The organism is Terrabacter aeriphilus (assembly GCF_039542985.1).
GTDB classification, from domain to species: Bacteria; Actinomycetota; Actinomycetes; order Actinomycetales; family Dermatophilaceae; genus Terrabacter; species Terrabacter aeriphilus.
Map to the genome: position 1 here is coordinate 166,578 of NZ_BAABIW010000006.1, position 57,395 is coordinate 223,972.

Genomic DNA, 57,395 nt, shown 5'->3' on the forward strand with positions numbered 1-57,395 from the left:
GCCGGTGCCCGACATGGGCGAGCTCGGCAGCGCGCCGGCCGAGATCTCGCCGGGCGTCCCGGACCTCTCGGGCCCCGCGGCCGGCAACGCCCCGCAGGCGAGCATCTGGCCGCACGTCGAGGAGCGCATCGTCGACCTCATCGCCGACCACCGCTCGACCCTCGTCTTCGCCAACTCCCGCCGCCTCGCCGAGCGCCTCACCTCCCGGCTCAACGAGATCTGGGAGGAGCGGCTCGCCGAGCAGGAGGGGCTGCCCTCACCGGTCATGGCGGCGCTCTCGACGCAGCCGCCGGCGCAGGTCATGGCCCAGGCCGGCTCGTCGCGCGGGGCCCCCGGGGTGCTCGCGCGGGCCCACCACGGCTCCGTGAGCAAGGAGCACCGCGCGACGATCGAGGAGGACCTCAAGGCCGGGCGCCTCCCGGCCGTCGTCGCGACGAGCAGCCTCGAGCTCGGCATCGACATGGGCGCCGTCGACCTCGTCATCCAGGTCGAGAGCCCCCCGTCGGTCGCGAGCGGGCTTCAGCGCGTCGGCCGCGCCGGCCACCAGGTGGGCGCCGTCAGCCAGGGCGTGCTGTTCCCGAAGTTCCGCGGCGACCTCGTGCAGACCGCCGTCGTCGTCGAGCGGATGCGCGCGGGCGCCATCGAGTCGCTGCGCATCCCCGCGAACCCCGTCGACGTGCTGGCCCAGCAGGTCGTGGCGATGTGCGCCATGGACGACTGGTCGGTCGCCGACGTCGAGGCCCTCGCGCACCGGTCGGCGAGCTTCGCCTCGCTGCCGCGCTCGGTGCTCGAGGCCACCCTCGACATGCTGGCCGGCCGCTACCCGTCCGACGAGTTCGCCGAGCTGCGCCCCCGCATCGTCTGGGACCGCGTCACCGACACGCTCTCCGGCCGCCGCGGCGCCCAGCGCCTCGCCGTGACGAGCGGCGGCACCATCCCCGACCGCGGCCTGTATGCCGTCTTCCTCGCCTCCGGGGAGGGGCCCGGTCGCCGCGTCGGCGAGCTCGACGAGGAGATGGTGTACGAGTCGCGTGTCGGCGACGTCTTCACCCTCGGCACCTCGACGTGGCGCATCGAGGACATCACCCACGACCGGGTCCTCGTGACGCCCGCTCCGGGGCAGGCCGGCAAGCTGCCGTTCTGGAAGGGCGACCAGCAGGGCCGCCCGGCCGAGCTCGGCCGGGCCCTCGGCGGCTTCGTCCGCGAGATCGTCGGGCTCACGCCCGAGCGGGCCCGCGCGCGCGTCACCGCGGCCGGGCTCGACGAGTGGGCCGCCGACAACCTCATCGCCTACCTCACGGAGCAGAAGGAGGCGACGCGGCACGTCCCCGACGACCGCACCATCGTCGTCGAGCGCTTCCGCGACGAGATCGGCGACTGGCGCGTCGCCGTGCTCTCGCCCTTCGGTGGCCAGGTGCACGCGCCGTGGGCGCTCTGCGTGGCCGCCCGCATGCGCGAGCGGTTCGGCATCGACGTCCAGGCCATGCACGGCGACGACGGCATCGTCTTCCGGCTGCCCGACCTCGAGTTCGACGACGGCGCGGCCGTGGGCCAGCAGCTCGTCGAGCTCGTCACCCTCGAGCCCGAGGAGGTGAGCGCGCTCGTCACGCAGGAGATCGGCGGATCGGCCCTGTTCGCAGCGCGGTTCAGGGAGTGCGCGGCTCGTGCCCTGCTCCTGCCCCGGCGCCGGCCCGACCGCCGCCAGCCGCTCTGGCAGCAGCGGCAGCGGGCCGCGCAGCTGCTCGAGGTCGCGAGCCAGTACCCGAGCTTCCCCATCGTGCTCGAGGCCGTGCGCGAGTGCGTCCAGGACGTCTTCGACGTGCCGGGTCTCGTCGCGCTCATGGGCGACATCCGCTCGCGCGCGGTCAAGGTCGTCGACGTCGAGTCGCACCAGCCGAGCCCCTTCGCGAAGTCGCTCGTCTTCGGCTACGTCGCGCAGTACCTCTACGAGGGCGACTCCCCGCTCGCCGAACGGCGGGCGGCCGCCCTCGCGCTCGACCCCTCGCTCCTGTCCGAGCTGCTCGGCCAGGGCGAGGCGCTCGCCCTGCGCGACCTGCTCGACCCGGAGGCCGTGGCTCGCACCGAGGCCGAGCTGCAGCGGCTGACGCCCGAGCGCGGGGCGCGCGACGCGGAGGACGTGGCCGACCTGCTCCGGGTGCTCGGTCCGCTGTCGCTGGGTGACGTGGTCGCCCGCACGGCCGAGGGCTTCGAGCCGGCTGCGGTCGAGGCCGCGCTCGCCGAGCTCGAGGCCGCCCGCCGCGTCATCGCGGTACGGGTCGGGGGCGACGCCCGCTGGGCCGCGATCGAGGACGCCGCCCGGCTGCGCGACGCGCTCGGCACGGCCCTGCCCGTCGGGGTGCCGCAGGCGTTCCTCGAGCCGGTGCCCGACCCCCTCGCCGACCTCGTGGCCCGCTTCGCCCGCACCCACGGGCCCTTCGCCGTGCAGACCGTCGCGGCCTGGTGGGGTCTCGGCCCCGCCGTCGTGCACGACGCGCTGCGCCGCCTCGTCTCGGCCGGTCGGGTCGTCGAGGGCGAGCTGCTGCCCACCGAGAACGGTGGGGGCCACGGCCCGGAGTTCTGCGACGCCGAGGTGCTGCGCCTGCTGCGGCGACGCTCGCTCGCCGCGCTGCGGCACGAGGTCGAGCCGGTCGACCAGGCCGACCTCGCGCGCTTCCTCCCGCAGTGGCAGGGCGTCGGCGGCGGGCTGCGCGGGCGCGAGGGCCTGCTGCGGGCCGTCGAGCAGCTGACGGGCGCCGAGGTGCCGGCCAGCGCGCTCGAGTCGCTGGTGCTGCCGGCCCGGGTCGCCGACTACCGCCCGGCCCTGCTCGACGAGGTGATGAGCTCCGGCGAGGTCGTCTGGCGCGGCCACGGTTCGCTGCCGGGCGACGACGGCTGGGTCAGCCTGCACCTCGCGGACGCCGCGCACCTGACGCTGACGCCCCCCGAGGTCGTCGACCTCACCGACGACGAGCAGGCCGTGCTCGACGCGCTCGAGGGCGGCGGCGCGTACTTCTTCCGGGCGCTCTCGACCCGCGTCGGCCTCGGCGACACCGAGCTGAACGACGCCCTGTGGTCGCTGCTCTGGTCGGGCCGCGTCACGAACGACACCATCGCGCCGCTGCGGGCCCTGCTCGCGGGCGGTCGCACCGCGCACAAGCGCACCACCTCCGGCCCCCGGGCGAGCCGGTATGCCGGCCGGCGCGGGTCGCTCGGCCGCTTCGGTTCGCTGCGGGGCCCGCTCGCCGGTTCGAGCCCGGCGCAGGTGGAGGCGGCCGAGGAGGCGGCGACGGGCAAGGCGCTCGCGGCCGGACGGGCCTCGGGGTCCGGGCCGTCCACGGGCGTGGGGCGCTGGACGGCGCTGCCGCCCGCGGAGACCGACCCGACGGTGCGGGCGGTCACCAACGCCGAGCTGCTGCTCGACCGCTACGGCGTGCTGACGCGCGGATCGGTCGTCACCGAGGACGTGCCCGGCGGGTTCGCCGCCGTCTACCGGGTGCTCGCCGCGGCCGAGGAGGCCGGCAAGGTGCGCCGCGGCTACTTCGTCGAGGGCCTCGGGGCCTCGCAGTTCGCCTCGACGGGCGCCGTCGACCGGCTCCGGTCGATGTCGCGGCTGCCCGGATCGGGTTCCGGGCCCGGCTCGCAGGACGCCGAGCCCGGTCGGGACCGCACCGGCCCGCCCGCGCTCGTGCTCGCCGCGAGCGACCCGGCCAACCCGTACGGCGCCGCCATCGGCTGGCCCGAGCGGGGCCTGACCGACGCCGCCGACGAGGAGGAGCCTGCGGCCGACGGCACCACGCCCAAGGCCGCACGGCGCAAGGGACACCAGCCCGGCCGGAAGGCCGGCGCCCTCGTCGTCGTCGTCGACGGTGAGCTCGTGCTCTACGTCGAGCGCGGCGGCAAGACGATGCTCTGCTGGTCCGACGACCCTGAGCACCTGCAGGCCGCGGCCGACGCGCTGGCGCTGGCGGTCCGCGAGGGGGCGCTCGGGCGCCTCACCGTCGAGAAGGCCGACGGTGCCTCGGTGCTCGGCTCCGACCACCCGCTCGTGCAGGCGCTCTCGCAGGCCGGCTTCCACATGACGCCGCGCGGCCTGCGCCTGCGCCGCTAGCCCGGGCCGGTAGCCCGGGCCGGTAGCCAGGGCCGGTACGGCGCGGGCGGGTATGTCGACGACGACCCCGCGCCCGACGAGAGGACCCGAGATGGACACCGCAGCCAAGGCCCACGAGCTCCAGCGCCTCCACCGCGACCCCGAGCTGCTGCTCGTCGTCAACGTGTGGGACGTCATCACGGCCCGGGTCGTCGCCGACACCCCGGGCACCCGGGCGCTCGCGACGGCGAGCCACTCGATCTCGGCGGCCTACGGCTACCCCGACGGCGAGCAGATCCCGCGCGACCTCATGATCGAGGCCGTCGGGCGCATCGCCGCCGCCGTCGACCTGCCCGTCACGGCCGACCTCGAGGCCGGCTACGGCGACGCCGGCGAGACGGTGGCCCGCGCCATCGACGTCGGGATCGTCGGCGCCAACCTCGAGGACCAGCTCAAGCCCCTGCCGGATGCCGTGCGGGCGGTCGAGGCGGCGGTGGCGGCCGGCGAGCGGGCCGGCATCCCGTTCGTGCTCAACGCGCGCACCGACGCCTTCGTCAAGGCCGGTGACCGCGACCCCGGCGACGTCCTGGACGACGCCGTCGAGCGGGGCCGCGCCTACCTCGACGCCGGGGCCTCGACCTTCTTCGTCCCGGGCCTGCTCGACGAAGGGGCGGTGGCCCGCCTCGTCGAGGAGCTCGGTCCGCAGAAGGTCAACGTCATCGGCGTCCCGGGCTCGCTCGACCTCGCGACGCTGCAGCGCCTCGGGGTCGCGCGCGTGTCCTACGGCCCGTGGAGCCAGAACGTGGCCCTGACCGCCCTGGCCTCGCTCGCGGAGGACGTCTACGCCGGCGGCGGGCTGCCCGAGGGCACCCGCAAGCTCAACTGATCCGGGTCGCCGAAGAGCAGCGGGACGACGGCCCAGAGGAAGACGCCCAGCAGCGCCAGGCTGACCAGGGTGAGCGGGTTGCGCAGCCAGACGACCCAGAACCCGAGCCGGTCGACGTGCGACACGACGCCGCCGACGATCTGGGCCGGCTGCACGGGGCTCGTGTCGGCGACGGCGTTGGCGTCCCCCTTCGTCGTGAAGCTCCCGTCCGCGAGTCGCTCGACGAGGCGGTGCGAGACGACCGACCCGTCCTTGACGAACGAGACGACCTGGCCTACCTCGTAGTGGCCCTTCTCGACGACGACGAGGCTCTGGGGCGGGATCGTCGGCTTCATCGAGCCGGTGCGGATGACGAAGGCCTGGTATCCGAGGTGGCCGCCCACCAGCATTCCCAACCCGGTCGCGAGCGCGACCAGCAGGCCCGCCGCGAGAAAGGCGAACGCTTTCCTCATGCGCATTCCCTGGTGATTTCCGTTGTCCTTTTTCGTCCTTTATGTCTTATTGCCTCACGGGGCCGTCCGTGGGGTGCGGCGACCAGCGGCGCCGGCGCCGCATCCCACGGCTGACCCTCAGGTCACGGCTGCTGGCCGACCTGCGTCTCGACGATCTTGTACGGCAGGCCGCTCGCGGTCGGCGCGCCGAGCGGGTACGCGTTCCACGCGCCGCCACCCTCGGCCGACTGGCCCTGGAGCTTGCCGGCGTAGCCGAAGCCGAACGAGTAGGTCACCGTGCCGGTCGGCGGCACGTTGCTCGCGAGCTTGACCTTCTGCGGCACCGGCCAGCACCCGTCGGGGCTGAAGGGGCCGCAGGTGGAGAGACGGTCGTTGAGGTTCGCGGAGTCGAACTTCGCGGATCCGTTTGCGGCGATGTGGAACTCGCCGTAGGTGCCGAGGTTGTTGAGCGCGTGGAGCGCGTCGGCGTTGTCGAACACGACCCAGACGTCCTGGTTGTTGAGGCCGGTGTTCGTCACCTTGGCGTCGACCGTCTGCACCTCGCCCGGCAGCAGGTTGGTGTAGGCCAGCGTGTTCGTGTTCGTCTGGCCCTTGATCGAGCCGATCGATCCCGTCAGGGACCCCGCCTGGCTGTCGGTGAAGTAGGCGAGCGACCCGCCCACCGAGCCGACGAGCCCCGCGGCGACGAGCACGAGCGATCCCGCTCCGACGGCGAGGCGAGCGCGACGGTTGTTCTTGGGCAGCATGAAATGAATCCCCATCCCCTTGGTCAAACCCCTGTCCGCGCGATTCTTCGACGCGGATGTCGCGCGTTTCCCCCGTGCGACCGGCCGAACCTAGCACGGTGATTTCCGCCGCCGAATGCTTTTGGCGCGACTTTTTGACGCACCGTCGGAAAGTCACGTGACTTTGCCCGCGCACGGCCGTGTCCGCGATTCGGGCCCCGAACTCCTATCTCATCAGTAGGTTTAAGGTCCCGGCACCCGCGAGAGCGCAGGAGGACGCGATGCGACCAGCCCACCCGACCGACCCGACCCGCTCCACCCGACCGACCGTGGCCGTCCTCGGGGCCGGCGCCGCCGGCACCCTGGCGGCGATCCACCTCGTGCGCACGGCCGGGCGTCGCGCCACGGCCGTCGACGTCGTCCTGCTCGACCCGGCGGACCGGTGGGGGCGCGGGGTCGCCTTCGGCACCGCCGACGACGGGCACCTGCTCAACGTCGTCGCCTCCGGGATGAGCGCGATCCCCGAGGACCCGGGCCACTTCGTCGCGTGGCTCGGCCGGCAGGACCCGTCGTGGGAGGGTTCCGGCGCCACCTTCGTCCCGCGCCGCCAGTTCGCCCTCTACCTCGACGACACGCTGACCGACGCCGTCGCCTCCACCTACGGGCTCGTCACGCTCGCGCACCGCCGCCGCCGTGCCGTCTCGGTGCGGCGCACCGCGTCGGGGGCGCTCGTCACGACCGCCGACGGCGGCGAGCTGCGCGCCGACGCGGTCGTCGTCGCGACGGGACTCCCGGCGGTCGGGTCGCGCTGGGCCCCGGAGGCGCTGCGGAGCTCGCCCTTCTACGTGCCGGACCCGTGGCTCCCCGGCGCGATCGACGTCGTGCGCCGGGACCACGCCGGGCCGCCCGACGTGCTCGTCGTGGGCACCGGCCTGACGATGGTCGACGTCGTGCTCTCCCTCACCGCGGGCGATGCCCGCGCCGACCGCCGCGTGCGCGCCGTCTCGCGGCGAGGTCGCCTCCCGGAGGTCCACAGCGACGACCCGAAGCTCGCCGCGATCCCTGACGTGGCCGACTGGGGTAGCGGCCTCGGGGAGCTGCGCGAGCAGGTCGCGGCGCACGTCGCCCGGGTGGCGGAGGCGACGGGCGACTGGCGGCCGGCCGTCGACGGTCTGCGCTTCCAGGTCTCCGCGCTGTGGGACCGGCTCAGCGAGTCGGACCGGCTGGAGTTCCTCGCGACCGACGCGGCCGACTGGAACGTCGTGCGGCACCGCATGGCTCCCTCGAGCGGCCGGGCGCTCGCCCGACTGCGTTCCGCTGGGCGCCTGCACGTCGGGGCCGCCGAGGTCGTCGACGTCACGCCGCTGGCCCGGGGCGGGCTCGAGGTCCTCCTGTCGGACGGTACGAGCGCCAAGGTCGGCTGGGTCGTCAACTGCACGGGCCCGCAGGCCGACGTCCGGGCGCTCGGCGACCCGCTCGTCGACGACCTGCTCCGGACGCGTGGGGGTGCGGCGGCCGCGACGCCCGCCACGGGCGGGATGGGGTTCCGCACGGCTGCAGGCCGGCTCGTCGACTCGGTGGGCACGACGGAGGCGCCGATCTGGACGCTCGGTGCCCTGCGTCGCGGCGAGCTGTGGGAGTCGACGGCCGTGCCGGAGATCCGGGCGCAGGCCCGGGCGGTCGGTGCGGCGGTGCTCGACGCCGTCGCGCCCCAGCCCCGTCGCCTCGCCGACGGGCGCCTCGTGAGCGGGCGCCACCCGGTGGCGCGGCCCCGTGACCCGCTCGGGCTCCCGATCTCGACGACGGCCGAGGCCGCCACCGCCTACAACGCCGGGCTCGAGCGCGTCATGCGGCTGCAGGCCGGTGGCGACGACCTGCTGCGCCAGGCGGCCGAGCTCGACCCCGGCTTCGCGCTCGCGCACGCGGCCCGGGCCCTGCTCGGCCACGAAGCCGGCGGGGACGCCGACGTCGCGTCCAGCCTGCGCGCGGCGCAGGAGGCGGTGCGGGTCCGGGGCGACGCCCGCGAGTCCAGTCTCGTGGACGTCGTCACGCGTCGGGTCCACGACGTGCACGGTGCGGGAACCCAGGCGCTCATGAGCCACATCGCGGCCCACCCCCGTGACGTGCTCGCCGTGTCGGCCGCCGTGCCCACCATCGCGTTCTCCGGCGTCACCGACGTGCAGCAGGAGGCGTGGGAGCTCGTCGAGGGACTGGCGCCCGCGTACGGCGACCACTGGTGGTACATCTCGCTGCTCGCCTTCACGCGGCAGGACCAGGGGCGCTTCGACGAGGCCGGCCTGCTGGCCGAGAGCGCCTTGTCGTGCGAGCCGTCGTCGGGGCACGCCGTGCACGCGCTCTCGCACGTCATGTACGAGACGGGCCAGCACGAGGACGGGCTCGTCTGGCTCGACCACTGGGTGCGCGAGAGCGGCCGGTCGGCGAGCCACCGCGCCCACTTCTCGTGGCACGCCGCGCTGCACGAGCTCGTGCTCGGTGACACCGAGGCGGTGCGGGCGCGCTACTACTCCCAGCTCGCCCCGCCGACGGTGACCGGGGTGCGCGCCCTCGTCGACTCGGCGTCGCTCCTCTGGCGCTGGCGCGTGACGACGGCGGGCTGGGACGCCGCCGTCGCGGACGGCCACGGGGGACCGGCCGCCTTCGACGGCGAGGCCGCCGCGCCGCCCGTCCGTCCGGTTCTCTCCGCCGTCGAGCCGGCGCTGCTCGCCGCCCCGGAGACGCCGTTCGTCGCACTGCACGCCGCGCTCGCCCTCGCCGGCGCCGGCGACGCGGCGGCCCTCCGGACCCTGCGCGCCCACTGCCTCGCGGCCGCCGACGGCACCGTGCGCCGGGTCGTCACCACCGTGTGCGATTCCCTCCTCGCGGCGCTCGACGAGCGGTGGGGCGTGGCCGCGACCCTCCTGACGGACGTGCTCCCCCTCCTCGTCCGCGTCGGTGGCTCGGCCGCGCAGCGGGAGGTCGTCGAGGACTCGCTGCTCTTCTTCCTCGTCCACGACGGCCAGCTCGGCGCGGCCGCGGCGTTGCTCGAGGCCCGCCTCGACCGGCGGCCCTCACCGCTCGACCGGCGGCGGCTCAGAGGCGTTCTGACCGCTCACCCGGTGTGACCACGCCCCGGGTGTCGAGGAACCGGCGCGACCGGGCGGCGAGGTCGTCGACGGCATACGACCGGTGGTGCTGCAGGAGGACGACGAGGTCGGCCGCGTCGACCGCGTGCCCGAGGTCGGTCACCGACGCGGCGGCGTCGCCGAGCTCGACCTCCAGCTCGTGCCACCACCCGACGAGCGGGTCGTGGAAGGTGACGCACGCGCCCTGGTCGAGCAGGCGGCGTGCGACGGGGACGGCGGGCGACTCCCGCTGGTCGGCGATGTCGGCCTTGTAGGTGATGCCGAGCAGGAGCACCCGTGCGCCGCGCAGGGCCGTGGCGTCCTCGTTGAGCGCGTCCTGCGCGCGGCGCACGACGTAGGCCGGCATCGAGGCGTTGATCTCCTGCGCGAGCTCGACGAAGCGGAACGGGTAGCCGAGCCGGGTGCGCACGTTGTGCGACAGGTAGTTCGGGTCGATGGGGATGCAGTGCCCGCCGACCCCGGGCCCGGGGTAGAACGCCTGGAACCCGAAGGGTTTCGTGCGCGCGGCCGCGATGACCTCCCACAGGTCGATGTCGAGGTCGTGGCAGAAGCGCGCCATCTCGTTGACGAGCGCGATGTTGATGTGGCGGTAGGTGTTCTCCAGCAGCTTCGCCGTCTCCGCCTCGCGCGTCCCGCTCGTCGGCACGACGGTGTCGACGAAGCGCGCGTAGAAGGCGCCCGCGGCAGCGGTGCAGCCGGGTGTGTGGCCACCGACCACCTTGGGGGTGTTGGCGATCCCGTGCACGGGGTTGCCGGGGTCGACGCGCTCGGGCGAGAACGCGAGGTGGAAGTCGACGCCCGCGCGCAGGCCACCCGCCTCGAGGAGGGGGCGCACGACCTCGTCGGTCGTGCCGGGGTAGGTCGTCGACTCGAGCACGACGACGGTGCCCGGGCGCAGCCGGTCGGCCACGGCGCCGACCGCGTGCAGGACCGCCGTGAGGTCGGGCGCGCCGTCGTGGCCGAGCGGGGTGGGCACACAGACGACGACGACGTCGGCGTGGGCGAGGCACGCCGGGTCGGTCGTCGCCGAGAAGCCGGCGGTGAGCATCGCCGCCACGTCGTCGTCGGTGAGGTCGTCGACGTGCGATCGCGCAGCCGAGATGGCAGCGACCACGGCCTCGCTCGTGTCCAGACCGACCACGTCGAGCCCCGCCCGCACCGCGGCCTGCGCGATCGGCAGGCCGACGTAGCCGAGGCCCACGACGACGGCATCGTGTCGCGCCCCGGCCGGTGACGCCTCGCTCACGAGCCCTCGTAGGCGAGCCCGCGACGGTCGGCAGCGCCCGAGCCGTGCGCGGCGTGCTCGTGCTCGCGCCGCCGACGGGCGAGCTCGGTGACGTGCTGCACGAAGTCCCGGCCGATGACGTTCCAGTCGTAGTGCCGCCGCGCGTAGGCGTGCCCCGCCCGGCCCAGCGCGGCGCGCCGCTCCGGGTCGCGGGCGAGCTCGACGAGCGCGGCGGCCGTGGCCTCCGCGTCGTCGAAGGGGACGACGATGCCGCAGCCGGCCCGCTCGACGAGGTCGGCGGCCAGGGGCAGGGGCGTCGTGACGACGGGCAGCCCGTGCGCCATGTACTCGAGCACCTTCGTGGGCATCGAGTGGCGGTAGTTGGGCCGGTCCTCGAGGAGCGAGAGGCCGGCGAGCGCGCCGTCGAGCATCGGCAGCGCCCGGGCGCTGGGCACGAAGCCGTGGTGGCGCACGTGGCCGCACTTGACGCCCCAGCTCAGCGTGTCGGCCGTGCGGGCGTCGCGCGCCGAGCCGATGATCTCGACCTTGACCTCACCCCGCGTGGCCACCGTCAGCAGGCGTCCGGCCTGCAGCAGGGTGGAGGCGCCGCGGGCCATCGTCAGCGAGCCGAGGTAGACGGCCCGCGACGAGCCGGGCGGCGGCGGGTCCGACGGCACCCGGACGGTGTTGGGCACGACGACGTGCTGCCGCTCGAACCGCTCGGCGTAGGCGTGCTCGGCGAGGATGACGTCGTGGTGCCGCTCGGCGTGCCGCTCGATGGCGCGCGCGGCGCGCGCCAGGGGGCGGCGGGCCCGGTCCGGCACCCACGGCTTGGCCTCGATCGCGGCGGCGGTGTCCTCGTGCACGTCCCAGACGAGGTTCGTCAGGCGCAGCCCGGCCACGGCGGCGACGAGCTCCGGGTCGTGCACGAGCGCCACGTCGTGCCGGGGCGCCTCGCGCGCGAGCAGCCGCCGGGCGGCCCGGAAGGCGTCGGCGCGTGACCGCCCGGCGGCGTGCGGCAGGTCGACCGGGTGCAGCCCCGCCACGTCGGGAAGGTCGAGCCCGTGCGCGGCGAAGGGAGCGGCATACGTGACCCGCACCCCGGCCTCGAGGAGCGCCCCGATCTGGCGCGCGCGGATGCGGGCGTCCTCGGGGTGGTGCACGACGGTGACGACGAGCACGCGGTACGGGATCATGGGTGGGCCTTCCGGTGGGACTGCTCGTAGGCGCGCACGACCTCGTCGGTGGGGCCGTCCATGACGAGGCGGCCGCGGTCCATCCACAGCACCCGCTCGCACGACTCGCGGATCGCGGCGTTGCTGTGGCTGACGAGGAAGAGGGTGCTCGCGCCGCGGCGGATCTCGGCCATGCGGTCGCGGCTGCGGGCCTGGAACTCCGCGTCGCCGGTGGCGAGCGCCTCGTCGATCATGAGGATGTCGGGGGCGGCGGCGGTCGAGATGGCGAAGCGCAGCCGCGCGCCCATGCCCGAGGAGTAGGCGCTCATCGGCAGGTCGACGAAGTCGCCGATGCCGGAGAAATCGACGATGTCGTCGTAGCGCTCGCGCACCTGACGAGGGGTCAGCCCCAGCGCGAGGCCGCCGATCATGACGTTCTTGGCGCCGGTGAGGCCCGTCAGCAGCACGGCGTTGACACCGAGCAGCGACGGCCGCCCGGCGGCCCACACCCGGCCGTTCGTCGGCGGGATGAGCCCGGCGACGGCCCGCAGCAGCGTGCTCTTGCCCGAGCCGTTGCGCCCGATGATGCCGACGGCCTCGCCGTGGTTGACGACGAACGAGACGTCCTTGACGGCATGCACCTTGCGCACCGTGCTGACCGGGTTGCGTCTCGTGAGCAGGCGCTCGACGAGCGGCAACTCGCCGCCGGTGTCGGTGCCATTCTGCTTCGCGCCGAAGACGGAGTAGACGATGTCGAGTCCCGAGCAGACCACGCTCGGCGTGCCCGGTGCCATGGCGTCAGTTGCTCCCATAGCGACCCTCCCCGCGCCAGAAGAAGACGAGCCCGGCCGTGCAGAGGCCGACGCCCCAGAGGGCGGCCGCCACCCAGCTGCCCCAGGTGAGGGCGTACTGGTCCATGAGCGCCTCGCGGGCGGTCGTCATGCTGACGGCGAGCGGCTGGTAGAGCAGGAGCGCGCTGACGAGCCCGTGCCCGGCGTAGTGCGGGATGCTGAAGAAGACCCCCGAGACGTAGCGGGCGAGCCGGACGCCGACGGGCACGAGGTTGGCGGCGTCGCGGGCCGCGTTGACGACGCGGGCCAGGAAGAAGGCGAGCCCGAGGTTGATGAGCGTCTGCAGGAGCAGCGAGACCGGGAAGAGCAGCCAGTGGAACGAGAACGGCTCGCCGGTCAGGGGGATGAGGACGAGCAGCACGGCGAACGCCGGCATCGTCACGAGCAGCTGCGTCAGCGTCACCGAGATCGGCAGCACGGCGCGGGGGAAGCGCAGGGCCCGCACGAGCCCGATCTGCCCGACGACGGCGCGCGAGCCCGCGATGATGGCGCTCGAGGAGTAGCCGAAGACGAAGATGCCGATGGTGAGGAACGCGATGTAGTTCTCGGTGCCCCCGCGGGTCCTGAGCAGCAGCCCGAAGATCAGGTAGTACGACCCGACGAGCAGCAGCGGGTTGATGACCGCCCACAGCTGGCCGAGGTGGTTGTTCGCGTTCGCCGCCCAGGCCTGTGCCGTCGAGAGGTGCCAGACGAGGTGCCGGTAGCCCCAGATCTCGCGCAGGTGACCGCCGAGTCCCGGTCGCACGCCGAGCTCCTCGAGCCCGGCGCGGCGCGCGAGGGCCTCGGCCTGCGCGGCCGTCAGTGGTGGCGCGGGCGGCGGCGTGCCGTCCACCGGGGCGTCGGCCCGGGTCGTCGTGTCGGTGGTCCGGTTGCTCATGTCGTCGCCGTCCGCACCTGCTCGTAGATCCTCCCGTATGCCGTGGCCGCCCTCGACCACGTGCGCTCCTGCGCGACGTGGTCGCGACCCCGTGCCCCGAGGCGGGCGCGCCGGTCGGGGTCGGCGGCGAGCGCGCGCAGCGCCTCGGCGAGGGCGTCGGCGTCGCCGCACGGCACGACGAGCCCCCGGTCGGCGGTGACCAGCTCGCGCAGCGGTGGCAGGTCGCTCACGACGACGGGTCGCCTCAGGCCCATGGCCTCCACGGGCTTGAGCGGTGGCACGACCGCGGTCACGGCCGTGCGGCGCCGGGGCACGCAGAAGACGTCGATGGCGGCGTGGTGGTCGCGGCTGCGCTCGTGCGGCACGGCCCCCGTCAGCACGAAGCGCGTGCGGTTGCCCGAGCGGCGCAGCTCCGTCGCCCGCCGGGCGAGCCGCCCGCGGGCCGGGCCGTCGCCGACGACGAGGACGACGAGGCGTGGGTCGTCGAGCAGCCCACCCGCCTCGACGAGCACGTCGATGCCTTCGTAGTCGTTGAGCGTCGACACGGTGCCGACGACGACGTCGTCGGGACGCACGTCGAGCGCGGCCCGCACGCCCGCCCGGTCGGTCGGGTCGGTGAGGTGCGCGTCCGGTACCGCGTTGCCGACGACGTGCACGGCGGCGGGGGAGACCCCGCGGTCGACGATCGCGCCCCGCATGCTCTGCGAGAGGGTGACGACCGCGTCGGCGAGGCCCAGGCAGCGCGTCTCGGTCGACCGCGTCCAGCGGTAGAAGTCCGACGCCGGGTCACCCCCGCGGCTGCGCCACGTGTCCTCGAGGAAGCCGCGTGCCTCGTAGACCACCGGCACCCCGAGCCGGCTGCCGGCGAGCAGGGCGGCCTGGGCGTTGAGGTGCTTGGAGTGGGCGTGGACCACGTCGGCGCCGACCGCACGTCCGAGCGTGGCCACGGTGTCGGCATACGCCGCGAGGAGCGCGTCCGGGCGGTCGAGCCGGCGACCTCGGCGCAGGTCGCGGTGGTAGGGCACCCCCGCGAGGCTGGTGAAGCCGGTCGCCCCGAGATGGCCTGCGGCGACGGGGAACCCGGGCGGGGTGCACACGTGTGCATTGGTGCCCGCCGCCCGCTGCGCGGCCACGATGCCCTGGGTGCGCACCGTGTAGCCCGCCTGCACCTCGGGCAGCGCGTTCGTCACGACGTGCACGACGGCGAGGGTGTGGCCGGACGTGGTGGACGTCGGGGTGGGCGCCGGGCGGTCCGGGCGCAGCACGTCGAGCGCTGCCCCGGTCAGCACGGCGTGCTCGCCGGCGAGCCAGCGCCGGTGCGCCCGGGCCACCGGGCTGCGGGCACCGTCGAGCGCGCGCTCCGCGGCACCGACGTCGCCGGCCGCGTGGGCGAGGTAGGCGGCGGCCGACCCGCGCACCGGTACGGATGCCGGCACCGGCGAGCTCGGTGACGCGGCGAGGCGCGTCCACTGGCCGGTCGCGGCCGCGGCGGCGAGCAGGTGCTGCGTGCGCCGGGGGCCCGCGCCGCGCAGCTCGTCGCCGAGCCGTCGGCGCGCGAGGTCACCCTGCCCCGCCGCGGCGGCGGCGACGACGGCGAGGGGCCCGCGCGAGCGGGCGCTCAGCGCGCGCCGCACCCCGATGGGCAGTGCCCGGGTGCCGACCCAGGCGGCCTGCCACGGGTTGCGGGTCACGTGGGCACGGGCCACGCACGCCGCGACGGGGAGGTTCGCGACGAGCAGGGCGGCCGTGGCCGGGACGTCACCAAGTGTTCGGCTTCCCGTTGCACTTCGGGGTCCGAGGGCGCCGAGCGCGAATGCCACACTGGCGCCGAGTCGGGAGGTCACGCACCGAACGTTTCAGGTGCCCCCCGAACGGCGAACCCGCTGAGGCGGAACAGAAGTCGAACAGAGAGAGAAGTTTGTGAACACCCGGCAGCGACTGGTCTCCCACCTCGACCGGGCGCGGCTCGCGGCGACCCGGGCGGCGCGCGACCCCCAGGCGCGCAGTGCCCTGCCCCGCAAGGTGCGCGCCGAGCTGCACCGGCGCCTGCCCCGGGTGCGGTCGGCCCGACTGCGCGTCGACGTGCCGCCGGCCGAGGTCCCCGAGGGGCCGGTCGCCCGGCCGGGGGTGACCGCGGCCGTCGTGCTCGACGACTTCTCGGGCCTCGCACTCGGCTACGAGTGGAGCCAGCTCGCGGTCACGCCCACCGGCTGGCGCGACGAGCTGGCCGCCACTCCGGTCGACCTCCTGTTCGTCGAGTCGGCCTGGAACGGCAACGACGGCGCCTGGCGCCTCGCCATGACCGGTGACGACGGTCCGTCGCAGCAGCTGCGCGCCCTCGTCGGGCGCTGTCGCGCCGACGGGGTGCCGACGGTCTTCTGGAACAAGGAGGATCCGCCGAACTACGCGCTCTTCCTCGAGACCGCGCGCCTCTTCGACCACGTCTTCACCGTCGACGCCGGACGCATCCCCGACTACCGCCGTGACCTCGGCCACGACCGGGTCGCGTTGCTGCCGTTCGGGGCCCAGCCGCGCATCCACACACCCGTGCGGCACGGCGCGGGGCGCACGCGCGAGGTGGCCTTCGCCGGCAGCTACTTCGCCGACAAGCACGACGAGCGTCGCCGGCAGATGGAGTTCGTGCTCGAGCCGGCCGTGCCCCTGGGGCTCGAGGTGTTCTCGCGCCTGGCCGGGCGCGACGCCCGCTACCAGTTCCCGAGGCGGTATGCCGGTGCCCTCGTCGGGAGCCTGCCCTACCGTCGGCTGCTCGGCACCTACACGGCGTACAAGGTCTTCCTCAACGTCAACTCGGTGACGGAGTCGCCGACGATGTGCGCGCGACGGCTCTTCGAGCTGTCGGCCGCCCAGACCCCGGTGCTCTCGGGGCCGGCGGCCGCGATCGAGCCGTTCTTCGGCGACACGGTGCGCGTCACGCGCGACGCGGCGGAGACCGAGCGCGAGCTGCGGGCGCTGCTGCAGCACGAGGACTACCGCGACCGGCTCGGGCTGCGGGCGCACCGGAGGGTGCTCGACGCCCACACCTACGGCCACCGGGTCGACACGGTGCTGACGGCGGTCGGCATCACGACGCAGCCGCGGGACCGGTCGATCTCGGTCGTCGTGCCGACGATGCGCCCCGGCCAGGTCGGGCACGTGCTCGACTTCACGGGTGCGCAGGCGCACCCCGACGTCGAGCTCGTCCTCGTCACCCACGGCTTCGAGCCGGCGGCCGACGAGGTGCGACGCCGGGCCGACGACGCCGGGCTCGACCCCGCACGGGTGGTCGTCGTGCCCCGCCCGTCGAGCGAGACGCTCGGGGCGTGCCTGAACGCCGGTGTCGCGGCCGCGTCGGGCCGCTACGTCGCGAAGATGGACGACGACAACGTCTACGCCCCGAACTACCTGGCCGACCTGGTGCGGGCCTTCGACTACACGGACGCGGCGGTCGTCGGCAAGTGGGCGCACTACGCCCACCTCACCGCCACAGGGGCCACCCTGCTGCGCTTCCCCGACGCGGAGCACCGCTACGTCGACCTCGTGCAGGGCGGCACCCTGCTGCTCGAGCGCGACCTCGCGAGGCGCGTGCGCTTCGCCGACCTGCCGCGCCGGGTCGACACGACCTTCCTCGACGCCGTCCGGGCGGAGGGCGGCCGCGTCTACTCCACCGACCGCTTCAACTTCGTCTCGGTGCGGGCCTCGACGCCGGACGGCCACACCTGGCCCATCTCCGACGTCGAGCTGCTCGCCCGGCGCGGAGTGCTCGCCTTCCACGGCGACCCGACCGAGCACGTCACCGTCTGAAGGGGATCCACCATGTCAGCCCCGGCCCGGCGCCTCGTCGCGTCCTACTGCTTCCCGCCCTACAGCGACACGGCGGCCGTCGTCGCGGCCAAGCGCGTGCACGCGCGCGGCGAGGCGGTCGACGTCATCTGCAACGCCATGGACTCCATCCGGCACCAGGACCCCGACCTCGTCAGGCTCTGTGGCGGTCTCGTGCGCCGGCACGCGGCCGTGCCGTCCCGCACGGCCTTCAGCTCCTGGGCGTCGATCGTCGACTACCAGCAGCTGGGGCTCGAGACGCTCCTCCGGTGGGAGGATCTGCAGGGGGAGTACGAGTCGCTCTACAGCAGAGCGCAGTTCGCCGCCTCGCACTTCCTCGCGGCCGCCGTCAAGACCGTGCGGCCGGGCATCGTCTGGGACGCCGAGTTCTCCGACCCCCTCTCGCACGACGTGCTCGGACGCGTCCGCGAGGCGCCGGCCCACGACGACCGGAGCCTCGCGCGGCTGCGGTCGGCGGTGGAGGCCGCCGGCTTCCGGCCCCCCGCGTCGCTCAACGCGTTCGAGTGGTGCGAGGTCGCGGCGTTCGCGCTGGCCGACTCGGTGATGTTCACCAACGCGCACCAGCGCGACGCGATGCTGGAGGGCTGCCACGACGCGGAGCTGGCGGCTCGTGTCGAGCGGGTCGCCGTCGTCTCCCCGCACCCGACGCCGCCCGCGGAGCTCTACGCGGCCCGCTCGTCGGACGTCCGGCTCGAGCCGGACCGGCGGCACGTCGGCTACTTCGGCAACTTCTACGCCAACCGCGGGGTGACCGGGGTGCTCGACGCCCTCGCCCTGCTGCCCGACGACGTGCGGTGCCGGGTCGTGCTGCACGTCTTCACGTCGAAGCCGGAGGAGCTGCACGACGTCGTCGTCGCCCGCGGCCTCGCCGACGCCGTGCGCGTCGCCCCCTTCGTCGGCTACCTCGAGTTCCTCGGGCTGGCGCGGCGCATGGACTGCCTCCTCGTCAACGACGCGGTGAGCCCGCCGGGCGGGCGCAACCCGTTCCTGCCGTCGAAGTGGAGCGACTACCGCGGCAGCGGCACCCCGGTGTGGGGTGTCGTGGAGGAGGGCAGCCCCCTCGACGCCCAGCCCCTCGACTTCCGGTCACCCATCGAGCACGTCAGCGCCGCGGTGCAGGTGCTCCGTCGGATCAGCTCTCTCCCAGCACGATCCGTCGAAGGCGCTCACCTGAGTCCGTCCCGCTGAAGCGGGCGCGCACCGTGTCGACGGTGCGCCCGCACGCGTCCTCCCACGTGCCGGACGCGTCGATCCGCAGGATGCGCTCGGCGGCGTCACCCGGGGTGGTGGTCACCCAGTCCGGGGGGAAGAGGGTCCCGGCACCGCCGATGCCGGCATACACCGGCCAGTCGCGCACGACCGGGACGGCGCCGCTCGCGGCCATCTCGACGAGTCCGACGTGGAAGCCCTCGCGGCGGCTCGCGCTGAGGGCCCAGCCGACCTCGCGCAGGTGCTCGGGCAGTCGCGTGGTGTAGCCGACGAAGTCGACGCCGTCGGCGACGAGGGGATCGGCCATCCGCTCGCGGAAGGCGGCGGCGGCCTCGCGCTCGACGGGGTTGCGCTCGTCGACGGCGAAGTCGGCGCCGACGAGGCGTAGCCTCCACACCGGGTCGTGCCGGCGCAGGGTGGCGAGCACCTCGAGCGCCCACAGCGGGTCCTTGACCTGCTGGGCCCAGCCCACGAGGCCGAGGGTGGTGCGGGCCGACGCGACCTTCGGCAGCACGTAGCGCTCCACGTCGACCGGGTTGGCCACGACGTGCTGGCGCACGCCGTCGAGGCGGCCACCGAGCGTGGCGACGGCCGCCCGCCGCAGGTGGTCGCTCGGGAAGATCACGTCGTCGACCTTCTCCCACTGCGCGGTGTGCAGCCAGGCACTCAGGGTGTCGACGCCGTGCAGCCGCGCCACGACGCGTGTGCCGGACGGCACGACCTGCGTCACCCACGTGAGCCCCTTGTCGGCCCAGTCGACGAAGACGACGTCGGCACCGAGCGCCTCCGCCGTGGCCAGGTCGACGGAGGGCGGGTGGCCGGCCGCCGTGAGCAGCCGCTCGCGCACGGTCGCCGGGTCGACGCCGGTGTTGCCGAAGCGCTTGTCGCGTGCCGACAGGTCGAGCACCTCGACGTCGGCATGGCCCTCGAGCTCGGCGACCACCGCACCGGAGAACTTCGGGTAGGCGCCGGGGAGGACGCTCACCCTCGGCCGCCGCCGGCCCGCGACCGGAGCGGTGGCAGCCGTGCTCCGCGACGGCGGTGGCGGCGTCGAGTGACCGAGCAGGCGGCCGATCTCGCTCTCGCGCAAGGGATCGAGGAACGCGTCGGGCTCGCTGACGAGGGGCGACCGGGTCTCCGCGGTGTGCAGCCGTCGGGCGAAGAGCAGGTCGAGCGCGACGGTCGTCTCGAAGGCCGCCCGGTCGAGGTCGCCGGCGGCGAAGGCCTCGTCGGCCGCGCGGAGGGTGGAGCGCGCGGCGCCCACGACGTCGACGGCGCCGGCGTCGCTGCCGGTGAGCAGGGCCTGCAGCGCGTCCAGCCCCGGCGAGCGCGGCGTGGTCGCCGGACCGAAGACCGCCTCCCGGTCGGCGAGCAGCTGCGCGGACGCCTCGAGCCGGCCCGCGCGCTGGAGGCGGTAGGTGACCATCGTCCAGAGCTCGGGATCGACGAGGGCCCGGGCGTGGTCGGGGTCGGCGCGGAGCAGGCGGGAGGCCCGCCGCGCGGCGTGGGCGTCGGGGCGCGCACCGCGCAGCGAGCTGGCGGCGACGCGGAGGGTGAGGGCGGCGAGCTCGGTCGCGCCGACGGCCGGGCGGTCGTCGCCCCACGTGCGCAGCAGGGTGCGCCCCGCACGGTCGAGCACGACATGTGTGCCCGGCCCGTCGAGCAACCTCGCCGCGTGCGTGTCGACCCGCCCGTATGCCGGCCCGGCCACCCGGGCGGGCACCACCTCGGGCAGCACGCGACGCCCGACCCGCAACGACTCCTGCACGGCGCGCAGCGCCAGCCGCCGGCTGCGGGCCGCCGTCGGGCCGACGGCCGCCTCGACGCGCGCGACCGACCTCGGCAGCACCTCCACGCGGTGGGTCTCGGGGAGCCGGCGGAGCCCCTTGGTGAGCCGACCGCGGTAGTGCAGCACCCGGATGCCGTAGCCGCTCCGAGCGAGCAGCCCCAGCATCCGGTCCTGCTCGTTGACCGCGGCGGCGTTGCCCGCGACGACGACGAGGGAGCGGGGGCCGGCCGGCGGCGCGAAGAAGAGGGCGTGGCCCTCGGTGCGCGTGCCCGGTGCCGGCGCGTGGCCGCCCGCCGGGCCGGTGGGACCCACGACGCCGAGCACCCCGGCGTCGTGGAGCATCCGGTCGACGTTCGCGCGGTCGACGCCCGGGGTGGCTGCTAGCGCCCTCAGGTCGGCGAGCTCGGCGGCCACGAGGGCGTCGGTCAGGGCGCTCCGGTCGGCCGGGTGGGCCTGCGTGCCCTGCGTCAGCGCCACGAGGGCCGCGACGTGGTCGGCCGGCTCCGGGGAAGCCGTGGGGGCGGCGTCGTAGCGGGCGCCCCGCGCAGCCGGGCTGAGGTCGAGCAGGGTGAAACGGTGCTCGAAGCGGCTCAGCAGGCGCCCGTGGAGCACCGCGTCGGAGGCGTGCTCGGGATCGGTCGAGAGCGGTTCGCCGACGAGCCAGGCCCTCGGGTAGAGCCGGCCGCCGCGGCCCCGGAGCAGCTGGGGCGCCCGCTCGGGCGCGACGAGCCGGCTGTCGGCCGCCAGGGGGGACAGCCGGTCGGTCGACGCGTCCGCGGGGAGGTCAGCGGGGAGGGGCCCGGCGACGGCCACGCGGTCGGGGTGGCGGGCGTCGTGGAGCAGCTCGAGCAGGTCGGGTGAGACGGCGTCGCCGGCGTCGACGAAGGTGACCCAGGGGGCGCGCGCGAGGTGCACGCCCGTCGCGCGGGCGGCGGCCCGCGACATGGCCACGGACGGGGACGTCACGACCTCGAGGTCGACGGGGGACGGCGAGCCGAGGGCGGGGGCGGCATCCCCGGTGCGGTGGCGCACGACGACGACCTCGAAGCGGTCGGTCGGCAGGGTCTGCGCGGAGAGGGCCGCGAGGCACGGGCCCACGTCGTATGCCGGGCCCACGACGACGACCACGGAGAGCTCACGCACCCGGCGAACGTAGAGCCGCGGGGTGAATAGGCTGGACGCACCCGCGACCGCGGAGGTGAACGACCGGTGATCAGGAGGTGGCGTGCCCGAGGGAGACACGGTCTGGCGCACGGCGTCACGACTGCACCAGGCGCTCGCCGGCCGCGAGATCGTCGAGTCCGACCTGCGCTGGCCCGAGATCGCGACGGCCGACCTCACCGGCCGCACGACCCTCGAGGTGGTGAGCCGCGGCAAGCACGTGCTCCACCGCGTCGAGGGCGGTCTCACGCTGCACTCGCACCTGCGCATGGAGGGCCAGTGGCGGATCGAGGCGACGCCGGGACTGCCGGCGCGCTGGCGGCGCAACCCGCAGCTGCGCGCGCTCGTCGCCGGGCCCGACTGGACCGCGCTCGGGCTGCGCCTCGGCATGCTCGACCTCGTGCCCACCGCCCGGGAGGGCGACCTCGTCGGGCACCTGGGGCCCGACGTGCTCGGCCCCGACTGGGACGCCGCGCGGGCGGTCGACAACGTCGCGCGCAGCCACGCCCCGATCGGCGAGGCGCTGCTCGACCAGCGCAACCTCGCCGGCGTGGGCACGATGTGGTGCGCCGAGACCCTCTTCCTCGAGCGCGTGCCCCCGTGGACGCCCGCCGACGAGGCGGGACGTGAGACGGTCGAGCGGGTCGTGGCCCGCGCGCACCGGCTCATCGACAACGGCCGCCGCAACGCGGTGCAGACGAGCACGGGAAGCACCCGGCTCGACGAGGCGCACTACGTGCACGCCCGGAGCGGCCGCCCGTGCCGGCGCTGCGGCGAGACGGTGCGCGTCGCGATGATCGGGCGGGCGCCGCAGGAGCGCACGATGTTCTACTGCCCCCGCTGCCAGGGTGGCCTCGGGCCGACCGACGACGGTCGCCCCCAGGCACCGCTCGGCTCCACCCGCGGGGCCGCCCGCACGCGACGCTCCTACTGAGCGGCACCGCCGAATCGGGGAACGATGTCGGCGCGCGGTCCTACCGTGTGAGGACCAGTCCGACGAGAGGAGCACCGCCATGGCATCCCGACTCAACCCCTACATCGGGTTCCAGGACAACGCGCGTGAGGCGATGGAGTTCTACCGGTCCGTCTTCGGCGGAGAGCTCACCGTGTCGACCTTCGGCGAGTTCGGCGACACCGGCCCCCGGGCCGAGGGGGTCATGCACGCCCAGCTCGAGACCCCGAGCGGCTACACGATCATGGCCTCGGACACCCCCGACGAGATGCCCTATCAGCCCGGTACCAACGTCTCGGTCAGCCTGAGCGGCGACGACGGTGCGGAGCTGCACGGCTACTGGGACAGGCTCGCCGAGGACGGCAGAGTCATGATGCCGCTCGAGAAGCAGATGTGGGGCGACGAGTTCGGCATGCTGACCGATCGGTTCGGCATCGGCTGGCTCGTCAACATCGCGGGCTCCCCGAGCTGACGCACCGCTGGTCCCGAGCCGTCAGCCGAGCCGTCAGCCGAGTTGGCGCGCGAGCTCGTCGCGGTCGATGAGGCTCGTGTGCGTGCCGGCGGTGCCGCAGGCCCAGGCGCCCGCGACGCTACCGGCGCGCGCGGCCTCCCGGGCGTCGGCCCCGGCGAGCCACGCCTGCAGGAACGCCGACACGTAGGCGTCGCCCGCGCCGTTCGAGTCCACGACGGGTCGGTCGTCGAGCTCGACGGCGCGCACGGCGAAGGCGCCGCCGTCGCGCACCGTGACGCGGCTGCCCCGGGCGCCGTCCATGACGACGACGAGCCGGGCCCGCCCCCGGTCGAGCACGTCGGCGACGACCGCGTCCTCCATGCCCTGCAGCCGCGAGCCGGAGACGAAGACGATGTCGGCGGCACGCGCGAAGGGCACGTGGTGCGGGTTGTGGCCGTCCCAGTCGTGCAGGTCGGTCGAGGTCGTGGCACCCGCCGCCGCCGCGTCCTCCAGGGCGCGCACGGTCCACGGCATGATCGACGCGTGGACGTGCCGGGTGCCCCCGGCGAGGATGCCGCGCCACAGGGCGGGGTCGGGTGCGAGGTCGTCGGGGTGGCGCGGGTCGTAGAACGACATCCGCGTGCCCGCCTCGTCGACGAGGTTCACCGCGCGGCGCGTGCCGCTCGCGTGCACGACGTGGTCGAAGGGGAGGCCCTCGGCCGTGAACCGGTCGAGGAGGAGCCGGCCCTCGTGGTCGTCGCCGATGACGTCGACGAAGCGCACCGCGAGCCCGAGGCGGTGGCACCCGAGCGCGACCCCGCTGCCGGTGTGACCCACCATGAGCTCGATGGGCGGCACGACGTGCGAGTCGGCGAGGGGCACGGGCAGCGCGGCGACGCGCACGATGGTGTCGACGCCGGCTCCGCCGACGACGAGGACGTCAGTTCCCACGGCGTCAGTGTGCCCCACCGACGCGACCCGTCCGGCGTCAGGGCCGCGTCACGCTGAGGAGTCCGAGGCACATCTCGTCGGTCGTGCCCTCGCCCCAGACGACGTAGCGCTCGGGAAGGCCCTGCAGGTCGGGCAGCCGGTCGCGCCAGGACTGGTCGTGCGTGCACGTCACCCGGATCGTGTCGCCGGGCCGGATGCGGGTGGCGGGGACGGGGACGGCGCCCTGGTCGTCGAAGTTCCAGACGGGGATCTCGAGCAGCGTGCGGGCGCGGGCGGTGCCCGGGTCGAGCTCGATCCGCAGCGACGAGCCGAGCAGGTGCATGTGCCCGGCCGCGGCCCGGATCGTCGCGGCCTGCTCGACCCTGCGCGTGCACGACTGGGTGGGTCCGGGGGCCGGGAGGAGGGTGCCGTCGCAGACGAGCAGCAGGCCGTTGACGATGCGCGACGACATCGGGCCGAAGCGCTGCGACACGTCCGCGACCGCCGCCCCGCGGTCGCAGAGCGGACCGGTGCGGTCCGGGCGGCAGGGCAGCTCGACGGGCGCGGGGTAGAGCATCGTCTCGAGCGGCGCCAGCCCGGCCGAGGTCGAGAGCCGCAGCCGTACGGAGGTGCGGTCGGGCGCGACGCCGTGCCGCAGGTTGTAGTGCACCTGCATGACGAGCAGCGAGCCCTTCTCCACCGGGATGCCGACGTCGGCGGGCAGCACGTTCTCGCGGCCGCCCGGTGCCCACGCCCCGACCCACGGCGCGTCGTCGAGGCCCCCGCCCGCGCCGAGGCCGGCTCCGCCGAAGCAGGTCCAGCCCGTGCCGCCGCTCTCCGCGTCCCTGGCGCGCGCACGGGCCGCGTCGGCGGCCGGCACCCGGAAGAGGATCACGTGGTGCACCTCGGCGGGCTGACCGGGCGCGATGTCGAAGCCGGTGACGAAGGCGTCGCGCGTGACGGCCGGGTCGAGCACGAAGCAGTGGTAGTCGTCGGTGCCGGTCGTCGGCGCCTTCGGGGTGTAGGCGGCGCGGGTCGTCACGGTGCGCACCGACTCGCCGCGGCGCAGTGCGGTGGGCGCGGTGGGCGTGGCAGGTGCGGCGGAGTGGGCCGGCGGGGTGGGCTCCTGCGTGCCGGCGTGGCCCGTGCCGTGCGCCTCGAGCCGCGCCTGGGCGGTCGGGTTCGGGGTGCCGCAGGCCGTGAGCACCGCGAGCGCCGCGACGGTGAGGGCGACGACGAGTGCGCGCACACCGGACTGCGCGGGGAGTGCTGGGCGTGCGGGGCGCCGCCTCGTCATCTGGCCAGTGTAGGAACGGATCGGCCGCTGCGGGGCTCCTGTCGAACCTCGGCCCGCGCCGCACGCGGGCCGAGGGTTCAGGACAGCTCGGTCGCGCGGCTCACGGGGATGCGCCGCGCGTCGGGGGCGCTCAGCCGCTCGGCGTTCGCCTCGGAGTCGGCGAGCTCCTTCTGCGACTCGAGCTCGGCCTCGACGCGGGCGACGTAGCCGGCCACCTCGGCCTCGACGCGCGCCTCGTCCCAGCCGAGGGCCGGCGCGACGATCTCGGCGGCGGCCCGGGCGCTCTCGACGCCGCGGCTCGGGGTCTCGATGGAGATGCGGGTGCGGCGCGCGAGCACGTCGTCGAGGTGCAGCGCTCCCTCGTGCGTGGCGGCGTACAGCGCCTCGACCTTGAGGTACTCCTCGGCGCCGGGGAGCGGCTCGTAGAGCGAGCGGTCGTCCTCGGCGAGGGCGAAGAGCTCGTGCACGAGCGAACCGTAGCGCTCGAGCAGGTGCGTGATCCGCCAGACCGGCAGGTCCTGGTGCCGCGCGAGGCGGTCGATCTGGTTGACGAGCGCGACGTAGCCCTCGGCGCCCGAGAGCGGGATGAACTCGGTGACGCTGTCGGATACGTCGCCGCCGACGTCCTCCCGGGCCGCGTCGACGGCGTCGGCCGCCATGACGCGGTACGTCGTGTACTTGCCGCCCGCGATCGAGATGAGCCCGGGCTGGGGGCGCGCGACCGCGTGCTCACGGGAGAGCTGGCTCGTGTCCTCGCTCTCTCCGGAGAGCAGGGGGCGCAGGCCGGCGTACACGCCCTGGATGTCGTCGTGCGTCAGCGGCACCTTGAGCACGGTGTTGATGTGCTCGAGGATGTAGTCGATGTCGGCGCGGGTCGCGGCGGGGTGGGCGCGGTCGAGCTCCCAGTCGGTGTCGGTCGTGCCGATGATCCAGTGGGTGCCCCACGGGATGACGAAGAGGACCGACTTCTCGGTGCGCAGGATGAGGCCGGTCTCGGAGTTGATCCGGTCGCGGGCCACGACGATGTGCACGCCCTTGCTCGCGCGCACGTGGAAGCGGCCCCGGCCACCCGCCATCGTCTGGATGTCGTCGGTCCACACACCGGTGCAGTTGATGACGACGGAGGCCCGCACCTCGGTGCGCTCACCCGTCTCGACGTCCTCGACGAGGGCGCCGACGACGCGCTCGCCGGCCCGGAGCAGCTCGACGACGCGGGCGGACGCGACGACGGTCGCGCCGTAGGCGGCGGCCGTGCGCACCGTCGTCAGGGTGTGCCGGGCGTCGTCGGCCTGGGCGTCGTAGTAGAGCAGCCCGCCGGTCAGGGCGTCGCGCCGCAGGGCCGGAGCGAGCTTGAGCGCGCCGGTGCGGGTCAGCTGCTTGTGCCGGGGCACCGAGCGTGCGCCGCCCATCGAGTCGTAGAGGGTGAGGCCGGCCGTGACGTAGGGGCGCTCCCAGCCGCGGTTGGTGAGCGGGTAGAGGAACGACACCGGCTTGACGAGGTGCGGGGCGATGCGGCTCAGCATGAGCTCGCGCTCCTTGAGCGCCTCGCGCACGAGGTCGAAGTTCATCTGCTCGAGGTAGCGCAGGCCGCCGTGGAAGAGCTTCGACGAGCGCGACGACGTGCCCGAGCCGAAGTCGCGCTGCTCCACGAGGGCCGTCGAGAGCCCACGGGTGGCCGCGTCGAGGGCCACCCCGCCGCCCGTCACGCCGCCGCCGACGACGAGCACGTCGAAGTGCTTGGTGGACAGGCGCTTCCACGCCCGCTTCCGGTAGTCCTCGTCGAGGCGCACTGGGCTGGTCATCGCTTCCCCTTCACGTCGCTGCCGAGAGTGCCCACTCTAGCCAGCCGAGTCGGACGACCCGACGGCGTGGTAGCGCGGTCGGCGTCGTCGCCCACCCGGGCGACCGCGCGGTGGCACAGGTCCTGCAGCCGGTCGTGCTCCATGGTGCGCACCCGCTCGCGCAGCGACCGAGCGTCGGCGGCCACGACCTCGACCGGGGTGTCCCGGGCGCCGACGAGGACGATGGGCAGGGCGGCGTCCACCTCGTCGGCTCGGGGCTCCGGCGTCAGGGTCGCGTCACGGCGCACGGTCGAGCTCTCGCCGGAGTCGCCACGCACGAGACCGGTCGGAGCCTGCACGGTGACCCAGCCCCGGTCGAGGTAGGCCTCGTGGAGCGCGCGTGCGAGGAGCCGCTCGCGGGCCAGCCCGGCGAGCACGACGAGCAGGCCGCCGGCGACGAGGAGCAGCAGCCCGGGCCAGGCCTCCCACTGCCGCCCGACGACGAGGGGGATGCCGCCGAGGGCGAGGACGCCCCCGGTCAGGACGATGCCGGTGGTGCGCAGCCCGTGCGGCGGGCGCACGCGGGCGGCGAAGCCCTCCGGCGTGCGGAGCTGGGCGCGGAGCTCGTCGATCGTCACCGCGCAAGGCTAGGGCAGCCCGCGCCGGTGCCCGGAGGGCGTCAGGGGCCGGCGACGAGCCCGGCGTTGACGGCGTCGTAGAGGCCGAGCACCGTGTCGAGGTAGCGCCGGGAGTGGTTGTAGGACAGGATCGCCGCCTCCATGTCGGCGCGGCGCGACAGGTCGCGCCCGCCCGCGCAGAGGTAGCGGCCGGCCGCGAGCACGGCGTCCTCGACGTTCTGCGGGTCGGCGACGCCGTCGCCGTTGCCGTCGGCGCCCCAGATCCGCCACGTCGACGGGATGAACTGCATCGGCCCGACCGCCCGGTCCCAGACGGGGTCGCCGTCGAGCCGGCCGGCGTCGGTGTCGCGGATCGCGGCGAAGCGGCCGCCCGACAGGGCCGGGCCGATGACGGGTGGCACGACGCGGTGCCGGGCATCGAGGATCCGGCCGCGCAGCGAGCTCGACTCGACCTCGTTGACGGCGGCGAGGAGCATGTACGGCAGGTGGCACCGGGCGCTCAGCCGGGTGACGGCGGCGGCGTACGCGTTGCCGACGACCTCGTACTTCGTCAGCTCCCGACCGCCCGCGGTGCCCGGGGTCGGGGGCAGCGACGGCACCCGGAGGTCCTTGGGTGGCGTCCAGTCCGTGCGACCCTCGGTGGGTCGCCCGCCGGGCTCGAGCCGCGAGGCCACGACCGACCCGGCCGCCGCCTCGAGGCGCGCCAGCATCGGCGTGACGGCCGCGACCGCGACCGCGCCGATGGCGCCGATGGTGCCGTTGCCGATGGCGGTACTGATTGCGGTGCTGACGGCGGCACGGGCTCCGCTCGCCGCCTGCGCGGACGGCGGGCCGGCGCCCACGCACAGCAGGGCCGCCGCCACCCCTGCCGCGAGGGCTCGGCCGCACCCGACGCGTCGGCTCGCCATGCCCTCGACTGTAGGCCGTCACGAGGGCTTGCGAGTACGGTCTCGTCATGCCGACGCAGCAGCGCAGCCATGTCGTGGCGATCGACCAGGGGACGACGAGCACCCGGGCCATGGTCTTCGACCGGAGCGGCCGGGTCGTGGCCGTCGACCAGCAGGAGCACCAGCAGATCTTCCCCCGCGCGGGCTGGGTCGAGCACGACGCGATGGAGATCTGGGAGAACACCCGCCTCGTCGTCGGCGGGGCCCTCGGCAAGGCGAACCTCAACGCCACCCACGTGGCCGCCGTCGGCATCACGAACCAGCGCGAGACCACCGTGGTCTGGGACCGTGCCACGGGCACCCCGGTCCACCACGCGATCGTGTGGCAGGACACCCGCACGCAGGCGATCTGCGACGAGCTGGCCCGCGACGGCGGCACCGACCGGTTCAAGGACGTGACCGGCCTGCCCCTCGCGACGTACTTCGCCGGCCCCAAGGCCCGCTGGATCCTCGACCACGTCGAGGGCGCGCGCGAGCGGGCCGAGGCCGGTGAGCTGCTCTTCGGCACGATGGACACCTGGCTGCTCTGGAACCTCACCGGCGGCGCGGCCGACGGGGGCATGCACGTCACCGACGTCACGAACGCCTCGCGCACCCTGCTCATGGACCTGCGCACCCTCGACTGGGACGCGGACGCCGCCGCGGCCATCGGCATCCCGCTCGCGATGCTCCCGGAGATCCGCTCGTCCTCCGAGGTCTACGGCACGTGCAAGCCCGGCATCCTCATCGACGTGCCCGCCGCGGGCGTCCTCGGCGACCAGCAGGCCGCCACCTTCGGCCAGGCCTGCCTCGACGTCGGCACGGCGAAGAACACCTACGGCACCGGCAACTTCATGCTGCTCAACACCGGTGAGGAGATCGTCGCCTCGGCGAACGGCCTGCTGACGACCGTCTGCTACCAGCTGGGCGACGCCAAGCCGGTCTACGCGCTCGAGGGGTCGATCGCCGTGACCGGCTCGCTCGTGCAGTGGCTGCGCGACAACCTCGGCCTCATCCACGACGCCAAGGAGATCGAGGCGCTCGCCGCGAGCGTCGACGACAACGGCGGCGCCTACTTCGTGCCCGCCTTCTCCGGCCTCTTCGCGCCGCACTGGCGCCCCGACGCGCGCGGGGCCCTCGTCGGGCTGACGCGCTTCGTCAACAAGGGCCACATCGCCCGGGCGGCCCTGGAGGCCACGGCGTTTCAGACCCGTGAGGTGCTCGAGGCGATGAACGCCGACTCCGGCGTGCCGCTGACCGAGCTGCGCGTCGACGGCGGCATGGTCGTCAACGAGACCCTCATGCAGTTCCAGGCCGACATCCTCGGCGTCGACGTCGTGCGCCCGGTCGTGGCCGAGACCACCGCCCTGGGCGCGGCCTACGCCGCGGGCCTCGCCGTCGGCTACTGGGCCGGCACCGACGAGATCCGCGAGAACTGGGGCGAGGACCGTCGGTGGAGCCCGCGGCTGGCGGAGCCGGAGCGTGAGCGCCTCTTCCGCACCTGGAAGAAGGCCGTGCAGCGCACCCTCGACTGGGTCGACGACGACACCCCCTGACGGGGCGAGGGGGCCGGGTCCGGCTCAGCCCAGGGCGGCGACGGCTGCGTCGTAGTCGGGCTCCTGGCCGATGGCCGGCACGAGCTCGGTGTGGATCACGGTGCCGTCGGCGTCGATGACGACGACCGCGCGAGCGAGCAGGCCGGCGAAGCCGCCGTTCTCCATCCGCACGCCGTAGTCGTAGCCGAAGCTCGAGCGGAACGAGGACGCCGTGACGACGTCCTCGATGCCCTCGGCACCGCAGAAGCGGCCCAGCGCGAAGGGCAGGTCGGCCGAGACGCAGACGACGGTCGCGTTCTCGAGGCCGGCCGCGAGCTCGTTGAACCTGCGCACGCTCGCAGCGCAGACGCCGGTGTCGACGCTGGGAAAGATGTTGAGCACGGTGCGCGTGCCGGTGGACAGCGTGACGTCGTCGCGCAGGTCGGCGCCGGTCAGGGTGAACGCCGGTGCGGGCGAGCCCACGGCCGGCAGCTCGCCGACGGTGAGCACGGTGGTGTCTCCGAGAAGGGTCGTGGCCATGGCCCTCATCCAACACGCTCCGGGTGCGACCGCGAAACCGGCGCCCGTCGGACGCGCCCTAGGGTTGGGGCATGAGCGAGTCGCCGCTGACCCCGGAGCAGCAGGAGCAGATCGTCGCGGTGGCCATGGACATGGCGCGTGAGGGCCGCACCGACGACCTCGTGTCGTTCCTCGACCACGGGCTGCCGCTCGACCTGCAGGACCACGCCGGCAACACGCTGCTCATGCTCGCCGCCTACCACGGCCACCTCGACACGGTCGCGTGCCTCGTGGGCCGCGGCGCCGACGTCGACCGGCGCAACGACCGCGACCAGTCGCCCGTGGCCGGGGCGATGTTCAAGGGCGAGGACGAGGTCGTGCGGGCGCTCGTCGCCGCCGGCGCCGACCTCGACGCGGGCTCACCGACGGCGCGCGAGACGGCCGCCCTCTTCGGGCAGGCGCACCTCATCGACGGGGAGGCCTGAGGTGGTGACGCCGCAGCAGCCCGACCCCGGGGCGCGCACCCGCTTCGTCATCAACCTCGTCGGCGCCGTCGGGCTCGTCTTCGGGGTGCTGCCGATCGTGCGCTACGTGCTCGACCTCTCCCTCTTCGAGTTCACCGTCGCCCCGTATGCCTGGCTCCGGCTCGAGGGCGCCGCACGGTTCCTGCCCCCGGGGATGGTGCTCGTCGTGTGCATCGTCGTCGCCTATGTGCTGGAGCAGCGCCTCTCACGGGACTGAGCGCCGTCCAACGCTGGACAGTCGCTGACGGTTCAACCACCTCGCCGTGATGTGATGTGGGCATGTCGGTCCGGGCCCCCCTCCTCGCCGCGCTCGTCGTCGGCACGAGCCTCGCGGTGGCGCCCGCGCCCGCCGCCGTCGCGGCGCCCGCGCACCCGGCCGTCCTGCCTGCCGGGCCGGTCGCCGCGCCTGCCGCCGACGCGGCCACGCCGGAGGTCACCTCGGTGCCGGTCGGCCCCGAGCCCGACGGCACCGCCGTACGGCTCGACGTCTCCGTCTGGCCGCAGGCGAGCGGCACGCACCCCGTCGTCCTGCTCGCGCACGGCTTCGGCGGCACCAAGGACTCGATGGCGACGCAGGCCGCCGAGCTGCACGACCGCGGCTACGTCGTCATCACGTGGAGTGCGCGCGGTCACGGGAGGTCCGGCGGCCGCATCCACCTCAACGACCCGGCCTACGAGATCGCCGACGCCCGAGCGCTGCTCGACCTCGCCGCGAAGCGGTCCGACGTCGAGCTCGACGCGGCCGGCGACCCGCGCGCGGGCGTCATGGGCGCGTCGTACGGCGGCGCGCTCGGGCTCATGCTCGCCGGCGCCGACCGCCGCGTCGACGGCGTCGTCTCCGCCATCACGTGGAACGACCTCGCCGACGCGTTCTTCCCGCAGGCGGCCGTCACGGCGCCGCCCACCACCGCGGCCGGCCGCGCACCCGTCGCGACGCCCGGCCCGTTCAAGCAGGTGTGGGCCACGAACTTCTTCCTCTCCGCGCTGCGCGGGGGGAGCGCGGGCGGTGGCGCCGACGCGGCCCGCTGCGGCCGCTTCGACCCGACGATCTGCCGGCTCTTCGTGCAGGCCTCGGAGACCGGCTCGCCCAGTGCCGAGCTGACCACGCTGCTCCGCGCGCACAGCCCCAAGCCGACGATGAACGCCGTCACGGCCCCGACCTTCCTCGTGCAGGGCGTCGGCGACTCGCTCTTCGGCCTCGACCAGGCCGATGCCAACGCGTCCGCGCTCGCCGCCAACGACGTGCCGTATGCCGTCCGGTGGAGCGACGGGGGCCACGACGCCCCGAGCACCCACGAGGCCGAGGAGCTCGACGCCTCGTACGCGTGGCTCGACCACTTCGTGCGCGACAAGGGCCCGGCCGGGAGCGGGGGGTCCGCGCTGCCGACGGCGGCCTTCACCTACGGCACGCCCGCCACGCGCCCGGGTCAGCCGACGACGCTGCACACGCTGCCGGCATACCCGGGCCTGTCGGGGGCGACCCTGCAGACGCGCTCGCTACCTCTGTCGACGACCTCCGGCTCGCTCGTGCACCCGCCCGGCGGCCAGCCCGCGTCGCTCATCGCGGTGCCCGGGCTCGCCGCCCTCGGCATCAGCCTGTCGACGTACCAGATCGCCGCCCTGCCGGGGCAGTCCGCGGCGCTCGACACCCAGCCGATCGGCGAGGCGGCGACCGTCGTCGGGTCGCCGACGCTGCGCCTCACCGTCACCTCCGACACGCAGGACGCGACGCTCTTCGCGTCCGTCTGGCGCGTCACCGGTGGCTCGGTGACGCTGACCAACCCGCTCGTCGCACCGGTCCGCGTCGCCGTGACGCCCGGACGGCCCACGCCGGTGACGATCTCGTTGCCGGGCGCCGTCTACGACCTGCCGGCCGGCACCCGCTGGCGCGTGCTGCTGACGAGCACCGAGTCGACGTACTCCAACTCACGCGTGCCGAGCGGCATCCGCATCTCCGACGCGTCGGCGCTCACGCTGCCGGTCGCGGTCGGCACGGCCGTGTCGGGCGGCGCCGTGGCCGCGGGGCTCGACGTCGAGACGCTGCTCGCTGCCGGAGCCCTCGTGCTGCTGCTCCTCGCAGCGCTCGTCGGCGCCCTCGTGCGCCGCCGGCGTCGCCGGCACCTGCCGTCGCGGCCCGACCTCGCCGACGTTCCCCTCGTCGTCGAGGGCCTCGTCAAGACGTATGCCGACGGGCACCGGGCCGTCGACGACGTCACCTGGCGGGCCGAGAAGGGCCAGGTCGTCGGGCTGCTCGGCCCCAACGGCGCCGGCAAGACGACGACGATGCGCATGGTCATGGGCCTCATCTCCTCCGACTCGGGCACCGTGCACGTGCTGGGCGAGCCGGTGTCGGCCGGGTCGTCGGTGCTCGCGCGGGTCGGCGCCCTCATCGAGGGACCGGGCTTCCTGCCGCACCTCACCGGCCGCCAGAACCTCGAGGCCTACTGGTCCGCCACGGGCCGCTCGCCCGAGGACGCCCACTTCGACGAGGCGCTCGACGTCGCGGCGCTGGGCGGCGCCGTCGACCGCCCGGTCAAGTCCTACAGCCAGGGCATGCGCCAGCGGCTCGGCATCGCGCAGGCGATGCTCGGGCTGCCCGAGCTGCTCATCCTCGACGAGCCGACGAACGGCCTCGACCCGCCGCAGATCGCGGCCATGCGCCCGATCCTGCGCCGCTACGCCGAGACCGGCCGCACCGTCGTCGTGTCGAGCCACCTGCTCGCCGAGGTCGAGATGACGTGCACCCACGTCGTCGTCATGCACGCCGGACGCGTCATCACCGCAGGCCCCGTCGCCGAGCTCGTCGACAGCGACGACATGACGATCCTCGACCTGCCCGAGCACACCGAGCCCGCCGTCGTCGCGGCCGGCGTGCACGCGCTCGAGGCCGCCGACGGCATCACGGAGGTGCGCGTCGACACCCCGACCCGCGTCGTCGTGACGCACGACCGCGGTCGCGCCGAGGTCGTGGCGGCGGCCGTCGCCGCCGGCCTGCCCGTCGTGGGCGTCAGCAGCCGACGCCACCTCGAGGAGGTCTTCCTCGGGGTCATCTCCTCGGCGTCCGGCGGCGGTGCCCCGGGTGAGCCGGGCGACGACGGCAGCTCGCTCGTCGAACGACTGAGGCAGGTGCGCGCCCGATGAGCCAGACCCCGACGAACCACACTCCCGCCGACGGGCCCGCGCCCGGCGAGGCGCTGCTCGACGTCATCGAGCCCGCGGGCGCGGGCGACACCGTCCTGCACCAGGTGCGCGACCCGCTCTCGTGGCGCTCCGAGGTCCGCCGCCAGTGGGGCCGCCGGCGCACGACGTGGGCCTTCGGCCTGCTGCTCGCGCTGCCGCTCGTCCTCGTCGGCGCCTTCGCCTTCGGCGAGCGGTCGAACAACGGCCGCGGGGGAGCGTCCACCCGGATCTTCGACCTCGCCCAGAGCGGCGCCGCGAACTTCAGCCTCGTGCTCGTCTTCCTCGCGAGCGAGCTGCTCCTCGTGCTGCTCGCCGCGCTCTTCTGCGGCGACGCCGTGCCGGCCGAGGCGTCGTGGTCGTCGCTGCGCTACCTGCTCGTGGCCCCGGTGCGGCGGGCACGGCTGCTGACGAGCAAGCTCGTCGTCGGCATCGCCTCGACGCTGCTCGCGACCGTCCTGCTGCCGGCGTGGGGGCTGCTCGTCGGCGGCATCGCCTACGGCTGGGACCCGCTGACGAACCCGCTCGGCGAGAACCTCACGTGGGCGCAGTTCCTGCCGCGGCTCGCCCTCGCGATGGGCTACATCTTCGTGACGCTCCTGCCCATCGCGGCCATCGCCTTCTGGATCGGCACCCGCTCCGACGCGCCGCTGGCCGCGGTCGGCGGGGCGGTGCTCGTCAGCATCCTGCTCGGCATCCTCGACCAGCTCGACGCGCTCGACCCGTACCGCAACGCCTTCCCCGGGCACTACTCGCGGGCCTGGCAGGACGCGCTCGCGGTGAGCCCCGACTGGACCGACATGCTGCACGGCGCGCTCTGGGCCCTCGTCTGGGCCGTGGCGTTCACGATGCTCGCCTACCGTCGGTTCCGGCGCTCCGACATCCTCAGCTGACCTGTGACGCGGGGGCCTCGCGCCACAGGCCGGTGCGTCAGAGCCTGGCGGCCTCCGGGATGATCCGCTCGCCGACGAGCTCGAGCCAGTCGGTGCTCGACCCGTCGGCGACGCCGGTCTGCAGGTGCGTCACGCCGAGGGCGGCGAGCTCGCGCAGGTGCTCCAGGGTCGCGTCGACGTTCGCGCCGTCGGGGCCCGGGTCGAGGCGCCCCATGACGGTCTTCTCGATCTCGTCGTAGTCGCGGCCGACGGCCTCGCAGTGGCCGCGCAGCACGTCGAGCTTGTGCGCGAGATCGGGGCTGTCGAAGAGGTTGCACGCCTGCGCGTACTGCGCAACCATCCGCAGCGTCTTCTTCTCGCCGCCGCCACCGATGAGGATCGGCGGGTGCGGGCGCTGGACCGACTGCGGCGAGTTCAGGGTGCGGCCGAGCTGGTAGTGCGTGCCGGCATACGGCCCGTCGTCGTCGCTCCACATCTGCAGGCAGATCTGCAGCGTCTCCTCCAGGCGCTCGAAGCGCTCGGCGGTGGACGGGAACGGCAGGCCGAGGCCGACCGACTCCTCCTCGTTCCAGGCCGCCCCGATGCCGAGCATGGCACGGCCCCCGGAGAGCACGTCGAGGGTGGTGACCTCCTTGGCGAGCAGGCCGGGCTCGCGGTAGACGGCCGCCGTGACCCAGGCGAGCAGCTGCACCCGCTCGGTGACGGCCGCGAGGTAGCCGAGCGTCGTGTAGGCCTCGAGCATCTCGTGCTCGGGTGGGCCGATCATGCCGATCTGCCACACGTGGTCCATGACGGAGAGCTTGGTGAAGCCGACGTCCTCGGCGGTCTTCGCGGTGCGCCGGAGGTCGTCGACGAAGGTGGCGGAGCCGCCGCTCCACGTGAAGTTGCTGATGTGCAGTCCGAGGTCCATGTCTCGCACCATACGTCCGTCCGCTGGACGCTGCGGCGCGCGAGCGCCCCGGCCGCGGGCGTCGGTCCTCGGAGTCAGCCCTCGGTGGGAGTGACCTGGGCGCCCGAGACGGGCGGCTGCGCCGACCACGGGAAGACGATCCACCGGTCGGTCTCGCGCCACACGTAGTCGGGGCTGACGATCGAGCGCGGCTTGCCGTAGAGCACGGCGCTGCGGGCCTCGGCGCCGTGCTGCTGGAGCAGGTCGAGCACGAGGGCGAGGGTGCGGCCCGAGTCGGCGACGTCGTCGACGACGAGGATCCGGCGGCCCTTGATGCTCTCGGTGTCGAGGTGCGGGGCTAGCAGCACCGGGTCGGGCAGGGTCTGCTCCACGTCGGTGTAGAACTCGACGTTGATGGCATCCGTGAGCTTGACGCCGAGGGCATAGGAGAGGCCACCGCCGGGGATGAGGCCGCCGCGCGCCACGGCGACGAGGATCTCGGGGCGGAAGCTCGAGTCGGCGACGAGCGTCGCGAGCTCGCGGACCGCGTCGCCGAAGCCGTCCCACGTCAGCACCTCCTTGTCGGTCAGGGTGGAGGCGTCTGCGTGGTGCGCGATCGTCATGTGCAGCAGGGTATCGACGTCGCGTGAACGCCGTGTTTCACGTGTCGAGGTCGGCCAGGGCCTGCCGGAGCGCGGCCTCGAAGGCGGCGACCGAGCCGGCCACGTCGTCGAGGGCGGACGGGCCGAGCGCCGGCACGAGGGTGCCGCCGCGACGCACGAGGACGACGGGCGAGCCGGACGCGGACACCGCCGCGGTCACCTCGTCGTCCATCTCGTCGAGGTGCACGAGCCGGACGGGCCGCTCGAGGCGGCCGACGAGGGCGTCCCACTCCGGCTTGCGCCGCACCGTGGCGTGCGTGATGTCGCAGAGCGCGCAGTGCGCGGTGCCGCGGAGGCGGCCGTAGGCGTACCGCAGCTCCCCGAGGAGGCTGCCCTCCGCGTGGTAGACGCCGACGAGCTCGCCGTCGGCAGGGCCGGTCGGACGGGTCTGTCGCACCGTGGGCTCCTCGGTCGCGGGTCGTGCTCCCGGTCGGGCGACGGGGTCGCGCCACCGTACCTCGCGACGCGAGCGCGGGCCCGGTGCGCGAGACTGGCCGGGTGACCTCCGCCCGCCGCCCGCTCTCCCCGTCGCGACGCTCGCAGGTGCCGCCCTTCCAGGTCATGGACGTGCTCGACCGCGTCGCCGTGCTGCGGAGCGAGGGGCGCGACGTCGTCTCGCTCTGCGCGGGGGAGCCGTCCGGCGGCGCGCCGCAGCTCGTCTCCGAGGCGGCCGCACGGCTGCACGGCTCGGGGCGCGCCCTCACCTACACCTCCGCGCTCGGCATCCGCGAGCTGCGCGCCGAGATCGCGGCCCACTACGGGCGGTGGTACGGCCTCGACGTCGACCCGGCCCGCGTCGCGGTGACGACCGGTTCGTCGGGCGGCTTCGTGCTCGCCTTCCTCGCCGCGTTCGAGGCCGGTGACCGCGTGGCGCTCGCGCGCCCCGGCTACCCCGCCTACCGCAACATCCTCTCGTCGCTCGGCTGCGAGGTCGTCGAGGTCGACTGCGGGCCCGAGACCCGTTACCAGCCGACCCCGGAGCTCCTCGACGCCGCGCTGGAGGGTGGTCCCCTCGCGGGGCTCGTGCTCGCCTCTCCGGCGAACCCGACCGGCACGATGGTCGACCGCGCGGAGCTCGCGGCGATCACGGCCTGGTGCGCCGCCAACGGCGTGCGGCTCGTCAGCGACGAGATCTACCACGGCGTCACCTACCCGGAGCCCGGCGCCGCCGACCCCCGCGGCGTGTGCGCCTGGGAGAGCGACGACAGTGCCGTCGTGCTCTCCTCGTTCAGCAAGTACTGGGGCATGACCGGCTGGCGCCTCGGCTGGATGCTGCTGCCCGCCGACCTCGTGCGCGCCGTCGACGCGCTCGCCGGCAACGTCGCGCTGTGCCCGCCCGCCCCGGCGCAGTATGCCGCCGTGTCGGCCTTCGCGGAGGAGTCCTACCGCGCGTGCGACGAGGCCGTCGCGGAGTTCGCGCGCACGCGGACGCTGCTGCTCGAGCAGCGTGAGCGGCTCGGGTGGGGCGAGTCGGCCCCGCCGGACGGCGCGTTCTACTACTGGGCCGACCTCGGGCCCCGGCTCGAGCGCTGGGGGTCGTCGGCGGCATACGCGAGCGCCCTGCTCGAGGAGGCGGGCGTCGCCATCACGCCGGGCGGCGACTTCGACGACCGGTCGGGAGGCCGGTCGGTGCGGCTCAGCTTCGCGGCGGGCCCGACGGCGGTCGCCGAGGCCATCGACCGGATCGCCGCCTTCCACGCCGGCTGAGGGCACCGAGGGCGAGCCGGCCCCCGGGCACGCCAGCGGGTCGAGGCGACACCACCTCGACCCGCCCGGGTCGACCCGCGGGCGCTCAGGTGATGAGCAGCACCGCAGCGGTCACCGCGCCGGCCAGCGCCAGCGTGGCGAGCAGCAGGCTCGTCACGGCGCCGGCGGTCCAGTAGCCGGACCGGTCACGCACGCTGGCACCGAGCAGACCGAAGCCTGCGGTGAGCAGCACACCGCCGGCGATCCAGCTGCCGAGGTACCAGGCCGCGCTCAGGCCCGCGAGGACCCAGCCGGCCGGCACCAGGTAGGTCCAGGCACCGAAGGCGGCGACCAGGACGCCGACCACCAGGAGCGTGTAGTCCACCGTGCGGCTGCGGAACAGCCTCGGAAGACGCTCGCTCCGCACCGATTGCTTCTCAAGGAGCTGTGACATCGTCTTCACCTCCTTTCGTCCACCTCCAGCCTCGCCGGAGCCGCCGGTGGGCGCCAGAGGCGTTGGTCCCGGCGACCCCTGCGACCTGCGGCTGTGGCGAGGCGGCCTCAGGCGGTGGCGGGCTCGAGCGCCGGCTGGACCGGCTGCACCGGCTGCACCGGCTGCACGGGCTGCTCGCTCCGGCGCTCCTCGGCGGCACGGGCGCGCAGGGCGGCCCGGAGGCGCCAGGCGCCGTAGATCGCGACGAGGCTGATGAGCAGGTGCAGGCCGAGGAAGCCGTTGGCGAGGCCGAGGCCGAGCAGGGCGCCCGCGACGAGCGGCCCGAGCGCCGAGAACGTCGTCTGGATGGCGGTGAAGGTGCCGAGCGTCGTGCCGACGAGTCCGCGCGGCGCGAGGCTGGCGGTCAGCGGGTTGAGCACCGGCGCGTACATCGTCTCGCCGACGGCGAAGATGCCGAAGGTCGTCACGAACAGGGCCGAGGCCACGCCGGGCGTCAGCTGGGCGACCGAGAGGACGATCCACGAGAGCGTCCAGACCGCGCCGACGACCATGAGCAGGCTCGCCGCGTTGCGCTTGGCCGTGACCCGCACGACGACGACCTGGAGCGCCACGATGACGACGCAGTTGACGGCGGCGGCGAGGCCGATGGCCGACTCGTCCACGTCGAGGACGGTCAGGGCGTAGGCGGGCAGCCCGGACTCGAACTGCGCGTAGAAGCCGAGCGCGAGGGCGACGGCCACGACGGCGGTCCAGCGCAGGGCGGGAACGGCGAAGATCCGGCGCAGAGCCTCCACCGTGCTGACCCGCGTCTCGGCCTCGCCGGCGGCGAGGTCGGGGGCGACCTCGGCGGGCGCGCCGATGCCGGCCACGTGGATGAGCAGCGCGGAGATCGCGAAGCCGGCCCCGGCCGTGATGAAGGCGAAGGTCATGCCGTCGACGCGCGAGAGGTCGACGAACTGGCCCGCGACGAAGGCGCCGACGGCCATGCCGATGGCCTCGGCGGTGAACTTGTAGGCGAAGACCTTGCGGCGGTCGTCGCTGCCGGCCCAGCGCAGCACGAGCACGGAGGCCGCCGGGCCCGCGGCGGTGAGGCCGAAGCCGAAGACGAACATGCCGACGAGGAAGGCCGGGGCCGACTGCGCCCACACGAGGCCACCGACGCCGACGGCCGCGAGCAGCTTGGCGACGACGGCCACGACGACCGGGTCGAAGCGGTCGCTGAGGCGCCCGGCGAACGGCGCGGCGACGAGCGCGCCGACCGAGAAGAGGGTGCTGGCGAGGGCGGCCGCGAGGGCGCCCCAGCCGCGGGTGTTGGCCGCATACGCGTACTGGTACGGCAGGACCGTGCCCCATCCGAGCATGCCGATGGACGACGCGAGGATGAGCAGCTTGGTGCGCACGGTGGTTCACACCCTTTCCGAGGGGTTTCAGGACGGACCCGGTCTACAACGGATCTTCGTCATCAAATATTTCGAGTTCAAACTTCGACTTCGAAACGTTAGCAGGTGGCGGCGGGATGGAACAATGCGGTCCCATGGCAGCGAAGCGACGGCAGACCGCCCAGCAGGAGCACGCGGCCGACGTCGCGACCTACGTCGCCGCCGGCGGTGAGGAGTCGGTCCAGCGCGTCATCACGGCCGTGTTCTCCGTGACGAAGAAGCTCGACCAGTGGTACTCGCGGCAGTTCGCCGACCTCGACCTCACCCAGGGGGAGTGGGCCGTGCTCGCCGGGCTCGCCCGCGCCGGTGAGACCTGCCTCACCCCGAGCCAGCTCGCCGACCTCGCGAACGTCGCGCCGTCGTCGATGACCCACCGCCTCGACAAGATGGCCGGCCGGGGCCTGCTCGAGCGCCGCCCCGACGAGTCGAACCGCACCCGCACCCTCGTCTCGCTGACCGACGACGGGTGGGCCCTCTTCCGCGCGGCCGTGCGCGAGTCGAACGTCGTCGAGAGCGACACGCTGCGCGACCTCTCCAGCGAGGAGCGGCACGAGCTGGGTCGCCTCCTCGAGATCGTCATCGCCGGGCTCGACGAGATCGACGCCTGACCCGCGCGGGGCGTAGCGTCGGGGCATGAGCCCGCACGCGCAGCCGGTCGCCATCGTCACCGGAACCTCCTCGGGCATGGGCCTGCACGCCGCCGTCGAGCTCGCCCGCCGCGGGCACCTCGTCGTCGCGACGATGCGCGACCCGTCCCGGGCGACCGCCCTCACCGACGCCGCGGCCGAGGCGGGGGTCGAGCTCGACGTCCGCGCCCTCGACGTCACCGACCACGACGCCGCGCGGGCCTGCGTCGAGGGCGTCCTCGCCGACCACGGCCGCATCGACGTCCTCGTCAACAACGCGGGCCGGGGCGCGGTCGCGACCGCCGAGCAGCTCAGCCTCGACGAGGTGCGCGACCAGCTCGAGGTCAACTACCTCGGCCCCGTCGCCCTGACCAAGCTCGTGCTGCCCGGCATGCGCGAGGCGGGCTCCGGCACGGTGCTCACCGTGACGAGCGTGGGCGGGGCCGTCGGCCAGCCCTTCGCCGACGCCTACTGCGGAGCGAAGTTCGCCGTCGAGGGCTTCATGCAGTCGCTCGCCGTCGTCATGCTCACACACGGGGTGCACGTCTCGGTCATCGAGCCGGCCGCCGTCGCGAGCGACTTCGTCGGCAACGTCGCGCGCCCTGCCGGTGGCACCGACGCCGACCCGTATGCCGCCCAGCTCGACGCCTACCTCGCCCGGTCCGCCGGTGCCTTCGCCGACGCCCAGTCCGCCCGCGACGCGGGCGCCGCCATCGCCGACGCGGCGACCGCCACCGACTACCGCTTCCGGTGGCAGACGTCCGAGGGGGCCACGGCCTTCGTCGGCATGTCGCTCGCCGACACCGACGGCAGTCGGGTGCTCGGCGCGACCCGCGGCTGGATCGCCTGACCGACCCGATGGCCGACCCGATGACCGACCGCCTCACCTACGCACGCCCCGTGCCGACGATCGGCGACGCGTCGACGGCGGCCGAGCGGGCCCTGGCCCCGGACGCGTGGGCGCTGCCCGACGACCTCGCCTCGCTCGAGCGCGTCGTCGGCGCGCGGCGCGACATCCGCCGCTTCCGCCCCGACCCGGTGCCCGACGACGTGCTGACCGCCGTCCTCACCGCCGGGCACCGCGGGCCCTCGGTCGGGCACAGCCAGCCGTGGCGCTTCGTCGTCGTCACCGAACCGGCCACGCGCGACGCCGCCGCACTGATGGCCGACCGCTGCCGCCTCCGCCAGGCCGCCGGCATGACCGAGGAGTCGGCGCGGGGCCTGCTCGACCTCCGGCTCGAGGGCATCCGCGAGGCGCCGCTCGGCATCGTCGTCGCCTGCGACCGGCGCACCCCGGCGGCCGGGGTGCTCGGCCGGGCGACCTTCCCCGACGCCGACCTGTGGTCGTGCGCGGCCGCCATCGAGAACATCTGGCTCACGGCCCGCGCGCACGGCCTCGGCCTCGGCTGGGTCACCCTCTTCGAGCCGGCCGAGCTCGCCGACCTGCTCGGCCTGCCCGACGGCGTCGAGACGCTCGGCTGGCTCTGCCTCGGCTGGCCCGACGAGCGGCCGCCGGAGCCGGGGCTCGAGCGCGCCGGGTGGAGCCGGCGCGTGCCGCTCGAGCAGGTCGTCATGCGCGAGCGCTGGACCGAGCGCGACGCGCCACCGTCCCACCTGCGCGCGCCCGGCCCCGACGCGCTCGTCGGCGCCCGCGACCGGTCCGACGCCCTCCTCACGGTGCCCGGCTCGCTGGGCGTGCTCGACACCGTGCTCGACCGGGTCACCGCCCTGACCGCCGTCGACGGCCCCGGCACCCTCGTCGTCGCGGCCGCCGACCACGCCGTGACGGCATACGGCGTCAGCGCCTTCGATGCGTCGGTCACCGCCGACGTCGCGCGGGCCACCCGAGAGGGCACCTCGATGGGGGCGGTCGCCGCGCGCGCCGCCGGCCTCGGCGTCGAGCTCGTCGACGCCGGGATCCGTTGTCGCAGAGGCGATCTCGTGACCACCGACGCGCTCGACGAGCCGACGTATGCCGCCCTGCTGGCCCGGGGCCGCGAGCTCGGTCGCGCGCTGGCCGATGACGGACTCGTCGCGCTCGGGGAGGTCGGCGTGGGCAACACGACGGTCGCGGCCACGGTCGCGGCCGCCCTCCTCGACGCCACCGCGGACACCGTCGTCGGGCGCGGCTCGTCGGCGGACGCCGCGATGATGCAGCGCAAGCGCGACGTGGTGGAGCTGGCCCTGGCCCGGGTCACCAGCGCGGAGCGGCGCGACCCCCACGCGGTGCTGCGGCGGCTCGGCGGGGGAGAGCTCGCCGTGCTCGCCGGGGTGGTGCTCGGGGTGGCCGAGGGCGGTGGGGTCGTCGTGCTCGACGGGCTCGCGACCTCCGTCGCAGCGCTCGCCGCCGTGCGGCTCGAGCCGGGCTGCGCCGCGCACCTCGTCGCGGGCCAGCGCTCGCGCGAGCGGGCTCACGCAGACGTGCTGCGCGAGCTCGGTCTCGAGGCCCTGCTCGACCTGCGCATCCGGGCCGGCGAGGGCGTCGGCGCGGCGCTCGCGACGGGCCTCCTCAAGGACGCGATGCGGCTGCGACGGGAGGTGGCGCGGACCTCCGCAGTTTGAGTCGGAGGGGGCTGCCGCCTAGTTTGGGGTGGTTGTCCAACCATCGAACTGCCCCCACGAGGGGCTGGGAGAAACGCATGTCAACACAGACCGACGGCAGCACGCCGGCATCCCCGACCGGCGGCGGCGCCGGCGACCGCGCCTTCCTCGGGCACCCGAAGGGCCTGTCCACGCTCTTCTTCGTCGAGCTGTGGGAGCGCTTCTCCTACTACGGGATGCGCGCCATCCTGCTCTACTTCCTCGTCGACACGGCGGCCAACGGCGGCCTCGGCATCGACGAGACGACGGGTGCCGCGGTCGTCGCCATCTACGGCGCCTCCGTCTACCTGCTCTCGATCATCGGCGGGTTCACGGCCGACCGCGTCTTCGGTGCTCGCCGCTCGACCCTCTACGGCGCCGTCGTCATCATGGCCGGCCACGTGTGCCTCGCCGTGCCCGCGACGGCGACCGCCTGGCTCGGCATCGCCCTCGTCGCCCTCGGCACCGGCCTGCTCAAGCCGAACGTCTCGGCCATGGTCGGCACGCTCTACAAGCCGGGCGACGCCCGCCGCGACGGCGGCTTCTCGATCTTCTACATGTCCATCAACATCGGCTCGTTCTTCTCGCCGCTCGTCGTCGGGTGGCTGCGCGAGCACTACGGCTACCACGCCGGCTTCTCGGCGGCCGCGGTCGGCATGGCCGTCGCCATCGCCTGGTTCGTGCTCGGCCGCAAGGCCCTCGGCCCCGCCGTCGACGACGTGCCCAACCCGCTGGCTCCCGAGGAGCGCGGCCGCGTCGGCGCCCTCGCCGTCGGTGCCGTCGTCGCCTTCGCGATCGTCGTCGTGCTCTCCGGCCTGTGGCGCGACACGGTGCTCGACCAGGTCATCGACGCCATCTCCATCGTCGCCGTGCTGACGCCGATCGCCTACTTCACGATGATGTTCCGCAGCCCCAAGGTCGAGCGCGAGGAGAAGTCGCACCTCGCCGCCTACCTGCCGCTCTGGATCGGCGCGATGCTCTTCTGGATGATCTTCGAGCAGGCCGCCGGCAAGATGGCCCTCTTCGCCGCGAACAACACGGTCAAGGAGACCGCCGGCGTCTCGATCAACCCCGAGTGGTTCCAGTCGATCAACCCGCTCGCCATCGTGCTGCTCGCGCCGGTCTTCGGCCTCATCTGGGTCCGCCGCGCGGGTCGCTTCCCCTCGACGCCGATGAAGTTCGTGCTCGGCGTCGCGCTCATCGGGGTCTCGGCCCTCGCCATGTCGTGGGCCTTCGCGACCTTCCAGGGCAACACGGCGCCCGTCTGCATCCTCGGTGGCGTCTTCGTGCTCCAGACCGTCGCCGAGCTGTGCCTCTCGCCCGTCGGCCTGTCGGCGACGACCCGGCTCGCGCCGCGGGCCTTCGCGAGCCAGGCCATGGCGCTGTGGTTCCTCGCCAGCTCGGCCGGCCAGGCCATCGCCGCGCAGCTCATCCAGGCCATGGGTGGCCTGAGCGACGCGACGTACTACCTCGTCAACGGCCTCATCACGCTCGTCGTGGCGGGCGTGCTCCTCGCCCTCGTGCCGTGGATCCGCCGCAAGATGGCGACCGCCGAGGTGCACGTGCGCGAGTCCGTGACGGCGCACTGACGTGATCGTCACCCTCGCCGGCGTCACCCCGGTGGTCCACGAGACCGCCTGGGTGGCGCCGACCGCCGTCCTCGCCGGCGCCGTCGACCTGCGGGCCGGCTCGAGCGTCTGGTACACCGCCGTCCTGCGCGCCGACTTCGACCCGATCGTGCTCGGCGAGGGCAGCAACCTGCAGGACGGCGTCGTCGTGCACACCGACGCCGGCCAGCCGACGACGATCGGCTCGGGCGTCTCGGTCGGCCACCGCGCGGTGCTGCACGGGTGCACCGTCGAGGACGACTGCCTCGTCGGGATGGGCGCGGTCGTCCTGGGCGGCTCGGTCATCGGCGCCGGCATCCTCGTCGCGGCGGGCGCCGTCGTGCCGGAGGGCATGGTCGTGCCGCCCCGGTCGCTCGTCGCCGGGGTGCCCGGTGTGGTCCGCCGATCCATCGACGAGCCCGGGTTCGCCCGCATCCGCGCGAACGCCGAGGTCTACCTCGAGCTCGCCCGCCGGCACCGCGAGGCCACGGCCGGCTGAGGGCGGGCCGCCGGCATCCGCCCTCGGTGGGTGTGTCCGCGCATCAGCGCAGCAGCAGGACCGCGGCGACGACCCCGGCGACGACGACGAGCACGCGGAAGAGCGTGGGTGGCAGCCGCCGGCCGACCCGCGCGCCGACGTAGCCGCCGACGACCGAGCCGGCCGCGAGCAGCGCGATGGCGCGCCAGTCGAGATCGGCGACGGTGATGAAGATGATCCCCGCCACGACGTTGCCGGCGAAGATGGCGAGCGTCTTGAGCCCGTTGACGACGCGCAGGTCGATGTCGAGGCCCAGCCCGAGCACGGCGACCATCATGACCCCCGATCCCGCGCCGAAGTAGCCGCCGTAGACGCCCGTGAGCAGGGCGAACGCGGTCGTGACCGGTCCCATCCGGGTGCGGGCGCCCGCGTCCTCGCCCGCGCGGGCGCGCAGCCACCGCCCGATCCACGGCTGCACGCCGACGAGCAGGCAGGTGAGGAGGATGAGCCACGGCACGACGGCCTCGAAGACGCTCGACGGGAGCGCGAGCAGCAGGGCCGCGCCCCCGACGGCGCCGACCGCGCAGGTCACGACGACCGTCCACGTGATCCTCGGGTGCTCGCGCAGCTCAGCGCGGTAGCCGAACGACCCGCTCACCCCGGCGGCCACGAGGCCGACGGTGTTCGACGCGTTCGCCACGACGGGGGGCAGCCCGACGGCGAGCAGGACCGGGAAGCTGAGCAGCGAGGCGACGCCGACCGTCGAGGTGAGCACCCCGGCGCCGAGTCCGGCACCGAGCACGGCGAGCGCCTCGCCCAGGCCGTCGACCGTCGTCACGGACCGTCCCGCAGCACCGCCACGTCGCTGACGAGCACGACGTGGGCGTGCATGGCGTCGGCGGCGGCCGGCGCGTCGCCCGCCCGGATCGCGTCGGCGATCGCGCGGTGGTGCGCGAGCGAGTCGCCCGGACGCCCGGGCTGCGAGAGCGACTCGATGCGCGTCTCGCGCACGAGGTCGCGGATCTCGTCCATCAGGCGGGCGAGCAGGAGCGAGTGGGCGGCGGCCGTGACCGCCCCGTGGAAGCGCTCGTCGCCCTCGAGACCCCGGCCGCCGGCCTCGACGTCGCGGGCCATCTCGGCGAGCGCCTCGTCGATGCGGGCCAGGTCGTCGTCGGTGCGGCGCGTGGCCGCGAGGGCGGCGATCTTCGTCTCGAGCGCGTCGCGGGTGTCGATGACCTCGGGCAGGCGGTGCGCGTGGGCGCGGATGGCCTCGACGATGCGCCGCGGCGCGCGGGCGTCGGCGAGCACCGTGCCGTCGCCGTGCCGCACGGTCACGACGCCGATGACCTCGAGCGCCACGAGGGCCTGACTGAGGGTCGCCCGGCTGACGCCGAGGCGCTGCGCGAGCTCGCGCTCGGGGGGCAGCCGGTCGCCGGCCGTGAGGCCGTTCGCGGCGATCCACGCCGTGATCTGCTCGGCGACCTGTTCGTAGAGTCGGGTGCGCGCGAGCCGCGGCAGCTCCGGGGCGGGCATGGGGTCATCCTATTGACTTCCGGCCCAATGGCCTATTGGCTGGTCCACTGAGCCGGCCATGAGCCTCGTCACCACAGGCGCGGACCAGGCGAGCCGGACGCGACCGACGGAGGACACGCATGGGACCGGAATGGGTCTCGATCATCGCGCTCGTCGCCCTCTTCGTGATCGGCACGCTCCTGCCGATCAACATGGGGGCGCTCGCCTACGTGGCGGCCTGGCTCGTCGGGGTCTACTCCCTCGGTCTCAGCGAGAAGGAGATCCTCGCGGGCGTGAGCGGTGACCTCGTGCTCACCCTCATCGGCGTCACCTACCTCTTCGCCATCGCGAAGAACAACGGCACCGTCGACCTCATCGTCAGATCGGCCGTGCGGGCGGTCGGCGGGCGCGTCGCGCTCATCCCGTGGGTGATGTTCTTCGTCACCGCGCTGCTCACCGCCATCGGTGCGGCGAGCCCGGCCGCCTGCGCCATCATCGGCCCGATCGCCCTCGGGTTCGCGGGTCGCTACAAGATCAACCCCCTGCTGATGGGCATGTTCGTCGTGCACGGCGCGCAGGGCGGCGGCTTCTCGCCGATCAGCATCTACGGCACGATCACCAACTCGGTCATGAAGGACAACGGCCTGCCGTCGAGCGAGATGACCGTCTTCATCGCGAGCCTCGCGGTCAACCTCGTCATGGCCGGCATCCTCTTCGTCGTGCTCGGCGGCCGGCGCCTCATGAACCTGCGCGCCGACGACGTCGACGGGCCGCTCGACGGCGAGTCGCTCACCGACGACCTCCACCGCGGCGGCGTCGGCGTCGCCACCCGGGGCACCGGCACGATGACGCTGGGGCGCACGCAGGCTCTCGGCGTCAAGCGCGACCAGGTGCTGACGCTCGTCGCCTTCACCCTCGTCGCGGTCGTCGCGCTCGCGTTCGACAAGAACATCGGCTTCGTGTCGATCACGGCGGCCGTGGTGCTCGCCATGCTGTCGCCGACGCAGCACAAGGACGCCGTCAAGCAGGTCGCGTGGCCCACCGTCCTGCTCGTCGCGGGTGTGAGCACGTATGCCGCCGTGCTGACCGAGGCGAAGGCGCCGGAGTTCGTGGGCAACTGGGCCGCCGGCCTCGGTGCCGTCGTCATCGGTGCGCTCGTGCTCTGCTACGTCGGCGGTGTCGTGTCGGCCTTCGCCAGCTCGACCGCCCTGCTGCCCGTCATCATCCCGATCGCCGTCCCGCTCATCAGCAACGGCGGCATCGGCGCCGCGACCTTCGTCGCGGCGCTCGCGATCAGCTCGACGATCGTCGACGTCAGCCCGTTCTCGACCAACGGCGCCCTCATGCTGGCCAACCGGCCCGACAGCATCAGCGAGCCGGTGTACTACAAGCAGATCCTCACCTACAGCGTCATCGTGGTCCTCGCCGGCCCGTTGCTCGTGTGGGCCGCCCTGATCCTCCCCGGATGGTGAATGACATGACCTCTTCTGGACCGCTCGACGGCGTGCTCGTCGTCGACCTCTCCCGCGCCCTCGCCGGCCCCCACGCGACGATGATGCTCGCCGACCAGGGCGCCCGCGTCATCAAGGTCGAGGCGCCCGGCCGCGGTGACGACACGCGCGGCTGGGGGCCGCCCTTCGTCGGTGAGGAGGGGCGGCGCGAGTCGACCTACTTCCTGTCGGCCAACCGCAACAAGGAGTCGATCACCCTCGACCTCAAGGACGCGGCCGACAAGGACGTGCTGCTCGCGCTCGTCGACCGGGCCGACGTGCTCGTCGAGAACTTCCGCACCGGTGTGCTCGAGCGCCTCGGTCTCGGCATCGAGTCGCTCATGGAGCGCAACCCGCGCCTCGTCGTGCTCTCGATCACCGGCTTCGGCCACGACGGACCCGAGGGCGGCCGCGCCGGCTACGACCAGATCGCCCAGGGCGAGGCCGGGCTCATGTCGCTCACCGGCTCGGGGCCCGACGACCCGCAGCGCGTCGGCGTCCCGATCGCCGACCTGCTCTCCGGCATGTACGGCGCCTACGGCGTCGTCTCGGCCCTGCACGAGCGCTCGCGCACCGGTGTCGGCCGGGTGGTGCGCACGTCGCTGCTCGCGTCCGTCGTCGGCGTGCACGCGTTCCAGGGCACCCGGTGGACGGTGGCGGGCGAGGTCGGCCGCTCGGCCGGCAACCACCACCCGTCGATCAGCCCCTACGGCCTCTTCCGCTGCCGCGACGGGTCGGTGCAGATCGCCGTCGGCAGCGAGAGCCTCTGGCAGCGGCTGTGTGCCGCGTTCGGGCTCGACCCGGCCGCCGAGGGGCTCGCGACGAACGCCGAGCGCGTCGCTGCCCGCGAGCGGGTCATCGAGGTCGTCGAGGCGGCCTTCGCCGACTGGGACGCCGAGCCGCTCCTCGCCCGGCTCGCCGAGGTGGGCGTGCCGGCCGGCAAGGTGCGCACGCTCGACGAGGTCTACGCGTGGGACCAGACCGCGAGCCAGGGGCTGCTCGTGCAGGTCGAGCACCCGACGCTCGGGCCACTCACGCTGCCGGGCCCGCCGCTGCGCTTCTTCGACGGCGACGGCACCGAGGTGACCCGTCGCCACCACGACGCGCCGCCGACCCTCGACGAGGACGGCGCGGCCATCCGGGCCTGGCTCGCACAGGACTGAACGAGGGGGCCGACCGCAGGGACCGCCGGCCGTCAGCTGGCGGTCGCGGTCGGCCCGGCGTCGCCGTGCGTCGACCCGCCGGCGGTCGCGGTCGTCGCGATGAAGTCGGTGAGCAGGTCGGCGAAGCGCTCGGGCTGGTCGAGGTGCGGGAAGTGGCCGGCGCCCTCGAAGAGCTCGACGCGGGCGCCGGCGAGGGCGGCCTGCGCGCGGGCGGCGTGCGTGGCCGGTATGACCATGTCGCGCGTGCCCCAGACGACGAGAACCGGCAGGTCGGCGAGGTCGGGCAGGTAGTCGCCCGCGCTGACCCGCTGCCCGCCGGGGTCGACCACCGCCCGGGTCGTCGCGAGGAAGGCCCGGCGGCCGTCGGCGTCGCTGAGCGAGGCGAACCCCTCCCAGGCCGCGCGCATGTCGTTGCTCGCGCGCCAGCCGAGCCGGGAGAGGCTGCGGCCCACCGTCTCGACCCCGCCGCGCACCCACTCCGAGGCGAGCACGGGCAGCACGAACTCGGCCCCGGGCAGGGTCGCGGCGCGCAGCGCGGGGTTGACCTCGCGGCCGAGGCCGCCACTGCCGACGAGCACCAGCCGCTCGACGCGCGACGGGAAGAGGTAGCAGAACTCGAGCGAGATGCCGCCGCCGAGCGAGTGGCCGACGAGGGTGACCCGGTCAATGCCGAGCCGGTCGAGCAGGTCGCGCAGGGTCGCGGCGTGCGCGGCGAGCGAGTAGTCGCCCTCGGGCTTGGCCGAGGCGCCGTGCCCGAAGAGGTCGGGCACGACCACCCGGTGGCGGTCGTCGAGGCGGTCGATGAGGTGGGCCCAGTTGGAGTGCGAGCCGAGCAGGCCGTGCACGAAGAGCACGGTGTCGCCGTGCCCGCTGTCGACGTACGACAGCGCGTGCCCGTGCAGCAGCGTCGTCTGGGGCGCCAACCTGGTCACGACACCTCCTCGGGTCGACCGGTCCTCCTCCTCCCACGGTAGAACACCTCGCCCACGGTGCCGCGCGGTTTCCCTCGGCTCAGCGGAACCGGGCGGCGAACTCGCCCGGGGTGAGCCCGGTCGCCCTGCGGAAGTCACGGGTGAAGTGGGCCTGGTCGGCGTAGCCGAGCTCGGCGGCGATGGCCGCGAGTCCCGCCTCGGCGTCACGCAGCCGGTCGGCGGCCTCCTGCAGTCGGCGGCGCCGGATGAGCCACTTGGGTCCCAGCCCGATCCGCTTGTGCAGCAGGCGCTGCAGCGTGCGCTCGGCCAGGCCGAAGCGCGCGCACAGCTCGTCGACGCGGAGCAGCTCGGGCGAGCTCTCCACCTCCTCGACGACCGCGTTGACGAGCAGACCCTCCTCGTCGACGGGGAGGAGGAGCCGGAGAGTGTCCTCGACGTGGGTGCGCGCCTCGGCCTGGGCGGCCGGGTCGCGCGGGTCGGGGCCCATGGCGGCGCGCACCCGGCGCACGAGGCCGGCGCCGTCGAGGCGGGGCAGGGCCGACAGCTCGACCCACCGGTCGGTCATGCGGCGCACCGGCTCGCCGGTGAGCAGGTGCCCGGCCGCCGGCTGGAACATCAGGCCGACGGCCCAACCCCGGCCCGTCAGCGTCGTGTGCGACAGGCCGGAGACGACCCCGTGGAAGCGGGCGTAGCCGTCGGAGACGACGAGGAGGCAGACGGGGTACTGCAGCACGCGCTGCACCGAGTCGCGCCCGTCCGGCACGTCCCAGACGGGGATCCAGAAGCGCCGGGCCAGCTCGCCCAGGTCGGGTGACACGGAGGCCCGGTCGATGGACCACGTGCGGTCGGTGGGGTCGACGAGATGGGCGCGCTCGATGTCGTCGCGCGTGCGGGTGCCCGCGCCCGCAGGGCCCGTCGCGCGGGCCGATCCCGGTGACGTCGTCACCTGTCGGAAAGTATCAAGACCCACCGACGCGTGGGTCCCTAGCGTGTGGCCATGACCTCACCCACCACCGACGTCGCCCGAGAGCACGCCCGCCTCGCCGACCCCTTCACCGCCGTCGTCGACCGCCTCCCCGCCGACGGGTGGGAGCGGCCGAGCCCCTGCGAGGGCTGGACCGCCCGTGACGTGCTCGCCCACGTCACCACCAGCCAGCGGCAGTTCCTCGCCGAGCACGGCTTCGACGCCGCGACCGACCAGCCCCTCGACATCGACGACCCGGGGCGCACGGCGGTCGACGCCCGGGCCGCCTGGCACGCGCACGACCGCCGCGTGCGCGAGCTCCTCGCCGACCCGGCCGTGGCGGGGCACGAGTACGACGGCGTCTTCGGCCGCACCACGGTGGGCCGCTCGATCGTCGCGTTCCACGGCTTCGACCTCGTCGTGCACCGCTGGGACATCGCGACGGCAGCCGGCCTCGACGAGCGACTCTCCGACGACGAGCTCGACCTGCTCGAGCGGTCGGCCGACGGCTTCGGCGAGCACCTCTACGACGACGGTGTGTGCAAGCCCGCCCTGACCGTTCCCGAGGGGGTCGACCGCCAGGCTCGGGTGCTCGCCCGGCTCGGGCGGCGCACACCCGCCGCCTGAGCGGTCACCGCGACCAGAGGTACTCGACCTCGGGACGGCCGGCGCCGGCATACCGGTTGCGGCGCACGGCGACCCGCGTCTCGCAGAGGTGCTCGGCATAGCGTCGCGCGGTCACCCGGCTCACGCCGAGCGCGTCGGCGAGCTCGCTCGCCGAGCGCCCGCCGTCGCTCTCGCGCAGCAGTCGGGAGACCCCGGCGAGCAGCTCCTCACCCATCCCCTTGGGCAGCCGCGCCTCGCCCGCCACGCGTGCGCCGGCGAAGACCTCGTCGACCTGCGCCTGGGTGCTCACCTCCTCGCCCGCCACGAGCTGGTCGCGGTAGGCGCGGTAGGCGAGCAGCCGGTCGCGCAGCGTCGCGAAGACGAAGGGCTTGAGGAGGTACTGCACGATCCCGAGCGACACGGCGGCCCGCACGACGTCGAGGTCGCGCGCCGACGTGACGGCGATGACGTCGGCGCGGTGCCCGGCCGCCCGCATGGCCCGCACGACGTCGAGCCCGTGGCGGTCCGGGAGGTTCATGTCGAGCAGCACGACGTCGATCTGCTTGTCCTGCAGCGCCTTGAGGGCGGCCTGCGACGTGCCGACCGTGGCCGCGACGACGAAGCCGGCGACCCTGCCGACGTAGGCGGTGTGGGCCTCGGCCGCGATCGGCTCGTCCTCGACGACGAGCACCCGGAGCGTGGCCGCCTCAGGCTCGGTCATGGGTCGTCTCCTCGTGCGCGTCGGTGTGGGTGCCCGGGTGGGGGTCGGCGTGCGGCGAGCGGTCCGGCAGGCGCACCGTGAACGTCGCCCCCGGCGGGCCCGAGACCTCGAGCGTGCCGCCGAGCCGGTCGACCGTCTGGGCGACGAGGGCGAGCCCGATGCCGCGACGGCCCGCGCTGCCCTGCTCCTTCGTCGACCAGCCGCGCCGGAAGGCGTCCTCGACCGCGCCGGGTGGCAGCCCCGGACCGTCGTCGGCGACGACGAGGACGGCCTCGCGGCCCTCGACCCGCGAGGCGAAGCGCACGCGCCGCTCGGCACGGCCGTCCGCGGCCCCGGACCCCTCCTCCTCGGCGACGGCATCCATGGCGTTGTCGAGCAGGTTGCCCACGACGGTCACGACGTCGCGGGTCGGCGCCACGTCGCGCGGCCAGCGGGCGCCGGGCTCGATCTCGAAGGTGATGCCGCGCTCGTGGGCCTCGGCGGCCTTGCCGAGGAGCAGGGCCGTCAGGGCCGGCTCGTCGACCGCCTCGACGACGCGGTCGGTGAGCACCTGGGAGACGTGCAGCTCGTCGGTCGCGAAGTCGAGGGCGCGGTCCGTGTGCCCGAGCTCGATGAGGCTGACGATGGTGTGCAGCCGGTTGGCCGACTCGTGCGCCTGCGACCGCAGCGCCTCGGTGAGCCCCCGCGCGGAGTCGAGCTCGCCCGTCAGGGCCTCGAGGTCGGTGCGGTCGCGCAGGGTCGCGACGTGCCCGAGCAGCCGACCCTCCCAGCGGGCGGGCCCGCGGTTGAGCACGAGCACCCGCGCCGCCGTCACGTGCAGCTCGTCCTCGTGGGGTGCGTCGTCGGTGAGCGCGGCGGCCAGCGCCGGCGTGAGCCCGAGCTCGGCCACCGGCCGGCCCACGGCGTCGGGCGGCAGGGCGAGCAGCCGCGTCGCCTCGTCGTTGGCGAGCCGCAGCCGGCCGTCGAGGTCGGTGATGAGCAGGCCCTCGGTCACGGCGTGGAGCACCGCGTCGTAGTACTCGTACATCTCGCGCAGCTGCTCCTCGCCCAGGCCGTGCGTCTGCCGGCGGATCCGCCGCGCCACGAGGCCGGTGCCGAGGCCGGAGAGCACGGCCGCCACGAGCCCGGCGAGCAGGAGGCCCGGCAGCTGCGCGCGCACCCGCTCGCCGACGGCCGCCTTGCGGATGCCGACGGAGACGAGCGCGACGACGCGACCGTCGTCGGTCACGGGCTCGACGACGCGCGAGGAGGGTCCCAGGGTGCCGGTGTAGTCCTCCTCGACCTCGCCGCCGGCCAGGGCCTCCTCGGTGTGGCCGATGAAGCGCTTGCCGATCTGCGTCGGGTCCGGGTGGGTCCAGCGGATCGCGTCGCGGCTCATGACGACGACGAAGTCGGTGCCCGACGCGACCCGCACGCGCTCGGCGTACGGCTGCAGGGCGGAGGTCGGGTCAGACCCCTGGACCGCCCGCACCACCTCGGGCGTCGACGCGACCGTCACGGCGACGGCGCGCGCCCGGGCGATGGCCTGCTGGTCGCCCGCGCGCTGGGCCTGGCCGTAGGCGCCGGCCAGCCCGGCCACGACGACGAGCACGGCGATGAGCACCTGGAGGGCGAAGGTCTGCGTGGCGACGCTCCAGCGCCCGGGTGCGCCGAGCACCCGGACGGCGAGGCGACGCCACCGGGGCGGTCTCAACGACCGTCGCCCGGTCGCGAGAACTCAATGAACACAACCGTGACCCTAGTTCCTGGGAGGGGCAGCCTCGGAACATTCACCGGTCCCGTGCCCAGCGGGGGACCCAGCCAACGGAGGTCACCGTGAGTTCCACCGCCGACAGCGCCGTCGACGCCCAGCCGGGCCCGGCCCCCAAGCGCGACCGCACGCACTTTCTCTACATCGCCGTCACCGTCGCGATGCTCGCCGGCATCCTCGTCGGCTGGGCCTTCCCCGAGGTGGGCAAGAGCCTCAAGCCGCTCGGGACCGGCTTCGTCAACCTCATCAAGATGATGATCACGCCGATCATCTTCTGCACCATCGTGCTCGGCATCGGCTCGGTGCGGAAGGCGGCACAGGTCGGCAAGGTCGGCGGTCTCGCCCTCGGCTACTTCATCACGATGTCGACGGTCGCCCTCGGCATCGGGCTGGTGGTCGGCAACATCATCAAGCCGGGCGAGAGCCTCAACCTCACCGACGCCATCGCCGCGTCCGGCACGTCGCAGGTCGCCAAGGACTCCGAGGGTGCGGTCGACTTCCTGCTCGGGCTGATCCCCGAGACCCTCGTCAGCGCGCTGACGTCGGGCTCGGTGCTCCAGGCCCTGCTCATCGCGCTCCTCGTCGGCTTCGCCCTGCAGAAGATGGGCAAGAGCGGCGAGCCGATCCTCACCGGCATCAAGCACCTCGAGCGCCTCGTCTTCCGCCTCATGGCGATGATCATGTGGGTCGCGCCGGTCGGTGCCTTCGGCGCGATGGCCGCCCTCGTCGGTGCCACCGGCATCGGCTCGCTGACGAGCCTGCTCAAGCTGATGGTGGCCTTCTACATCACCTGCGCGATCTTCGTCTTCGCGTTCCTCGGCTCGATCCTCAAGCTCACGACCGGCATGAACGTCTTCTCGCTCCTGCGCTACCTCGGGCGCGAGTTCCTCCTCATCCTCTCGACGTCGTCGTCCGAGTCGGCCCTGCCGCGCCTCATCGCCAAGATGGAGCACCTCGGCATCTCCCGCCCGGTCGTCGGCATCACCGTGCCGACGGGCTACTCCTTCAACCTCGACGGCACCGCGATCTACCTGACGATGGCGAGCCTCTTCATCGCCGAGGCCATGGACAAGCCCTTCAGCATCGGCCAGCAGATCGGCCTGCTCGTCTTCATGATCATCGCGAGCAAGGGCGCCGCGGGCGTCAGCGGGGCCGGCCTCGCGACGCTCGCCGGTGGTCTCCAGTCGCACCGGCCCGACCTCGTGCCGGGCGTCGGCTTCATCGTCGGCATCGACCGCCTCATGAGCGAGGCCCGCGCGCTGACGAACTTCGCCGGCAACGCCATCGCCACGGTCATCATCGGCACGTGGGTCGGCGAGATCGACCGCGACAAGGCCGGCCGGGTCCTCTCCGGACAGGACCGCTTCGACGAGGCGAGCATGGTCGACGACCGCGACGAGGTGCCCGCCGACGCCCCGGCCCACGAGACCGAGCTGGTCGGCGCCCCGCGCTGAGCTCTCCCCGCCCGACCGAGGGGCCGCGGACCGTGAGGTTCGCGGCCCCTCGTCGTCGACGTGGGCCATGTCACGATTCCCGACCGGCTTCTCGGGAACCATTCGCGGACAACGTGATTCACGGAAGGGTTCGCGATGCGCCTTGTGGTCCGGTCCTGCTCACTTTGCGTTCGGCCGCTGACCCCGACACAGTTGACTGTTCGACCAGACATCTGTGACACGCAACGGTGAGGAGACAGACGGCGCCTTCGTCGGACGCCGTCCATGACGTATGAGTGAACTGACCAAGAGTCCCGACGAGGCGCTGCACCCCGCGCTCGAGCCGCCACCCGTCAACCACGACGACGCGCCGCCGTCGCGCGTCGACAAGGTCGTCTTCGGCGTCGCCGCCGGCGTCGCGATCGCCTTCGTCCTCTGGGGAGCGCTCGGCACCGACAGCCTCAGCACGAGTGCCGGCAACGGCCTCGACCTCGTCGTGCACAACACGGGCTGGCTCTTCTCGCTCGTCGCCTCCGGCTTCGTCGTGTTCGTCATCTGGCTCGCAGCCAGCAAGTACGGCAACATCCCGCTCGGCGGTGACGGCGAGGCTCCCGAGTTCCGCACGTCGTCGTGGGTGGCCATGATGTTCTCCGCCGGCATGGGCATCGGCCTGATGTTCTACGGCGTGACCGAGCCGCTGACCCACCTCGTCAAGCCCCCGCCCGGCACCGGCGCGGCCGGCAACCCCGAGGCCGTGCAGACCGCCATGGCGACGACGATGTTCCACTGGTCGCTGCACCCGTGGGCCATCTACGCCGTCGTCGGCCTCGCCGTCGCCTACGGCGTGTTCCGCAAGGGCCGCTCGCTGCTCATCAGCTCGGCCTTCGCGCCGCTCTTCGGCGAGAAGCGGGCGGGCGGCCCGGCTGGCCGCGTCATCGACATCTTCGCCATCTTCGCGACGCTCTTCGGCTCCGCCACCTCGCTCGGCCTCGGCGCCCTGCAGATCGGCTCCGGTCTCGAGATCGTCGCCGGCATCGGCCCGGTCGGCAACGGCGTGCTCATCGGCATCATCGTCGTGCTGACGATCTGCTTCATCCTGTCGGCCGTCTCGGGCGTCGCCAAGGGCATCCAGTGGCTCTCGAACATCAACATGGTGCTCGCGCTCGCCCTGGCCGTCTTCGTCTTCGTCGTCGGCCCGACCGTCTTCATCCTCAACCTGCTCCCGACGACGATCGGCTCCTACTTCCAGGACCTCGCGATGATGTCGGCCCGCACCGACGCCGCGGGTGGCGACGGCATGAAGGACTGGCTCGCCGGCTGGACGATCTTCTACTGGGCCTGGTGGGTCAGCTGGACCCCG

The 57,395-nt window shown here is 74.2% G+C and carries 48 protein-coding genes (2 of these 48 cut by a window edge); 23 read left to right on the forward strand and 25 right to left on the reverse strand.

Translation table 11 applies throughout. The annotated features are described in order from the left end of the window. Both ABD979_RS03050 and ABD979_RS03055 read left to right on the forward strand, forming a co-directional pair. Positions 1 to 4,108 carry the 3' portion of an ATP-dependent helicase gene (locus tag ABD979_RS03050; RefSeq protein WP_345505962.1) on the forward strand. It extends 731 nt beyond the left edge of the window, so 4,108 of the gene's 4,839 nt are visible here — the last part of the coding sequence; the start codon falls outside the window, past its left edge; the stop codon is at positions 4,106 to 4,108. Positions 4,109 to 4,199: 91 nt separating this feature from the next. After that, positions 4,200 to 4,973: an isocitrate lyase/PEP mutase family protein gene (locus tag ABD979_RS03055; protein ID WP_345505963.1), complete on the forward strand. Its 774-nt coding sequence runs from the start codon at positions 4,200 to 4,202 to the stop codon at positions 4,971 to 4,973. Here ABD979_RS03055 and ABD979_RS03060 read toward each other — a convergent pair. Both ABD979_RS03060 and ABD979_RS03065 read right to left on the reverse strand, forming a co-directional pair. Next, positions 4,928 to 5,425, reverse strand: coding sequence for a signal peptidase I (locus ABD979_RS03060; protein ID WP_345505964.1), 498 nt, complete (start codon positions 5,423 to 5,425; stop codon positions 4,928 to 4,930). The two genes, ABD979_RS03055 and ABD979_RS03060, sit on opposite strands and share 46 nt — an antisense overlap. Positions 5,426 to 5,547: 122 nt before the next feature. Beyond that, a complete protein-coding gene (locus tag ABD979_RS03065; protein WP_345505965.1) occupies positions 5,548 to 6,171 on the reverse strand; it encodes a hypothetical protein in 624 nt (207 codons plus the stop codon). Between the two features lie 260 nt (positions 6,172 to 6,431). Between ABD979_RS03065 and ABD979_RS03070 the strand changes: the two genes are divergently transcribed. Then, positions 6,432 to 9,272 carry an FAD/NAD(P)-binding protein gene (locus ABD979_RS03070; protein ID WP_345505966.1) on the forward strand — a complete coding sequence of 947 codons (2,841 nt, stop codon included), beginning with the start codon at positions 6,432 to 6,434 and terminating at the stop codon, positions 9,270 to 9,272. On the opposite strand, the gene ABD979_RS03075 is transcribed toward ABD979_RS03070, so the two are convergent. From ABD979_RS03075 to ABD979_RS03095, 5 genes are read right to left on the reverse strand one after another with little or no spacing between them, the layout of a single operon-like run. Beyond that, positions 9,241 to 10,539, reverse strand: a complete 1,299-nt coding sequence (locus tag ABD979_RS03075) for a nucleotide sugar dehydrogenase (protein ID WP_345505967.1) — start codon at positions 10,537 to 10,539, stop codon at positions 9,241 to 9,243. The two genes, ABD979_RS03070 and ABD979_RS03075, sit on opposite strands and share 32 nt — an antisense overlap. Then, positions 10,536 to 11,714: a glycosyltransferase gene (locus ABD979_RS03080; protein WP_345505968.1), complete on the reverse strand. Its 1,179-nt coding sequence runs from the start codon at positions 11,712 to 11,714 to the stop codon at positions 10,536 to 10,538. Before ABD979_RS03080 ends, ABD979_RS03075 begins: the two co-directional genes overlap by 4 nt. Further along, on the reverse strand, positions 11,711 to 12,505 hold the full coding sequence (locus ABD979_RS03085; protein WP_345505969.1) for an ABC transporter ATP-binding protein: 795 nt from the start codon (positions 12,503 to 12,505) through the stop codon (positions 11,711 to 11,713). Before ABD979_RS03085 ends, ABD979_RS03080 begins: the two co-directional genes overlap by 4 nt. Next, positions 12,492 to 13,421, reverse strand: coding sequence for an ABC transporter permease (locus tag ABD979_RS03090; RefSeq protein ID WP_345505970.1), 930 nt, complete (start codon positions 13,419 to 13,421; stop codon positions 12,492 to 12,494). The genes ABD979_RS03085 and ABD979_RS03090 overlap by 14 nt, the downstream gene beginning before the upstream one ends. Beyond that, entirely contained in the window at positions 13,418 to 15,112 is a 1,695-nt protein-coding gene (locus ABD979_RS03095; RefSeq protein WP_345505971.1) for a glycosyltransferase family 4 protein, read from the reverse strand. Before ABD979_RS03095 ends, ABD979_RS03090 begins: the two co-directional genes overlap by 4 nt. A gap of 229 nt (positions 15,113 to 15,341) precedes the next feature. Between ABD979_RS03095 and ABD979_RS03100 the strand changes: the two genes are divergently transcribed. Then, positions 15,342 to 17,222 carry a glycosyltransferase family protein gene (locus tag ABD979_RS03100; protein WP_345505972.1) on the forward strand — a complete coding sequence of 627 codons (1,881 nt, stop codon included), beginning with the start codon at positions 15,342 to 15,344 and terminating at the stop codon, positions 17,220 to 17,222. Positions 17,223 to 17,234: 12 nt separating this feature from the next. Continuing rightward, positions 17,235 to 18,449, forward strand: a complete 1,215-nt coding sequence (locus ABD979_RS03105; protein ID WP_345505973.1) for a glycosyltransferase family protein — start codon at positions 17,235 to 17,237, stop codon at positions 18,447 to 18,449. Here the strand turns inward: ABD979_RS03105 and ABD979_RS03110 are convergent. After that, entirely contained in the window at positions 18,394 to 21,402 is a 3,009-nt protein-coding gene (locus ABD979_RS03110) for a glycosyltransferase (protein WP_345505974.1), read from the reverse strand. The two genes, ABD979_RS03105 and ABD979_RS03110, sit on opposite strands and share 56 nt — an antisense overlap. A gap of 82 nt (positions 21,403 to 21,484) precedes the next feature. Between ABD979_RS03110 and ABD979_RS03115 the strand changes: the two genes are divergently transcribed. Together ABD979_RS03115 and ABD979_RS03120 are read left to right on the forward strand one after the other, a co-directional pair. Then, the gene (locus ABD979_RS03115; protein ID WP_345505975.1) at positions 21,485 to 22,354 is read left to right on the forward strand and encodes a DNA-formamidopyrimidine glycosylase family protein; all 870 of its coding nucleotides are present in this window, start codon (positions 21,485 to 21,487) and stop codon (positions 22,352 to 22,354) included. A 79-nt stretch (positions 22,355 to 22,433) separates the two neighbouring features. Continuing rightward, positions 22,434 to 22,844 carry a VOC family protein gene (locus ABD979_RS03120; protein ID WP_345505976.1) on the forward strand — a complete coding sequence of 137 codons (411 nt, stop codon included), beginning with the start codon at positions 22,434 to 22,436 and terminating at the stop codon, positions 22,842 to 22,844. A gap of 33 nt (positions 22,845 to 22,877) precedes the next feature. Here ABD979_RS03120 and ABD979_RS03125 read toward each other — a convergent pair whose 3' ends face one another. The 5 genes from ABD979_RS03125 to ABD979_RS03145 form a co-directional block, all read right to left on the reverse strand. Next, positions 22,878 to 23,774, reverse strand: coding sequence for a carbohydrate kinase family protein (locus ABD979_RS03125; protein WP_345505977.1), 897 nt, complete (start codon positions 23,772 to 23,774; stop codon positions 22,878 to 22,880). Between the two features lie 37 nt (positions 23,775 to 23,811). Continuing rightward, positions 23,812 to 25,050, reverse strand: a complete 1,239-nt coding sequence (locus tag ABD979_RS03130; RefSeq protein ID WP_345505978.1) for a hypothetical protein — start codon at positions 25,048 to 25,050, stop codon at positions 23,812 to 23,814. 77 nt (positions 25,051 to 25,127) lie between these two features. Further along, positions 25,128 to 26,852, reverse strand: coding sequence for a glycerol-3-phosphate dehydrogenase/oxidase (locus ABD979_RS03135; RefSeq protein ID WP_345505979.1), 1,725 nt, complete (start codon positions 26,850 to 26,852; stop codon positions 25,128 to 25,130). Continuing rightward, positions 26,849 to 27,469, reverse strand: a complete 621-nt coding sequence (locus ABD979_RS03140) for a hypothetical protein (protein ID WP_345505980.1) — start codon at positions 27,467 to 27,469, stop codon at positions 26,849 to 26,851. The genes ABD979_RS03135 and ABD979_RS03140 overlap by 4 nt, the downstream gene beginning before the upstream one ends. A 41-nt stretch (positions 27,470 to 27,510) precedes the next feature. Then, positions 27,511 to 28,377, reverse strand: coding sequence for a lytic transglycosylase domain-containing protein (locus tag ABD979_RS03145; protein ID WP_345505982.1), 867 nt, complete (start codon positions 28,375 to 28,377; stop codon positions 27,511 to 27,513). A 47-nt stretch (positions 28,378 to 28,424) separates the two neighbouring features. Between ABD979_RS03145 and glpK the strand changes: the two genes are divergently transcribed. Then, the gene (glpK, locus tag ABD979_RS03150) at positions 28,425 to 29,951 is read left to right on the forward strand and encodes a glycerol kinase GlpK (protein ID WP_345505983.1); all 1,527 of its coding nucleotides are present in this window, start codon (positions 28,425 to 28,427) and stop codon (positions 29,949 to 29,951) included. A gap of 24 nt (positions 29,952 to 29,975) precedes the next feature. Here glpK and tpx read toward each other — a convergent pair whose 3' ends face one another. Then, a complete protein-coding gene (tpx, locus tag ABD979_RS03155) occupies positions 29,976 to 30,470 on the reverse strand; it encodes a thiol peroxidase (RefSeq protein WP_345505984.1) in 495 nt (164 codons plus the stop codon). A 71-nt stretch (positions 30,471 to 30,541) separates the two neighbouring features. On the opposite strand from tpx, the gene ABD979_RS03160 reads away from it, so the two are divergent. From ABD979_RS03160 to ABD979_RS03175, 4 genes are all read left to right on the forward strand, one after another. Further along, on the forward strand, positions 30,542 to 30,934 hold the full coding sequence (locus ABD979_RS03160; protein WP_345505986.1) for an ankyrin repeat domain-containing protein: 393 nt from the start codon (positions 30,542 to 30,544) through the stop codon (positions 30,932 to 30,934). A gap of 4 nt (positions 30,935 to 30,938) precedes the next feature. Next, positions 30,939 to 31,190 (forward strand): hypothetical protein, encoded by a 252-nt coding sequence (locus ABD979_RS03165; RefSeq protein WP_345505987.1) that lies wholly within the window; start codon positions 30,939 to 30,941, stop codon positions 31,188 to 31,190. A 62-nt stretch (positions 31,191 to 31,252) separates the two neighbouring features. Then, positions 31,253 to 34,114, forward strand: coding sequence for an alpha/beta fold hydrolase (locus ABD979_RS03170; protein ID WP_345505988.1), 2,862 nt, complete (start codon positions 31,253 to 31,255; stop codon positions 34,112 to 34,114). Then, positions 34,111 to 35,043, forward strand: a complete 933-nt coding sequence (locus tag ABD979_RS03175) for an ABC transporter permease subunit (protein ID WP_345505989.1) — start codon at positions 34,111 to 34,113, stop codon at positions 35,041 to 35,043. The genes ABD979_RS03170 and ABD979_RS03175 overlap by 4 nt, the downstream gene beginning before the upstream one ends. Positions 35,044 to 35,080: 37 nt before the next feature. Here the strand turns inward: ABD979_RS03175 and ABD979_RS03180 are convergent, their stop codons facing one another. The 3 genes from ABD979_RS03180 to ABD979_RS03190 form a co-directional block, all read right to left on the reverse strand. Beyond that, a complete protein-coding gene (locus ABD979_RS03180) occupies positions 35,081 to 35,953 on the reverse strand; it encodes an LLM class F420-dependent oxidoreductase (RefSeq protein WP_345505990.1) in 873 nt (290 codons plus the stop codon). Positions 35,954 to 36,027: 74 nt separating this feature from the next. Continuing rightward, positions 36,028 to 36,555: a phosphoribosyltransferase gene (locus ABD979_RS03185; protein WP_345505991.1), complete on the reverse strand. Its 528-nt coding sequence runs from the start codon at positions 36,553 to 36,555 to the stop codon at positions 36,028 to 36,030. A gap of 37 nt (positions 36,556 to 36,592) precedes the next feature. Beyond that, positions 36,593 to 36,991: a hypothetical protein gene (locus ABD979_RS03190; protein ID WP_345505992.1), complete on the reverse strand. Its 399-nt coding sequence runs from the start codon at positions 36,989 to 36,991 to the stop codon at positions 36,593 to 36,595. 164 nt (positions 36,992 to 37,155) lie between these two features. Between ABD979_RS03190 and ABD979_RS03195 the strand changes: the two genes are divergently transcribed. Further along, entirely contained in the window at positions 37,156 to 38,301 is a 1,146-nt protein-coding gene (locus ABD979_RS03195; protein WP_345506336.1) for an aminotransferase class I/II-fold pyridoxal phosphate-dependent enzyme, read from the forward strand. Between the two features lie 85 nt (positions 38,302 to 38,386). On the opposite strand, the gene ABD979_RS03200 is transcribed toward ABD979_RS03195, so the two are convergent. Beyond that, a complete protein-coding gene (locus ABD979_RS03200; protein WP_345505993.1) occupies positions 38,387 to 38,743 on the reverse strand; it encodes a hypothetical protein in 357 nt (118 codons plus the stop codon). 98 nt (positions 38,744 to 38,841) lie between these two features. Continuing rightward, entirely contained in the window at positions 38,842 to 40,134 is a 1,293-nt protein-coding gene (locus ABD979_RS03205; protein WP_345505994.1) for an MFS transporter, read from the reverse strand. Positions 40,135 to 40,268: 134 nt separating this feature from the next. Between ABD979_RS03205 and ABD979_RS03210 the strand changes: the two genes are divergently transcribed. From ABD979_RS03210 to ABD979_RS03230, 5 genes are all read left to right on the forward strand, one after another. After that, entirely contained in the window at positions 40,269 to 40,781 is a 513-nt protein-coding gene (locus ABD979_RS03210) for a MarR family winged helix-turn-helix transcriptional regulator (protein ID WP_345505995.1), read from the forward strand. A gap of 25 nt (positions 40,782 to 40,806) precedes the next feature. Next, positions 40,807 to 41,649: an SDR family NAD(P)-dependent oxidoreductase gene (locus ABD979_RS03215; protein WP_345505996.1), complete on the forward strand. Its 843-nt coding sequence runs from the start codon at positions 40,807 to 40,809 to the stop codon at positions 41,647 to 41,649. Between the two features lie 8 nt (positions 41,650 to 41,657). Then, complete coding sequence (gene bluB / locus ABD979_RS03220) at positions 41,658 to 43,361, forward strand: 5,6-dimethylbenzimidazole synthase (protein ID WP_345505997.1); 1,704 nt, start codon at positions 41,658 to 41,660, stop codon at positions 43,359 to 43,361. Between the two features lie 77 nt (positions 43,362 to 43,438). Further along, positions 43,439 to 44,968 (forward strand): peptide MFS transporter, encoded by a 1,530-nt coding sequence (locus ABD979_RS03225; protein WP_345505998.1) that lies wholly within the window; start codon positions 43,439 to 43,441, stop codon positions 44,966 to 44,968. Position 44,969: 1 nt separating this feature from the next. Then, positions 44,970 to 45,485, forward strand: a complete 516-nt coding sequence (locus tag ABD979_RS03230) for a gamma carbonic anhydrase family protein (RefSeq protein WP_345505999.1) — start codon at positions 44,970 to 44,972, stop codon at positions 45,483 to 45,485. 43 nt (positions 45,486 to 45,528) lie between these two features. On the opposite strand, the gene ABD979_RS03235 is transcribed toward ABD979_RS03230, so the two are convergent. Together ABD979_RS03235 and ABD979_RS03240 are read right to left on the reverse strand one after the other, a co-directional pair. Then, the gene (locus tag ABD979_RS03235) at positions 45,529 to 46,302 is read right to left on the reverse strand and encodes a sulfite exporter TauE/SafE family protein (protein ID WP_345506000.1); all 774 of its coding nucleotides are present in this window, start codon (positions 46,300 to 46,302) and stop codon (positions 45,529 to 45,531) included. Then, positions 46,299 to 46,997 carry a FadR/GntR family transcriptional regulator gene (locus ABD979_RS03240; RefSeq protein WP_345506001.1) on the reverse strand — a complete coding sequence of 233 codons (699 nt, stop codon included), beginning with the start codon at positions 46,995 to 46,997 and terminating at the stop codon, positions 46,299 to 46,301. The genes ABD979_RS03235 and ABD979_RS03240 overlap by 4 nt, the downstream gene beginning before the upstream one ends. Positions 46,998 to 47,116: 119 nt before the next feature. Between ABD979_RS03240 and ABD979_RS03245 the strand changes: the two genes are divergently transcribed. Together ABD979_RS03245 and ABD979_RS03250 are read left to right on the forward strand one after the other, a co-directional pair. Further along, entirely contained in the window at positions 47,117 to 48,448 is a 1,332-nt protein-coding gene (locus ABD979_RS03245; protein ID WP_345506002.1) for an SLC13 family permease, read from the forward strand. A gap of 5 nt (positions 48,449 to 48,453) precedes the next feature. After that, positions 48,454 to 49,629 (forward strand): CaiB/BaiF CoA transferase family protein, encoded by a 1,176-nt coding sequence (locus ABD979_RS03250; protein ID WP_345506003.1) that lies wholly within the window; start codon positions 48,454 to 48,456, stop codon positions 49,627 to 49,629. Between the two features lie 32 nt (positions 49,630 to 49,661). Here the strand turns inward: ABD979_RS03250 and ABD979_RS03255 are convergent, their stop codons facing one another. Together ABD979_RS03255 and ABD979_RS03260 are read right to left on the reverse strand one after the other, a co-directional pair. Further along, entirely contained in the window at positions 49,662 to 50,561 is a 900-nt protein-coding gene (locus ABD979_RS03255) for an alpha/beta fold hydrolase (RefSeq protein WP_345506004.1), read from the reverse strand. 79 nt (positions 50,562 to 50,640) lie between these two features. Continuing rightward, the gene (locus ABD979_RS03260) at positions 50,641 to 51,507 is read right to left on the reverse strand and encodes a helix-turn-helix domain-containing protein (protein ID WP_345506005.1); all 867 of its coding nucleotides are present in this window, start codon (positions 51,505 to 51,507) and stop codon (positions 50,641 to 50,643) included. Between the two features lie 51 nt (positions 51,508 to 51,558). Between ABD979_RS03260 and ABD979_RS03265 the strand changes: the two genes are divergently transcribed. Next, complete coding sequence (locus tag ABD979_RS03265; protein ID WP_345506006.1) at positions 51,559 to 52,152, forward strand: TIGR03086 family metal-binding protein; 594 nt, start codon at positions 51,559 to 51,561, stop codon at positions 52,150 to 52,152. 4 nt (positions 52,153 to 52,156) lie between these two features. Here ABD979_RS03265 and ABD979_RS03270 read toward each other — a convergent pair whose 3' ends face one another. Then, the gene (locus ABD979_RS03270) at positions 52,157 to 52,852 is read right to left on the reverse strand and encodes a response regulator (RefSeq protein ID WP_345506007.1); all 696 of its coding nucleotides are present in this window, start codon (positions 52,850 to 52,852) and stop codon (positions 52,157 to 52,159) included. Beyond that, complete coding sequence (locus ABD979_RS03275; RefSeq protein WP_345506008.1) at positions 52,839 to 54,545, reverse strand: sensor histidine kinase; 1,707 nt, start codon at positions 54,543 to 54,545, stop codon at positions 52,839 to 52,841. The genes ABD979_RS03270 and ABD979_RS03275 overlap by 14 nt, the downstream gene beginning before the upstream one ends. A gap of 122 nt (positions 54,546 to 54,667) precedes the next feature. Between ABD979_RS03275 and ABD979_RS03280 the strand changes: the two genes are divergently transcribed. Both ABD979_RS03280 and ABD979_RS03285 read left to right on the forward strand, forming a co-directional pair. Beyond that, entirely contained in the window at positions 54,668 to 56,056 is a 1,389-nt protein-coding gene (locus tag ABD979_RS03280; RefSeq protein ID WP_345506009.1) for a cation:dicarboxylate symporter family transporter, read from the forward strand. A 271-nt stretch (positions 56,057 to 56,327) separates the two neighbouring features. Beyond that, a protein-coding gene (locus ABD979_RS03285; protein WP_345506010.1) for a BCCT family transporter crosses the window boundary here: on the forward strand, positions 56,328 to 57,395 show its 5' portion. 747 nt of this gene lie beyond the right edge of the window; 1,068 of the gene's 1,815 nt are visible here — the first part of the coding sequence; the start codon lies at positions 56,328 to 56,330; the stop codon falls past the right edge of the window.

Coding starts and splice junctions, on each gene's coding strand:
- ABD979_RS03055 (WP_345505963.1), top strand. CDS start 4,200: ATGGACACCGCAGCCAAGGCCCACGAGCTCCAGCGCCTCCACCGCGAC.
- ABD979_RS03060 (WP_345505964.1), bottom strand. CDS start 5,425: ATGAGGAAAGCGTTCGCCTTTCTCGCGGCGGGCCTGCTGGTCGCGCTC.
- ABD979_RS03065 (WP_345505965.1), bottom strand. CDS start 6,171: ATGCTGCCCAAGAACAACCGTCGCGCTCGCCTCGCCGTCGGAGCGGGA.
- ABD979_RS03070 (WP_345505966.1), top strand. CDS start 6,432: ATGCGACCAGCCCACCCGACCGACCCGACCCGCTCCACCCGACCGACC.
- ABD979_RS03080 (WP_345505968.1), bottom strand. CDS start 11,714: ATGATCCCGTACCGCGTGCTCGTCGTCACCGTCGTGCACCACCCCGAG.
- ABD979_RS03085 (WP_345505969.1), bottom strand. CDS start 12,505: ATGGGAGCAACTGACGCCATGGCACCGGGCACGCCGAGCGTGGTCTGC.
- ABD979_RS03090 (WP_345505970.1), bottom strand. CDS start 13,421: ATGAGCAACCGGACCACCGACACGACGACCCGGGCCGACGCCCCGGTG.
- ABD979_RS03105 (WP_345505973.1), top strand. CDS start 17,235: ATGTCAGCCCCGGCCCGGCGCCTCGTCGCGTCCTACTGCTTCCCGCCC.
- ABD979_RS03120 (WP_345505976.1), top strand. CDS start 22,434: ATGGCATCCCGACTCAACCCCTACATCGGGTTCCAGGACAACGCGCGT.
- ABD979_RS03130 (WP_345505978.1), bottom strand. CDS start 25,050: ATGACGAGGCGGCGCCCCGCACGCCCAGCACTCCCCGCGCAGTCCGGT.
- ABD979_RS03135 (WP_345505979.1), bottom strand. CDS start 26,852: ATGACCAGCCCAGTGCGCCTCGACGAGGACTACCGGAAGCGGGCGTGG.
- ABD979_RS03145 (WP_345505982.1), bottom strand. CDS start 28,377: ATGGCGAGCCGACGCGTCGGGTGCGGCCGAGCCCTCGCGGCAGGGGTG.
- glpK (WP_345505983.1), top strand. CDS start 28,425: ATGCCGACGCAGCAGCGCAGCCATGTCGTGGCGATCGACCAGGGGACG.
- tpx (WP_345505984.1), bottom strand. CDS start 30,470: ATGGCCACGACCCTTCTCGGAGACACCACCGTGCTCACCGTCGGCGAG.
- ABD979_RS03160 (WP_345505986.1), top strand. CDS start 30,542: ATGAGCGAGTCGCCGCTGACCCCGGAGCAGCAGGAGCAGATCGTCGCG.
- ABD979_RS03170 (WP_345505988.1), top strand. CDS start 31,253: ATGTCGGTCCGGGCCCCCCTCCTCGCCGCGCTCGTCGTCGGCACGAGC.
- ABD979_RS03175 (WP_345505989.1), top strand. CDS start 34,111: ATGAGCCAGACCCCGACGAACCACACTCCCGCCGACGGGCCCGCGCCC.
- ABD979_RS03180 (WP_345505990.1), bottom strand. CDS start 35,953: ATGGACCTCGGACTGCACATCAGCAACTTCACGTGGAGCGGCGGCTCC.
- ABD979_RS03185 (WP_345505991.1), bottom strand. CDS start 36,555: ATGACGATCGCGCACCACGCAGACGCCTCCACCCTGACCGACAAGGAG.
- ABD979_RS03195 (WP_345506336.1), top strand. CDS start 37,156: ATGGACGTGCTCGACCGCGTCGCCGTGCTGCGGAGCGAGGGGCGCGAC.
- ABD979_RS03210 (WP_345505995.1), top strand. CDS start 40,269: ATGGCAGCGAAGCGACGGCAGACCGCCCAGCAGGAGCACGCGGCCGAC.
- ABD979_RS03215 (WP_345505996.1), top strand. CDS start 40,807: ATGAGCCCGCACGCGCAGCCGGTCGCCATCGTCACCGGAACCTCCTCG.
- bluB (WP_345505997.1), top strand. CDS start 41,658: ATGGCCGACCCGATGACCGACCGCCTCACCTACGCACGCCCCGTGCCG.
- ABD979_RS03225 (WP_345505998.1), top strand. CDS start 43,439: ATGTCAACACAGACCGACGGCAGCACGCCGGCATCCCCGACCGGCGGC.
- ABD979_RS03240 (WP_345506001.1), bottom strand. CDS start 46,997: ATGCCCGCCCCGGAGCTGCCGCGGCTCGCGCGCACCCGACTCTACGAA.
- ABD979_RS03245 (WP_345506002.1), top strand. CDS start 47,117: ATGGGACCGGAATGGGTCTCGATCATCGCGCTCGTCGCCCTCTTCGTG.
- ABD979_RS03250 (WP_345506003.1), top strand. CDS start 48,454: ATGACCTCTTCTGGACCGCTCGACGGCGTGCTCGTCGTCGACCTCTCC.
- ABD979_RS03265 (WP_345506006.1), top strand. CDS start 51,559: ATGACCTCACCCACCACCGACGTCGCCCGAGAGCACGCCCGCCTCGCC.
- ABD979_RS03270 (WP_345506007.1), bottom strand. CDS start 52,852: ATGACCGAGCCTGAGGCGGCCACGCTCCGGGTGCTCGTCGTCGAGGAC.